Below are 57,128 nucleotides of genomic sequence, written 5' to 3'. Positions count from 1 at the left end.
AAGCCAGCACTATGCAGTTGCAACAGTTGAAGGCACAGCTTGCCGCAGAAATGGGGGCGCCTGTAGGAATCCATACCATGGGGATCCCGGCAGCATTTAGCACGCTCGGAATAACTATCAGTCTTGCTATTCCGCAGTTGTGGTTAGGCTACTGCATCCTGAGCGTACTCCATCAGCCTGCCGAAAGCGTGTTTGCGTGGGTAGTGCTGATTTCGTTGCTGATCGCTGGTATCAACGGCATCACGATGTTTATGATCGGCAAAGGCAGCATGCGCGCCGTGCGAGTGCATATTATGTTAGCGGTGATGAGTCTGGTATTAACGGTGGTCTACCTGCTTTACGCACTGAGTGACGCCTCTTACCCGGGAGTTAATCTAACAGCGGCACTGGTGGGCGTCATTATGTTGCTGCTCAGCGGCGTCTGTATCCATTCCACCGCCTTTTATAAGATGCTGTTGTTCACGCTGCATAACCGCGCGTGGCGCCAGTTAATCAAACTCACGCGCTAAATGCGCGACCCGTAACCTGGCCCGATATTAGGGAATAATTAAGTCGCCGCGCAGCAGGCTGCCGCCGGGCTGCGGGCTTTTGCCGATCAGCCAGTTGACGATCCGCGAAGCCATCGCATCCATCGAATACTCAATCGCCGGGATGGTCGGAATACCCGGCATCTGCAGCGAACCCGCGAGACTGAAGACCATTACTTTTTCCGGCACCGCGCGGTTAAACGCCTGCAGCTGCGGCACTACCCGCTGCGCCTGCAGTTCATCACTCACCAACAGCGCATTAAAGTTCAGGGTAGTGGCGTTATTCATCAGCTCCTGCACCGCCACCGACGACGAGGGGCAGTCCAGGAAGACCAGGTTGCGATTAAACGGCAGGAAGTTCTTTTCCAGCGCATGCTTATAGCCCAGCAGCACCTGGTCGGCAAAGCCGCTCCCCTGCGGATGGATCAGCGCAATCTGCCGCCGCCCCTGATTAATCAGATAATGACAGGCAGTTTCCGCGGCGAAGGCGTGATCAAACTGAATACTGTTCTCGCCATCGCTTTCCAGACAATCAATCAGCACCACATCGGGGCGCTCGATCTGCAGCGGAAAGCGCGCGCCGATGATCAGCACGTCATCGCACAGGCCACAGGTAAGTTCATCCAGCGCACTTAATACGTCGCCGCGGTTATTGGCGAAGCGCAGCAGTAGATGTTTCTGATGCTGGCTGAGCTGTTTTTCCAGGGCGTAGAGATAGCTGGTGGTCTGATTGATGTTGTCCTGCGCGCAAATCACGCCGATACAGCCCGTCGACTGGCTCAGTAAGGATTGGGCAATCATATTGGGCCGGTAGTTAAGCGTTTCCGCCGCCTGCAGCACCGCCTGGCGGCTGGCCTCTTTTACCCCGCGCGAACCGCTCAGCACGCGCGAAACCGTGGCTTTCGATACCCCGGCTAACCGTGATACATCATTGATTGTCGACATCTTTTTTCCCCTGGCAGGCGCGGTTAGGCCCCTGTAACGCTGTGTCCTGAATCGCTTCAATTATAACCAGCGGCAGTATAGCCGTTTCCTTTTTTATTTGGAAACCGATTTTCCATTTCGGCAAAAAACCACGCCAAATCGACATTATTTTGTGAGCAAAATCTAATTAGTAAGGCCGCTAACGGTGAGTTATTGACCGCGCTCACAGTTCTGTTTTTTATAAATGGAAACCGGTTTCCGTCTGATATCAAATCATCCTCGCAATAACTTTTTACATATGAGGAAAGCCGTCGATGTACAAGATTATGCTGTGCTGCTCCGCCGGAATGTCCACCAGCCTGCTGGTGAGGAAAATGGTGGATGCCGCAAAGGAACGCGACCTGCCGGTGCAGATTGACGCCTATGGCGTTGCCGAATTTGATATGCAGTTTCCGCAATACCAGGTGGTGCTGCTTGGCCCGCAGGTCAAATACATGCTGAAAATGCTTAGCGAGAAAGCCGCTCCCCTGAATATTCCCGTCCAGCCTATCGATACGATGGATTACGGAATGCAGCGGGGAGATAACGTTCTGAATTATGCCCTGTCGCTGATCGCCGCGGCGCACTAAGAGGTGTTCAAATGAGTTCTCTGTATCAGTCGATGATTGCCGTGATCGAGCAGTCTATTACTCCGCTGGCAGGACGCCTTGGGCAACAGAAATATGTAATCGCCATCCGCGATGGCTTTACCGCCGCATTGCCGTTCATGATCATCGGCTCTTTCATGCTGGTATTTATCTTTCCGCCTTTCTCGCCGGAGACCACTAACGGTTTTGCCCGCGGCTGGCTGGATTTTTCCCAGCAGTACCGTGAACAGCTGATGTTGCCGTTTAATCTCAGCATGGGCGTCATGACCTTCTTTATCTCGGTCGGCATCGGCGCCAGCCTCGGACGCCAGTTCCAGCTCGATCCGGTCATGTCAGGCCTGCTGGCGTTTATGGCCTTCCTGCTGGTCGCCGCGCCCTATGCCGATGGCAAAATTTCTACTCAGTATTTATCCGGCCAGGGCATTTTCACCGCGCTGATCACCGCCCTCTACTCCACCCGCGTTTACGCCTGGCTTAAGCAAAACAACGTGACCATTCGCCTGCCGAAAGAGGTGCCGACCGGCGTCGCCCGTTCATTTGAGATCCTCATTCCGGTACTGGTGGTCATCGGTACTCTGCATCCGCTCAACCTGTTCATTGAAGCGCAAACCGGCATGATCCTGCCGCAGGCGATTATGCATCTGCTGGAACCGCTGGTCTCCGCTTCCGATTCGCTGCCGGCGATTCTGCTGTCGGTGCTGATGTGCCAGATTTTCTGGTTCGCCGGTATTCACGGCTCGCTTATCGTCACCGGCATTATGAACCCGTTCTGGATGGCCAATCTGTCGGCAAACCAGGCGGCGCTGGCGGCCGGCGCGGCGCTGCCGCACGTTTACCTGCAGGGCTTCTGGGATCACTATTTGCTGATTGGCGGCGTCGGTTCGACCCTGCCGCTGGCCTTCCTGCTGCTGCGTAGCCGGGTCACGCATCTGCGGACTATCGGCAAAATGGGCATCGTGCCGAGCTTCTTTAATATCAACGAACCGATTCTGTTCGGCGCGCCGATCATCATGAACCCAATGATGTTTATCCCCTTCGTCTGCGTGCCGATGGTTAACGCGGTGCTGGCTTACGGCGCAACCCGTCTTGGCTGGCTGAGCCAGGTGGTGTCGCTGACGCCGTGGACGACGCCCGCGCCGATTGGCGCCTCGTGGGCGGCTAACTGGACCTTAAGCCCGGTGGTGATGTGCGTTATCTGCATGGTGATGTCGGCGGTGATTTATCTGCCATTCCTGCGTGCCTATGAGCGTTCATTAATAAAGAATGAAGTGGAAAAGGCGAAAAGCGTCGCAGCTGTCGCCGGAGCCGTTAGCCAGTAATTATTGTCTTACCTGAAAATATGAATTTATGCGGAAAAGGGATTTTCGCCAAATGACCTGATTATAAACTCAATAACCTCAGGAAATATTATGATCTATTTTCTAATAAATTAATCACTCTGTATTAGTCGTTAAATTTCGCCACTGAGAATAAGATATTTATTCTCCGGCGTAGCTGTACCCTGAAAAAAACAAATCAGCTTATTTTGGTTATTTTTATTTTAACCAGAATGGGGCGGTTATTGTCTGCATATATTAATTATTAAAGTGAGATAACCATGAATACAGTTAAAAAGCTGCCATTGGCCATGGCGGTTATCGCCGCGCTGTGCCCAATTTCCGTACTGGCGCAGGAGTTTACCCAGGAGCAGATCGACGCCATCGTCGCGAAAGCCGTCGATAAAGCGCTGGCCGACCGCCAGGCCAAAATCGACGCCGCCGCCAATAAAAAAGTCGACGTGATGACCAACCCGCAAACCACCGCGGCTTCGCCGGATCTGGCGATCCCTTTCGGCCTGAAATTTAGCGGTTACGCCCGCTATGGCGCCCACTTCCAGACCGGCGACCAGAAATATGTCGGCGTCGACGGCTCCTATAACGGCGCCTCGGCGATCGGCCGTCTCGGTAATGAAAGCAACGGCGGCGAATTCCAGATCAGCAAAGCGTTCAAAAGCGCGCAGGGGGCCATCTGGGATCTCAACGTCATGTTTGACCACTGGAGCGACGAGGTTAACCTGAAAAAAGCCTACGTCGGCGTCACCAACGTCCTCGAATCTAACCCCAACGCCTATATCTGGGCCGGTCGCGACTTCCACCAGCGCCCACAACAGGGGATCAACGACTACTTCTGGATGAACCACGACGGCCAGGGCGCCGGGGTGAAGAACTTCGATATCGGCGGCGTGCAGTTCGACGTGGCGACGGTGTCGCAGGTGAAATCCTGTAGCCCGGAAGTGATGGCCGACGAGACCAACCCGTCGCGCATCACCTGTACCGGCAGCTCCGATACCGGCGACAACGGCCACTACGCGTTGACCACCAAAACCCACAACATCAAGGCCGGGCCGATCGACGTCGAGGTATATGCCAACTACGGCTTTGACTCAAAAGCGGTGGACAGCGACGCGCGCCTCGATGCCTGGCAGGGCGGGCTGGTACTGAGCCATAGCAATGACAGCGGGGTGAACAAAGTTATTCTGCGCTACTCCGACAACTCGGATAACAGCGTCTACAACAAGACCGATGACCTGACCACGGTCTACGCCAGCTTCGAGGGCAGCCATAAGTTCACCCAGCAGGCGCAGATCGAGTATCTGCTGGCCTTCCACGATTACGACAACGGCAAGGACAATACCGATAACCGTAAAAACTACGGCGCGATCGTCCGGCCAATGTACTTCTGGAACGACGTTCACTCGACGTGGCTGGAAGCGGGCTACCAGCGCGTTGACTACGACCAGGGCGGGGATAACCACGGCTGGAAGCTGACGCTGTCGCAGAACATCGCCATCGGCATGGGGCCCGAGTTCCGCCCGATGCTGCGCTTCTATGTTACCGGCGGCCAGGTGGATAACGAGCACACCGCGAAGGTCAACGACACCAGCGACGAGCGGCTGGATTCGTTAAACATCGGCGGCATGTTTGAGGCATGGTTCTGAGGCAATAACCTGTGTCCGCATTTATGCCGGATAGCGGCATAAATGCCTTATCCGGCCTACGGTCCGTGCGGCCTGCCTTTAATTTATTCACCATGCTGGCTGAAACTGCCGCTGTTGGCGGCCTCAAAATCCCCGGTGGCGCTGCCGCTTACCGGGGCTACAGCGCTGAGGCAATCCGATTCCCGGCTAGCGCTACGCTGAGCCGGGCTACAGCTCCGGGTACAAATTATCTCTGGCTTAATCGGCGGGCGATGCGCTCAAGCTTCATCATCAACAGCAGCGTGACGCCCACCAGCACAATGGTCAGCGCCGAGCCATCGGCGATATTACCGCGATCGGTGAGGCTGAAAATGGCCACCGGCAGCGTCGTCCAGCCCGGCGGATAGATCATCACCGTTGCCCCTAGCTCTCCCATCGACAGCGATAGGCTCAGCGCCAGCGCTGAAATCATCCACGGCGTCATCAGCGGCAGCGTCACATGGCGCAGGCGATACCACGGCGAAGCGCCCAGGCTTGAGGCGACGTTTTCAATATCGGCGGAAATCCGCGCCAGCCCGGTCGTTACGTTGCTGAAGGTAAAGGCGGAAATCAGTACAAAGTGCGCCGCCAGAACGATAAAGAAGGTACCGTTCATCTGCAGCGGCCCCTGACTAAATGCCACCAGAATGCCCAGTCCGACGGAAACCGAGGGGATAGCGCTGGGCAGATAAAACGCCAGACCAAGATATTTCTGTAACTTCGCGCCATACTGGCGCAGCGCCAGCGCCGCCCACATCCCGCACAGCAGCGCTAGAAGGCTGGCGCAGAAACCCACCATCAGGCTCGAAAACAGCGAATCCCACGCCGCGCCGCGAAAGGCGTTAACAAAGTGGGCAAAGGTAAAGCCGGTGGGCAGCAGGCCGTTCCATTGTTTACTCAGGCTGGAGAGCAAAATCACCGCCAGCGGCAGCAGGAAAACGCCGGCAAATAGCGTCACCGCCAGCGCGCCCGCCGCCGCGCGGCCTTTACGCGACCAAATCAACATCGTTAACTCCTTACGCCAGTGCGCGCCGCCGCCAGCCGATAGAGCATAAACAGCCCCAGCGACAGCAGAATATTAATCAGCGCAATCATGCAGGCCACGCTGTAATCCGACTCCAGAATCGCCTTGCTGTAGACCATCATCGGCAGGGTATTAACTCCTTTGGCGCCAATAAACAGCACGATACCGAACTCGTTAGTGGTCAACAGCAGGCAAAGGCTGCCGCCCGCCATCAGCGCCGGTAGCGCCGCCGGGAAGATAACCTGGGTAATCACCCGTAACGGGTGAGCGCCGAGAATACTCGCCGCTTCCAGCTGGCTCTTATCTATCTGCCGCAGTCCCGCCATCAACGGGCGCATCACCAGCGGCGTAAAGACGGTGATCTCCGCCAGAATCACGCCGTTGATCGAATAGAGAAAGTCCACCGGCGGCAGCTCAAAAGCAAACAACGACATCAGGGTGCCGTTGAGCAGCCCCGCCGAGCCGTAAATAAAGGTGAATGCGAGGGTAATCAGGAAGGTCGGCAGCGCGATAAACGTATCAATGACCCGGCTCACCAGTTGGCTGCCGGGGAACGGAATAAACACCAGAATCAGCGCCAGCACGCTGCCGAGTACCAGGCAGCCAAGGGTAGCGAACACCGCAATCTGTAAGGTATTGAGCAGCGCGCCAATAAAGCGTTTTGAGTCAATCACCTGCCAGAAAGTTTCGAGGCTTAGATTGCCGCTGGCGTCACGTAATGCCTGTTCGGCGATCAGCAGTAGCGGATAGAAAAATAGCGTCGCCAGCACCAGCAGCGGCAATGCCAGCCACAGGTAAGGCCGTAAGTTTCGCGCCGGACGCGCAAGCGTTAGGGTTTGCGCCATTATTGCACCTCGATCAGAACCGCATCGCCAGGTTCGAAGTAGAGCGCCAGCTTGTCCCCCGCGCGCGGCAGTGGGTTCACGTGGGTCATGACGATCCGCACCGCTTCGCCGGCGACGTCGCACAGCAGATGCGTCAGATCGCCCTGCCAGTGTATCGAGGTCAGGGTGGCGTTGAGACGATTACTCATCGCTGAACGCGGCGCCAGGCTCATGTGCTGCGGGCGAATGCATAACAGCTTGTTGTTGCCATGCAGGCCGCCCCGGCTGAAGGCGTTAATCAGGCCGCCGCCGCAGCTCACGCTAACCAGCCCCGGCTCGGTACTGTCCTTCAGCGCCGTCGCCTGCAGGATATTGGCGCGGCCGAGGAATTCGGCGCTAAAGCGGTTCGGCGGATAGTGGTACAGCTCGTGCGTTTCACCGTGGGCAATCAGCGAACCGTCTTTCATGATGCCGATTTTATCCGCCAGAGTCAGCGCTTCGGTCTGATCGTGGGTGACGTAGAGAATGGTCAGTTCCGGCAGTTCGCGATGCAGACGGGCAATCTCTTCCACCATGTTATGACGAATTTGCGCATCCAGCGCCGACAGCGGTTCATCAAGCAACAGTACCCGAGGACGCACGGCAATCGCGCGGGCTATCGCGACGCGCTGCTGCTGGCCGCCGGAAAGCTGATGCGGGTAGCGGGTGGCGTAATCCGCCATACCGACGATTTTTAAGGCTTCAGCCACCCGCTCGGCGATAAGCGCCCTGGGCTGCTTTTGCGCCCGCAGGCCGAAGGCGACGTTATCTTCTACCTTCATATGCGGAAACAGCGCGTAGTTCTGCACCACCATCGCCAGCCCGCGTTGATACGGCGGCAGCTGGGTGACGTCAGTATCGCCGATCACAATTCGACCGCCAGCCGGTTGCACAAAACCGGCGATCGCCCGCAGCACCGTGGTTTTCCCGGAACCGGAAGGGCCTATCAGCGCCAGTACCTCACCGGGTTCAATGGTCAATGACAGCGGTTTTAAGACCACGTTGCCGTGGTATGAAACGCGCAGCGAGTCCAGGGTGATCCCGGAAGTCCCCGCCAGCGACGGGGAAGGAGTGACGGTGGTTTTCATCAACATCAGGTTTACTCGCTATCGGTCACTTGGTGCCAGCGGGCAATGTCAGCCGACAGCGATACCGCGACATCATCCCAGTTCGGCTCCCAGCTCTTTACGCCGTCGAGCGCCGCTTTCGCCGCCTTAAAGTTAGCGTCATCCGGCGCCACGTCGCTGCGTACCGGCAGGCCCCAGGAGCGCGCGCTGACGCTGGATTGCGCCGGTTTATCCAGCAGGAAATTGATCAGCTTCTTGCCGTTTTCGCTGTTCGGCCCGTTCTGCACCAGCCCGATGGTGTAGGGCAGCGCCAGCGCGCTGCGCTCGCCTTTGTCATCCGCCGGCCAGAAAATTTTAACGTTCGGGTTACGCGCCATCTGCGACAGGTTCATCTGCAGATCGCCATTGGCGACGTACAGCTCGCCTTTGTTGACCAGCGCCGTCAGCTTGCCGGTCGAGGCCGATGGGCCAACATTATTGGCCTGTAGCTTACCCAGATACGCAAAACCGGCGTCTTTACCGCCGAGGCTGTGGAACGCCTGCAGCATCACCGCGGTACCGTCGCCCGCCTGCCCCGGCGTGGAGTACTGCAACTTGTTCTTGTAGCGGCTATCCAGCAGATCCTGCCAGCTGGCCGGCGCGCTTTTCAGCAACTGGCCGTTATAGATAAAGGTCAGATAGTTGTTCACCAGCGGCGCGTAGCGGTCGTTAGCGCCGGGGATCTGCGCGCTACCTTGCGGGGTAAAGGTTGCCAGCAATTGCTCTTTCGCGGCGCGCTGGATAAACGGCGGCACCGTGACCAGCACATCAGCCTGTGGATTGGTACGCTCCTTCGCCAGACGTTCAACGATCGCGCCGGAGCCGCCTTCCACATACTGCACTTTGATGCCCGTCGCTTTGGTGAAGGCGGCGAACTGGCTCTGATACCAGCTGTTATCGCCGTCATGCAGGCCGTCGGCGGAGTAAACCGTGACGACGCCGTCTGCCCAAACCGGAGAGCTGGTCAGCGCGAACAGGGACAGCAGAGCAAGTCGGGAGAGTTTCATCGTATAAGCCTCATCGGATAGTCAGTTATTCTGGTGTAGACCAGATTTGCCTTCACGCTACCGGGGGTTTATGACAAAACGATGAAAGAAGTGTGTCGAAAGAGTTAAAACGAGGGGAAGTGCATAGCCCCGGCACGCGCTAGCGCCCCGGGGAGATCAAAAAATTTAACCAATAAAATCAATGGGTATCAACTTCGATCCGCAGGCTGTCATGCCGCCAGTATTCAATATCGTAATCGAGAATACGCCCGTGTTGATCGTAATTCAGCCGGCGCAACAGCAGCGCCGGGCGCCCTTCCATCACCCCCAACGCCTCTGCGGCCTGCGGCGGCATTGAGGTGGGATAAAACGACAAATGCATACTGGTATAGATCAGGTCGTACTGAGTTTGATAAATCTCGGTCAGACTGCCGTTGAGATCGTGGCGCAGCAGCTCAGGCACCCGCGCGGGCAGGCAGTGGTTTTCGCAGTAGCACACCGGCCGGCCGTCGGCATAGCGCAGACGCGTCAGCAGGTAAACCTGATCGAAGGGCTGCAGCGCCAGCGGGGCCATCACGTCCAACGGCACGGCGGTTAAGCGTCCTTCAAGCAGCACCGTTTTCGGTTCGCGCCCCTGCTCGAGACACAGCTTGTGGAAGTTGGTATTTTGCGTCGGATCCAACCACAGACGCTCCGGCGTCACGAACCAGCCGCGGCGGTCGGCGCGGTAAATCACGCCGCTGGCCTCCAGTTGCGCCAGGCTCTCGCGTACCGTAATCCGGGTCGTGTTGAACAGCGCGCACAGTTCGCGCTCGGAAGGCAGCTTATCGCCGCTTTTCAACGCGCCGTTTTGAATACGCGCCTGCAGCTGCGCCTTAATCATCAGGTATTGCGGCATCTCGCCAGAGGGTGATTTCATGTTTACTCACTGCCACTTTTCGTGCGCTCATTATACATAGCCAGATGAATTTTTTGTTGCAGCGCCACATTTCCTTTGACCCTGCCCCGGCTTTGTCTCCATGATAAATATAAATCTGGTATAGACCAAATGGTGAGACAAATGACTTCACGGAACTACCTGCTGCTGACCCCCGGCCCGTTAACCACCTCCCGTACGGTGAAAGAGGCGATGTTGTTCGATAGCTGTACCTGGGATGATGATTACAATCTCGGCGTGGTACAGACCATTCGCCAGCAGCTGGTGCAGTTGGCTACCCCGGCCGACGGTTATACAGCGGTGCTGCTGCAGGGTAGCGGCAGCTACGCGGTCGAAGCGGTACTCGGCAGCGTCATAGGCGAACAGGGCAAAGTGCTGATCGTCAGCAATGGCGCCTATGGCGCGCGTATGATTGAGATGGCGCAACTGATGGGTATCGCCTGCCACCCTTACGACTGCGGCGAAGTCGCACGCCCTGATGCGGCGGCGATCGAACAGATCCTGCAGAACGACCCGGCGATCACCCATATCGCGATGGTACATAGCGAAACCACCACCGGCATGCTGAATCCGATCGACGAGGTGGCCGAACTGGCGAAACGGTACGATAAACGCTATATCGTCGATGCGATGAGCAGCTTTGGCGGCATTCCGTTGGATATCGCCGCGCTGAATATTGATTACCTGATAAGCTCCGCCAACAAATGCATTCAGGGCGTACCGGGCTTTGCCTTCGTGATTGCCCGCGAAGCGGAGCTGGCCGCCTGCAAAGGCCGTTCACGCTCGCTGTCTCTGGATCTGTACGCCCAGTGGCGCTGCATGGAAGATAACCACGGTAAGTGGCGCTTCACCTCGCCGACGCATACCGTGCTGGCCTTCGCCCAGGCGCTGAAAGAGCTAGCGCAGGAAGGCGGCGTCAGCGCCCGCCATCGGCGTTACCGCAACAACCAGCGCCGGCTGGTCGCCGGAATGCGCGCACTCGGCTTCCGGCCGCTGCTCGACGATAGCCTGCACTCGCCGATTATTACCGCCTTTTATTCACCGGATGCGCCGCAGTACCGCTTTCACACCTTCTACCAGAAGCTGAAAGATCAGGGCTTCGTTATCTATCCGGGCAAAGTATCGCAAAGCGACTGCTTCCGCATCGGCAACATTGGCGAAGTCTACGACGCCGATATCACCGCCCTGCTGGCGGCTATCGACAACGCCATGTACTGGAAACAATAAGGAACCGCCATGAACCGTATTAGCGCACTGATCCTTGACTGGGCAGGCACCACCGTAGACTTCGGCTCTTTCGCCCCGACGCAAATTTTCGTCGAGGCCTTCCGCCAGGCCTTCGATATTGAGATCACCCTTGAAGAGGCCCGCGTGCCAATGGGGCTTGGCAAGTGGCAGCACATTGAGGCGCTGGGCAAACTCCCTGCTGTCGATAGCCGCTGGCAGGCCAAATTTGGCCGCGCGATGACTGCCGCCGATATCGATGCGATCTATGCCGCGTTTATGCCGCTACAAATCGCTAAGGTTGTCGATTTTTCCGCACCGATTGCCGGCGTTGTCGACACCCTCGCCGCGCTGCGCGCCGAGGGTCTGAAGATTGGCTCCTGCTCGGGTTATCCGCGCCCGGTGATGGAAAAGCTGGTACCGGCCGCCGCCGCCCAGGGCTACGCCCCGGACCACTGGGTCGCCACCGATGATCTTGCCGTCGGCGGTCGTCCGGGCCCGTGGATGGCGCTGCAGAACGTGATTACCCTGGGCATAGACGATGTGGCCCACTGCGTGAAGGTCGACGACGCCGCACCGGGCATCAGCGAAGGGTTACATGCCGGAATGTGGAGCGTCGGCCTGGCGGTGTCCGGTAACGAATTCGGCGCTACCTGGGAGGAGTACCAGGCGATGTCGAAAGAGGAAATCGCCACCCGTCGCGAGCGGGCGGCAGGCAAACTGTATGCCGCCGGGGCTCACTATGTGGTTGATACCCTGGCGGATCTGCCGGAAGTGATTGCCGACATCAACGCCCGGCTGGCAAAAGGCGAACGGCCGTAAGCGGGTTAATTCACCTTCACTTTGGTCGTCACCAGCAAGCCGGTAAACAGCATTAATATTCCTGACAACACCAGCGGCGACAGCATCCCTAAGTGGTCGAGCGCAACACCGCCGACCGCGGCGCCGCAGGTGTTGGCAAGCTGGATCACCGCCACCTGAATCGACCCGGCTTTTTCCGCCTGATCGGAGAGCGAACGGGTGATCCACGTTGACCACCCCACCGGGATCAGCGCAAACGCGAAGCCCCAGATAATCGCCACCGTCGAGGCGACGATTTTGCTTTCTCCCCACAGTACCAGCGCCGCCGCGCAGGCTGTCAGCACCAGCGGCGAAATCGCCAGCGCCGCTTTGACCGAGCGCTTCAGCACTACCGAGGAGAGCGAGGTGCCGATAAAGCTGGCGATACCAAAGCTCAGCAGCACCAGCGTCAGGCCGTCGACGTCAAAACCGGCGAGGGTCATGTAAACCGGGCGAATATAGGTAAAGAAGGCGAACTGTCCGGCAAAGGCCATGAAAATGGCGCACATCCCGGCCATCACCCCCGGACGCTTCAGCAGACCAAACATATTTTGCTGCTGAGCCGCCGATTCACCCGGCAGCGACGGCAGCGCTTTCAGCACCCAGAGCGTACACAGCACGCCCATCACCGCCGCGCCGTTAAAGACGTTGCGCCAGCCGATAAGCCCGCCAAGGAAACTGCCCAATGGGGCGGCGATCACCAGCGCGATTGATACCGCGCCGAAGATAATCGATAGCGCTTTCGGCACCACGCGCATCGGCACCAGACGCATGGTCAGCGATGCCGACATCGCCCAGAAACCGCCGAGCGCCAGGCCCAGACAGGCGCGTCCCAGCAGCAGCAGGGTGAAGCTATCGGCAAACGATACCAGCAGGCAGGATAGCGTCAGCAGCAGCGAAAACAGGATAACCACGTAGCGGCGATCGGTTTTGCCGATAACCGTGGTGATAAACAGACTGGAAAACATCGCGACGAATGCCGTCGTCGTCACCGACTGCCCGGCCATCCCTTCGGAGATGCCTAAATCCAGCGCCATCGGCGTTAACAGGCTGACCGGCAAAAACTCGACGGTAATCAGGCAGGCGACGCAGAAAGCAACCGCGAAGACCGCCGACCAGTTTGGCCGCGCGAGATCGCGTGCATGGGGTTTGGTTTCATTTGAATGACTCATGAGTGACCTGCGAAGAAAGTGGCGGAAAGCTGCGCAGTGTAACATTTTGTATGTGACGTACTTAACGTTTTCGCAACTCTTCTCGCTTTTCATAACGTACTATAAAAGCGTAGCCTGAGAATACAGGCCTCGTCATTCTGCCGGATGGCGCTTACGCTTATCCGGCCTACAAGTGACGAGTGCGTAAACCGTAGGCCGGATAAGGCGCAGCCGCCATCCGGCACACAAAAGCGATGAACCACAGGCCGGATAACAATGAGATCAGTGCAGCCAGTGCACGCCGTCTTCCGGGAGAAACAGGTCGTTATAGCGCTGCTGTAGGTTATGTAAATCGCTCACTTCCGGGTCCAGCTCGCGCAGAAAACCTTGCGCCAGGCGGATCTGCGCGTCGGTAATCGGCGCCGCTAATCGCGCTTTTTGCATCAGGCGATACCAGTAATGCAGGTTTTTTTCGCTGGCGTCGACAATCGCCACCTGCCAGATGAGCAGCACCTGCGCGGCATTCTGCAGATGTGCTTCATTCGGCCGCTCCAGGTAACGCAAATACTCATTACCGGCGGTTTTTCCCAGCTGATCGATCATCGATTCCAACGGAACAGGCGTAATGCCAAGGCGTTCGCTCAGGCGACGAATCGCGCGGCGTGAATCAGAGGTAAGCACCCGAAATCCCACAACAAATACCACTATCAGGGTGGCCAGTCCTATCCAGATCATGCATCCTCTCATCCAATCGCAGCCTCACTATCATAATGGGAATTTGCCTGCTGTCGACTGTCGGACGAACCATAATGTGACTTATCGCGTTACTTTATAGTTTTAACGAATTAATCAATCATACTGACATAAAGAAACAATATATTAAAAACAAATATTCGCATTAATGTAATTAGCTTAATCTATGAATTGCTATTTTTGCACTGTAATAATTAAGCATGTTATCCTTTTATGGATTCACTACCCTTATCAAGCAACGGAATGCATATTATGCAACACACCTATTTAGCAAAACATATAGATGACGATGGCCTTGCCAGACTCAATGCCGAGACGAGAAGTAATACAGATAAACTCACGCACGCGGGTAAACTCTCCTGTGTAAATGATGATTATTGCGAAATAACTCGTAACTACACATCATTTTATGGCATGAATATTCTGTGCATTGCATTGTTCTTACCAATGGTTATATTGATATTTCTTGGGGTCATTGCGTTTTTATATGAAGCAGCTTTTGATTTTGAATGGTATATTGACTCATTCTGGGCCGACCCAAACAAACAACAAGTGACACTGATTTTACATTTTACAATATTAGTATTATTCGCACTGGCCTTTCCTTTAGCAGCACTGGTAAATTACTCAGTTTTCGCTCCCAGGCATTATCCAATCCGTTTTAATCGCAAAACTGGGAAAGTTTATGTTTATGAGTATATTCTCCATGATTTATTTCATACTCAGCCCTATACATTTTTCTTCCACCATCCTTTCTATAAAAAGACAAAACCTGAATACAAAGAATTTGCCTGGAGCGATATTAAAGGAATTTGTCAGTTTTCGAATAATAACGCGCGACTTAACTGTCATGTATATGAAAACAACAGCATCGTTGACTCCTTTACACTCACTACGGGTGATATGGGAACAGAAACAATGCTGTTGAATAACTATAAACTATGGCTGTGGATCAGTAGCTATATGGATTTCAAAGACGAGATATTAGATATGACCGTCAATCCTAACGTGGGTATTTACGGGCGCAAAGTCGAATGGCCTGAGGTGATACTTAAGAAATCTACGGTGTCATCATTAGATGAATATGAAAAAATCACCGAAACGGTATCATAGTCAATAGGCAAAGGAATGCATATGCTCCCGATCCAGAACCATTATTTAGCAAAGCAAATTACCGACACGGAACTTAAAAACCTTATCGCAGAGACTCCAGGCGATACAAATAAGTTAACGCATGCGGGGAAATTATCCTATGTTAATGATGACTATTGTGAAATCACTCGCAATCACTCTTCATTTTATGGGATGAACATTCTCTATATCATTATGCTATTACCTTTGGTTATTTTATCATGTTTGGGAATCATTATGTTTTTATACTATATGATTTTCGATTTCAAAAGTTACGCGGCTTTTTTTTGGCAAGAGAAAAGTGAACTCCTGCTAACACTCACTATCCATTTTGGCGTCATTATTATATTGACCATAGCTTATTTCTCCTCATTTGCAGTAAATTACTGCTTCTTTTCGCCACGACATTACCCAATTCGTTTTAATCGAAAAACAGGAAAAGTTTATATTTGCGAATACGTTTTTTTTGTACTGATCCAAAGACCGAACCGCAACTATAAAGCCAGAACCCGCTTTCCATTCTATAAACGGACCCGGCCAGAATACAAAGAATTCTCCTGGGATTCTATAAAAGGCTATTATGATTTTTATCAGCAAAGGTCGTGTATTTGCTGCCATGTTTATCAAAATGAAAACATTGCCGACACATTTACGCTTATTTCAGAAAAAACTATTATTGAGTCTGAATATTTTAATAACTATAAACTCTGGGCTTGGGTTAACCACTATATGGATTTCAAAGACGAGATGTTAGATATGACCGTCAATCCTAACGTAGGTATTTACGGGCGCAAAGTCGAATGGCCGGGGGCGATGCTTAAAAAATCTACCGCGTCATCGTTAGAAGAATATGAAAAAATCGCCGACTAATTTAATGCGTTTGCCGCCCAGAAAACCCTATAAAAAAGCCCGGCGCAATGGCCGGGCAAGGTTACCCATTACCTGATGACTCAGGCAGTCTGCAAAACTCGATTCTTTTTCTCGCGGCGAATTTTACGCTCTTCGAAGATAGCCACGATGGCCATCAGGCAGATACAGCCGATGGCGGCGGCGTCCAGCGCCGCAAAGGTGCCGGCCCAGCCGGTCAGGCCGAAGACCGGCGTGCCGTCGGCGATCATCCCGAGCCCCAGTTTGGCGAAGCTATCGCCGATCAGATAGGCGAAGGTGCCCTTGATTCCATCGGCGGCGCCGATCGCTTTTTTCGGCACAAAGCCGACGGCGGCGACGCCAATTAACAGCTGCGGACCAAACACCAGGAAGCCCAGCGCAAACAACGAGGCCAGATAGACGTACTGGTTGCTGGCATGTTGGTAAACCCCGAGAGTGGCGATAATCAACGCCAGCGCGACGCAGGCTACCAGCGCGCGGCGGCCATTGGCCAAGTCCGACAACCAGCCCCACAGTAGCGTGCCAACCAGCGCGCCGACTTCAAACAGGGTAAAGCCCTGAATCGCCACCTCTTTAGACAGCTTCAGCTCCTGGAAGGCATACACGGTGGACCACTGATCGATACCGATACGCACCACGTAGAGGAAGATGTTGGAGAAACACAGCAGCCAGATCACTTTGTTTTTCAGCACGTACTCAACAAAGATCTGCCACTTGGTCATCGCATTTTCTTCAGTCTCTTTGTCCTCTTCGCTGATCGCTTCGCCAAACAGCTCTTCCGCCGTGCCGAGGCCGTAGGATTCCGGAGAGTCGCTACCGTAGCGCAGGCCAATAAAGCCAACGATCAGCGCAATAATCGACGGGAAGATAAACATGCCTATCACATGGCCGTCGAACAGATAGTTGGCGCCAAACAGCGCCACGCCCGCCGCGCCCGCGCCGCCGAGGTTGTGGGAGATATTCCAGAAGCCGAGGAAGGTGCCGCGTTTGCGTCTGGGCGTCCACTTGGTGATGGTGGAATAGCTGCACGAGCCGCCGGTGCTCTGGAAGAAACCGCTCAGCGCATAGAAGGCGATCATCAGGAACAGGCTGGTTGAACCCGCCCCCATGCTGGCGCTAAAGCCCAGCATACAGATAGCGGAGAGGATCAGCATAAACGGCAGGAACTGCTTGGTGTTTTTACCGTCGGCATAATAAGAGACCAGCGTCTTGCCCACGCCGTAGGTAATGGAAAAGCCCAGGCCAATCATCCCCAGTTGCGTCATGCTCAACCCGTAGGTGGAGATCATGTCGTTCTGAGCGATGTTAAAGTTCTTGCGGATCAGATACATGGTCAGGTAGCCGATGAAGACCACCAGGTAGGACTGCATGAAAGGTTTGAACCACATTTTGCGCCGCACGTCGAGCGGCAGATCCAGGGTCGGCTTGCGCACCTGATTCAGAAAGGCCAGCATGGGTATCTCCTGAGCTGATTTTTTATGCCTGCGTCATAACCAGGCATTGTAAAAACCAGCGCGCCGTCTGGCCTGAGACGGCGTCCAGGTGAAACCGGGAAAATTTCTTAGTTTTGCCCCGTTCGCGGCGAAAGGGTGAGCTACATCACGCTTCGCTGGCGGTACGCGGCGCCTGCGCGTTTAAAAACGGCAGCAGCAGCAGCGCGGAAATGCCGGCGGCAATCGCAATCACCACGAAGAATCCGGTCCAGTGCCAGATATCCATCACCTGCGCCAGCGGCCAGCCGGAAAGCGAGGCGCCAAGATAAGCGAACAGGCCGACAAACCCGGTCGCCGCCCCGGCGGCTTCTTTATGCGAACATTCCGCCGCCGCCATGCCGATCAGCATCTGCGGGCCGAAGACGAAGAATCCGGTGGTGAAGAAGCAGGCCGCCTGCATGACATAGCTGGCGAACGGCATCAGCCACAGCCCGCCAACCGACAGCAAAATTCCGGCGGCGAAAATCAGGTTCATCGGCCCGCGATTGCCGTTAAACAGCTTATCCGAGCCCCACCCCGCCACCAGCGCGCCGATAAAACCGCCCAGCTCAAACATGGTCACCGCCGAGTTAGCGGTCACCAGATCGACGCCAAGCGTCTCCGACATATACAGATTGCCCCAGTCGTTAATCGCCGCCCGCACCACGTACACCAGCACATAGCACAGCGATAACAGCCAGATATAGGGATTGGCCAATACGTAGCGGGTCAGGATCTCTTTGCGCGTCAGCCCTGCGCCTTCCTGCTGCTGGGCGATTTCCAGCGCATCGTGACGCCAGTCGCCTACGGCGGGTAACCCCACCGCCTGCGGGCGATCGCGCAGCCGCCAGCACAGATACAGTCCGGCGAGGATCGCCAGACAGCCGGCAATCGTCATCCCCGCACGCCAGCCGTAGTGCAGCGCCGCCGCCCCCACGACCATCGGGATCAGCGCGCCGCCGACGTTATGCGCGGTATTCCACAGCGCCCACCAGCCGCCGCGTTCGGTCCGCGAATACCAGGCCGTCAGCAGCCGGGCGCACACCGGCGAGCCCCAGCCCTGGAAGAAGGCATTCAGCGCCCATAGCAGCGCGAAAGCCCACAGCGAGGTGGAAAAACCGAACAGAATATTCACCACCCCGGTGGCGATGAGTCCCAGCCCCATAAAATAGCGGGCGTCGGAGCGGTCGCTGACGATACCGGAGAAAAATTTCGACAGTCCGTAAGTGATGTAAAACAGCGTGGCCAGCAGGCCGATATCGCTGCGGGTCAGCACATTGCTGGCAAGAATTTCAGGTACTGCGGCATTAAAGCTTTTGCGGGTGAAATAAAATAGCGCGTAACCAAGCCAGATAGTGATCAGAATATGTCGACGCCAGTAACGATAACGCTCGTCCAGCTCGCGTTTATCGCTAATTGGCGCGGCGTCCGGCGGCGCTTTTAAAAAGGCAAACATCGGCGCTCCTTTCAGGCGTAACGCAGCGGTAGATTGACGCACACGCGGGTACCGTGTGTGCAGGAGATAGTTAACGTACCGCCCAGCGCGGTCACGCGTTCACGCATGCCGGTCAGGCCGAACCCCTGCAGATTCGACCCCGGCGGCAGGCCGCAGCCGTCATCCTCCAGCACCAACATCAATCGCCCATCCTGCTGCCAGCCCTGGAGGGTGACGGCGCTGGCGCTGGCGTGCTTGACGATATTATTCAGTCCCTCCTGGCAAACGCGAAACAGCGTCACGCGCTGGTTTTCGCTCAGCCCCGCCTCGTTAATCCGCCATTCGAGATGGCTGACGATACCGCGGTCTTCCAGTTCCATTTCGCGCATCAACGAACGTATCGCCTGTTCAAGCGGCAGATCGTCAAGCTGGCGCGGACGCAGACGACCAAGCAGTCTTCGCACGGAGTCGTAAACCCCCAGCGACAGTTGTTCTATCAACTGACCGCTCTGCCGTACGCTACCGTTGTGTGGCGCCAGACGCTGCACGATCCCCGCCTGGGTGCGAATTGCTGTGATAGTCTGACCAATATCATCGTGGAGCTCGCGCGCCACGTCGCGCCGCACGCTCTCTTCCGTTTCCAGCAGGCGTTCCGCCAGCCGCCGATTACGCGCCAGCTCGTTCTGTAGCGACAGGTTAAGCTCGCGCAATCGCTGGATCCCCGCCCCCAGCAGCAGTCCGGTCAGGCTCTGGGCCAGCAGGGAAAGCAATAAATCAACCGGGTGATCGTGCCAGGTCTGGCTGGCGATCAGCGCGATGGCGTTCATCAGGGTGGCGATCAGCGCCCCCTGCCAGCCGTAGTGCCAGGCGAGAGCGATAATCGGCAGCGCCAGACAAAAAGGGGTAAAGCGGGAGAGTTCGGCGGGCAACCCGAGCTGTAGCCACAGGCTGACGGTAAAGAGCAGCAGGTACCAGATCAGATGCCGGCCGCGCCAGTTAACCGGCTGCGACACCAGCGACGGTCCCAGCGGCCGCCAGACGGTGCTGGTAAGATAGTGCCAGATAACCAGGCACGTCGGCGCCAGCGTCAGGCCGCCGGTCAGCGTCAACAACAGCGCGGTCAATCCTTCGCTCCCTTGTGCCAACCACGGCAGCGATTGCAGCAGCGAGGCGGCGATCAGCGCCCCGCCCTGGCGCAATAATGTCAGCCAGTCGCGCTGATGGCGATAGCGTGAAATCAACGCTACCGGCAGCAGGGTCAGCAGACTTCCGGTCATCAATATTATCGGGTGCGCCAGCGCCACTTCCTGTGCCAGCCAAAAGATAAGCAGCCACTCGGCTCCCAGCAGCACCGGCCAGTAGCCACGCGGGCATTGCAGCATTAGCCCTAAACGCAGGCCAAAGGGAAACAGCAGCACCGCCAGGTCCGCGCGTTCCACCAGATGCAGACTGATGCTCCACAGGCAGAACCAGGCGGCTGAGAAGATAAAGGCGCAGCCGATCACCGACAGCAACCGTGAGACGATGGCCTTCATTGCCAGCTATCGAACATACGGCGCGCCAGCTCAACGTCGTTACTGACGCCCAGTTTTTCCAGCAGGTTGGCGCGGTGAACGTGAACGGTTTTCGGCGACAAGCCGAGCTCGGCGGCGATCTCTTTCACCGCCATGCCCTGCGCCAGCTTTTCCGCCACCTGGCGTTCACGTTTGGTGAGCGGATCCTGGCGCCCTGCAGCCAGCTTCATGGCGATATCCGGCGTGAGATAGCAACCGCCCGCCGCCACCGTGCGGACCGCGGCGATAAGTTCATCCGGACTGCAGCGTTTCGACAGGAAGCCGCGCGCGCCGGCGTTCAGCGCCTGCTCGATCAGCGCCGGGCTATCGTGCACCGACAGCATGATGGTCGCCATCCCCTTCGGCAATTGGCTTAGCAGCTCCAGTCCGGAAATATCCGGCATTGAGATATCGCAGATACAGACCTGTACACCGCGCCCCGGTAGCCCCGCCAGCGCCTCCCGTCCACAGCCGAATTCAGCGACAACCTGAAAATCAGCTTCCAGCCCCAGCAGCTGAGCAAAACCGGAGCGGACAATCAAATGATCGTCAATAAGGGCGATGGTAGTCATGGTGTTTCCTGGTGCCTGAAAGCGCCGGATGGCGGCGTAAACGCCTTATCCGGCCTACGGATTCACTCCCTGTAGGCCGGATAAGCGCAACGCCATCCGGCAAAGGCGCTTACCTTAGCGGTAAGCGCGTAGCTGTTCAAGCCTTGAGCGTTATTCGAAGAACACCGCAATTTTGTTAAACATGGTGGGATCGGACTGGTTACGCGCCACGTTGGTGACATCTTCCAGCTTTTCAATCTGGCTAATCATCTGCCCCAGCCGCTGGTCATCATTTACCAGCAGCCAGATGCGGCTGTGCTCGCTGCCCTGGATCGGCAAGCAGAGAATGCCTTCAACGTTAAACGCGCGGCGGGCAAATAGCCCGCAGACGTGGGTCATGACGCCAGGGTGGTTGCGGACGGTGAGTTCCAGAATGACGTTATCGTGTTGCTTTTGCATGGCTTATTCCCCCACCATCTCAGTATTGGCCGCACCCGGCGGTACCATCGGATACACTTTCTGCTGCGCGTCGATACGCACGTGGATCAACGCCGGACCCGGACGGTCGATAATCGCCTGCAGCGCCGCCTGCGGATCTGCTTCGTTATTTAAATCACAGGTTTGCAGACCAAAACCGGCGGCGATCTGCATAAAGTTAATCATCCCCGGATAGGTCGCGGCGAAGACGCCCTGTTGATAGAACAGGCTCTGCTGCTGATGCACCAGCCCCAGCGCTTCGTTGTTCATCAGGATAATTTTTACATCCAGCTGATTTTCGGCAGCGGTGGCCATCTCCTGAATATTCATCATCAGGCTGCCGTCGCCAGAAAAGCAAATAACCTTACGCTGTGGATTGGCCAGCGCCGCGCCGATGGCCGCCGGCAGGCCGAAGCCCATGGTACCGAGACCGCCAGAAGTCAGCCACTGGCGCGGACGGTTGAGCGGATAGGCCTGCGCCGTCCACATCTGATGCTGGCCAACGTCGGTGGTGATGATCGCCTCATCATCAACGCAGGCGGCCACGGCGTTAATCAGGCCGTAATGGGAGAGCGGATCGCTTTCCTGCGGGATGGCGCAGGGGAATTCTCTTTGTAAATCAGCCACCAGCTGGCGCCACTCATCACGCGGCTGCGCCTCAATCTGCGGAATAAGCTGGGCTAAAACCTCCGCCACGTCGCCCTGAATCGCTACGTGCGGTTGCTTAATTTTGCCAAGCTCCGAGCGGTCGATATCGACGTGAATTATCTTCGCGTTCGGGCAGAACTGCTCGGTCTTGCCAATCGCCCGGTCATCAAAACGCGCGCCTAAAACAATCAGTAAATCAGCCTCTTGCAGAATAAAGTTAGTGCTGCGCGCGCCGTGCATCCCCAGCATGCCCAGCGACAACGGATGTGCCTTCGGCAGCATACCCAGCGCCATTAAGGTCATGGTGGTCGGCAGGTTGGCTTTTTCCGCCAGTTCCCGAATCGGCTGCGGCGCGTTAATCACGCCGCCGCCCAGATACAGTACCGGGCGTTTCGCCGCGTTGATCATTGCCGCCGCTTCACGCACGCTTTCAGGCGCGAATGCCGGGGCCGGGGCGCGCTCGCCTGGCTCCGGCAGCGTTTCCAGTTCAATCGTCGCCGACTGCACATCCTTAGGAATATCTATCCACACCGGGCCCGGTCGCCCGGACTGGGCAATACGGAAGGCGTCGCTCATCACCTGCGGCAGCTCGGCGATGTCGCGCACTAGGTAGTTATGCTTGGTGATGGGGATAGAAATGCCGTAGGTATCGACTTCCTGGAAGGCATCGGTGCCGATCATTGAGGCCGGAACCTGGCCGGTGATGCAGACCAGCGGAATAGAATCGAGGCGGGCATCGGCGATGGCGGTAATCAGGTTGGTGGCGCCAGGGCCGCTACAGGCCATGCAGACCGCGGGTTTACCTTCGGTACGCGCCATCCCCTGAGCGATAAAACCCGCCCCCTGCTCGTGGCGCGCCAGGATGTGGCGGATCTGCGTGCTTTGGCTCAAGGCATCGTAGATGGGCAGGATGGAGCCGCCCGGAATGCCGCTGACCATAGTGATACCCTGGCGTTCCAGTAAATGAACAACCAGCTGCGCGCCGGTAAAGCGCATTGTGTTTGATGTGGTGCCCGAACTTGCCATGCTCCAGTCCTTTTATTCTGGGCCGACTTTACCGGGGGGCTCGCCAACAAAAAACCCCGCTCGGTTTGCGCCGGCGGGGTTTGGAATTCGTGTTGTTCCGGACCCTACGGCGCATTGCCGACGACGACCACCACAGACACGACGACCACCGCGGCAGGCGCGGTTTTTAGTAGGGTCGAAGTCATCATGGCAGCGTTCATTAGGGACCTGTTGTGTCGAAAAATAAGCTGAATTTATACAAACACAGGTTTTGCGTTTTCACAATGGATTTATTTTCATCCACGAGAATTTGCGCGAAAGATCACAATTCGCGACATCAGCGGCAGAAAACAAAAAACCCCGCCGGAGCGAGGTTTTTATCAGCATTTTTACGGGTGGTAGCCGCAAGCACACTGTATTACGTCAACGACAAAAGTATACGCGATCGCTGCAATTCGCGCAATTTAAGGTCGAAATTTCTCTGTCATAGAGTATGGATGGCGGGTGCGAATTTGTCCAAAAAATACTGTTCATACATACAGTATTTATCTATACTGGATGTGTTCACTTTGTGCCATTCGGGGGCCGCAAGTTTGACCGGCGCAACGAAGTCCTGGCTGAAACGGGTGGTGCCGTCAGTGCCTTAACCCCGAGAGAGCACACTGTGTTACGTCAACAATGCGTCGTGTCCGGCCCGTGCGGCCATCACTGCGCAACCCCTGTGAGAACAGGGATAAGCTGGCAACAGGCAGCGGAAAGGTACGTCAGCTTATTGTGCTCCTTAACCACAGGAGACGCGCGTATGGGCGGAATGGATATTATTATTTTAATCCTGAAACTCATGGTTGCTGTGTTGCAACTACTTGATGCAGTCCTGAAACAGTTCCGCTGATTCAGGTTCAAGTCGCACCTGAGGGGGGTGGGCAACCGCCCCCCTGCAGGCGCCCTGCGGGCGTTCCGGGATGACTTGATGGAGGAACCATGCCACCGCTATTAATTGCCGCAACGACGCCGGATGATCCGGGGTTCGTCGCGCTGCGCGCCGAAAGCCTTGAACAGCACTTCAATATGCTGCGTCGGCTGGCGGAAAACTGGCAAAGCGGCAAAAACCGCTTTAACGCCCCTGGTGAAAAGCTGCTGGGCGCGTTCGTCCGTGGCCAGTTAGTTGGGGTCTGCGGTCTGAACGTCGACCCCTTCAGCCAGCAGCCGCGGGCCGGGCGCATTCGCCATCTCTATATTGGCGATAGCCATCGCCGCCAGGGAATTGGCCAGCAGCTGCTGGTCTCGGTCATCACGCATTCCGGCGCCTGGTTCGATTTCCTTAACACCCATGCCCCGGCGCAGGCCTGGCCCTTTTATGAACGCTTTGGTTTCCGCCCGGTATACGATGAGCCTCGGGTTACGCATCGCCTGTTCTGCTCGCTGTAAGCGCGGCTGGTTGGCGCAGCGGGCGCGTGTTACAGTCCGCTGACCTTAACTGCTGAATTTGCCTGCGATGACCATCACCGTATTCTGCATTTTGCTGTTCGCCGCACTGCTGCACGCCAGCTGGAACGCTATCGTCAAAGCCAGCGGCGATAAAATGTACGCGGCGATAAGCGTCAGCGGGTCGGCCTCGCTGATCGCCCTGGTGATGCTCCCCTTCGCGCCGCAGCCGACGCTGGCCAGCGCCCCCTATCTGGTGGCGTCATGTGCATTACAGGTGGTGTATACGGTACTGGTGGCGAAGACCTATCAGGTGTCGGATATGAGCCAGACCTATCCGCTAATGCGCGGCACCGCGCCGCTGCTGGTCGCGGCTATCAGCGTGATATTTCTCGGCGATCGCTTATCGCCGCTGGCCTGGTTGGGTATTGGCGTCATCTGTCTGGCGATTCTGGCAATGGCCTTCAACGGCCGCGTCAGTTCCCGCAAAGGCATCATGCTGGCGCTGATCAACGCCTGTTTTATCGCGGGCTATACGCTGGTGGATGGCACCGGGGTTCGGCTGGCGGGATCGGCGCTCGGCTATACCCTGTGGACCTTTTTTATGAACGGTTGCTGCCTGCTGTGCTGGGCGATGGCGGCACGGCGGCGCGAAGCCAGCCGTTATTTACGCCAGCACTGGAAAAAGGGCATCCTCGGCGGCGTCGGCACCATGGGATCCTACGGCCTGGCGCTATGGGCGATGACTCAGGCGCCGCTGGCGGTGGTCGCCGCGCTGCGTGAAACCTCCATTCTGTTCGGCGCGCTGATCGCATTTATCGTCCTGAAGGAACAAGTGGTAACGCTGCGCATCGTTGCCGCCTGTGGTATTGCCGCTGGAGCAATCCTGCTGCGTCTCTCATAGATTAAAATGGCAACATTAGTTGCCGATCCTGTTTACAAAACCTGCCTGAATTTTCCCCAACAATCGGTGCTATGTAGTTGTTCTGTCATTTTATTGTGGTAGATTCCTCCATCGTTTAAGGGGTGTGCCAGTCACATATTCTTCATTTCTCATTGCTCACGAAGTATTCATCGACATGAAACGGCATAAGAACTTCAATTTGTTGTTGATGCTGGTACTGCTGGTGGCCGTTGGCCAGATGGCGCAGACCATTTATATTCCGGCTATCGCCGACATGGCGGTATCGCTTAACGTCCGTGAAGGGGCGGTACAAAGCGTAATGGCGGCCTACCTCCTGACGTACGGCATTTCGCAGCTGTTCTACGGCCCGCTCTCTGACCGCGTGGGCCGCCGCCCGGTGATCCTCGTCGGGATGTCTATTTTTATGCTGGCGACGCTGGTTGCCATCACCACCCATAGCCTGCCGGTGTTGATCGCCGCCAGCGCCATGCAGGGGATGGGCACCGGCGTCGGCGGCGTCATGGCGCGCACCCTGCCGCGAGACCTGTATGAAGGCGCGCAGCTACGTCACGCCAACAGTTTGTTAAATATGGGGATACTGGTCAGCCCGCTGATTGCGCCGCTGCTCGGCGGCATCCTCGATACCCTGTGGAACTGGCGCGCCTGCTACGCCTTCTTACTGGTGCTGTGCGCGGGCGTGACCTTCAGCATGGCGAAATGGATGCCGGAAACGCGGCCACAAGGCGCGCCGCGGACGAAACTACTGGCCAGTTACAAAACGCTGTTCGGTACCGGCGCCTTTAACTGTTACCTGCTGATGCTGGTGGGCGGGCTGGCCGGAATTGCGGTGTTCGAAGCCTGTTCCGGCGTGCTGATGGGTGCGGTGCTCGGCCTGAGCAGTATGGCGGTCAGTATTCTGTTTATTCTGCCGATCCCGGCGGCGTTCTTCGGCGCGTGGTTCGCTGGCCGTCCGAATAAACGCTTCTCAACGTTGATGTGGCAGTCGGTTATCTGCTGCCTGCTGGCGGGAGTTATGATGTGGTTGCCGGGGCTGTTCGGCGTTATGACCGTCTGGACATTATTGGTGCCTGCGGCGCTGTTCTTCTTCGGCGCGGGTATGTTGTTCCCGCTGGCTACCAGCGGCGCGATGGAGCCATTTCCGTTCCTCGCCGGTACCGCTGGCGCGCTGGTTGGCGGCTTGCAGAATATCGGCTCCGGCGTGCTGGCCTGGCTGTCGGCGATGATGCCGCAAACGGGGCAAAGCAGCCTCGGCCTGCTAATGATGTTAATGGGGCTGTTGATTCTGCTGTGCTGGCTGCCGCTGGCCTCGCGCTTTACCAGCCACCAGCAGCCGGTATAAGCGCCGCTGGCGCTCCCCGGATAGCGGCTTACGCCTTATCCGGGCTACCGTTCTGATGAAGGCCCCCGGCGGTGGGTTCCGTAGAACCGTAGCCCTGCTAAGCGTAGCGCAAGCAGGGAAATCCCCCGGATAGCGGCTTACGCCTTATCCGGGCTACCGTTCTGATGAAGGCCCCCGGCGGTGGGTTTCGGAGAACCGTAGCCCTGCTAAGCGTAGCGCAAGCAGGGAAATCCCCGGATAGCGGCTTACGCCTTATCCGGGCTACCGTTCTGATGAAGGCCCCCGGCGGTGGGTTGCGCAGAACCGTAGCCCTGCTAAGCGTAGCGCAAGCTGGGAAATCCCCGGATAGCGGCTTACGCCTTATCCGGGCTACCGTTCTGATGAAGGCCCCCGACGGTGGGTTCCGTAGAACCGTAGCCCTGCTAAGCGTAGCGCAAGCAGGGAAATCCCCCGGATAGCGGCTTACGCCTTATCCGGGCTACCGTTCTGATGAAGGCCCCGGCGGTGGGTTCCGTAGAACCGTAGCCCTGCTAAGCGCAGCGCAAGCAGGGAAATCCCCCGGATAGCGGCTTTTACCCTATGTCAGACTGTGCAGCCATTCGATAAAGGCGTCGATTTTCGGCCACTGACGGCCCGGCAGGGTCGTCACATAGTAGTGCTGGTGACACTTCAGCGTCATGTCGCCGAACGGCGCGATAAGCTCCCCGCTCTCTAACCGCTTCTGCACCAGCCGTTTACGCCCCATCGCTACCCCGACGTCATTCATCGCCGCAATCACCGCTAAATCAGAACGATCGAAGCCGATACCCGACGATTGCGGCAATTCAATTGCAAATTGCTGCGCCCAGCTGAACCACTCATCGGTGCCGGAATCATTGCTCCATGCCTGGCGGTCATGGAGTAACGTGCAGTAGCGCAGATTGCCTGGATTGTGGATTAACTGCTGCTGTTGCGCGTATTTCGGCGTACATACCGGCACGATCGCTTCATCCATCAGAAAATGATGGCTGAGCTGTGTTGACGGCGCGTCATCAAAATAGATTGCCAGATCGATACCCGCGCGCTGTAGATTGACGTTATCGTTGCCGGTGAGCACAGTCAGCGAGATAGACGGATAGCGGCGAGTGAAATCGCCCAACGCCGGTACCAGCCAGCACTGCGCGATCGACGGGCGCGAGTACACCGTCAGCGTGCCGGAGAGCTCCTGATTTTTAATATCCAGAATCTCCTGGTTAAGGCTATCCAGCGAGGATTTCAACGCCCAGAATACCCGCCGCCCCTCGCGGGTCAGCTCCACCCTGCGGTGCGAACGTATAAATAGCTGAATACCCAGCTCTTCTTCCAGCTGGTTGATGCGATGGCTAACGGCGCTCGGCGTCAGCGACAGCTCTTCCGCCGCCAGTGCAAAGGACTCATGGCGAGCCGCGACTTCAAAGGTGTACAGCTTTGACAACTGCCAGCCGTTCAGCAGCCGATTGCCTATCTCTTTCATCACATCCATCACAATTCCTCGCCTTTTCTTTGCCGGTAAGTGTAAAAAAAACGCAGCCGGAGCGCGCCTGAAAGATGAATAAAAGTGACCCAATACACATTTAACGGGCTATTTAAGAACCAAATCACGCTTTTGCATCAATTTGGATCACCTGAAAGGCGATTTTTATCGTTTGTCAGCCTATGTCGCTTTTCTGTTCAATAACCACACGTTATTTACGGCGAGGTGGGGTATGGAATCTCAAATCTGGGTGGTAGGCACGCTATTTATCAGTATCGTGTTAATCGTTTTAACGATCGTCAAACTGAAGTTTCATCCGTTTCTGGCGCTCCTGCTGGCGAGCTTTTTCGTCGGCGCGATGATGGGCATGGGGCCGCTGGATATGGTCAACGCCATTGAGAGCGGTATTGGCGGTACGCTTGGCTTCCTGGCGGCGGTGATCGGTCTCGGTACCATCCTCGGGAAGATGATGGAAGTCTCCGGCGCGGCGGAACGCATCGGCCTGGCGCTACAGCGCTGTCGCTGGTTGTCGGCGGACGTAATTATGGTGCTGGTTGGCCTGATCTGCGGTATTACGCTGTTTGTTGAAGTCGGCGTGGTGCTGCTAATCCCGCTGGCGTTCTCCATTGCCAAAAAAACCAATACCTCGCTGCTGAAGCTGGCCATCCCCCTGTGTACCGCGCTGATGGCGGTGCATTGCGTGGTGCCGCCGCATCCGGCTGCGCTGTTCGTGGCGAATAAACTCGGCGCAGATATCGGTACGGTCATCGTCTATGGCCTGCTGGTGGGCCTGATTGCCTCGCTGGTTGGCGGCCCATTGTTCCTCAAGCTGCTCGGCAACCGCCTGCCGTTTAAACCGGTGCCGACCGAGTTTTCTAACCTTGAAGTACGCGAAGAATCGACGCTGCCCTCGCTCGGCGCTACGCTATTTACCGTGCTGCTACCGATTGGGCTGATGCTGGTGAAAACCGTCGCTGAATTGAACATGACTAAAGGCGGCACGCTGTATATGTTGCTGGAATTTATCGGCAACCCGATCACCGCGATGTTTATTGCCGTTTTTGTCGCTTATTACATTCTCGGTATTCGTCGCCAGATGGGGATGGGCGTCCTGCTGACTCATACTGAAAACGGCTTCGGATCGATTGCTAATATTCTGCTGATTATTGGCGCGGGCGGCGCGTTCAACGCGATTTTGAAATCCAGCGGCCTGGCCGATAGCCTGGCGGTGATCCTCTCGAATCTGCATATGCATCCGATTCTGCTGGCCTGGCTGGTGGCGCTGATCCTTCACGCCGCCGTCGGTTCCGCTACCGTAGCCATGATGGGCGCCACCGCTATCGTCGCCCCGATGCTGCCGCTGTATCCCGGCGTAAGTCCGGAGATCATCGCTATTGCCATCGGTTCCGGCGCCATTGGCTGCACGATCGTAACGGATTCCCTGTTCTGGCTGGTGAAACAATACTGTGGCGCAAGCCTCAGCGAAACGTTCAAGTATTATACGACGGCGACATTTATCGCTTCTTTACTTGCACTCGCCGCCACCTTCCTGCTTTCTTTCATCATCTAAGCGAACGAGACGTAATATGAAAAACGCTGACCTGACCCAATTAACCGCGACCTTCCCGCTTGTGCAGGAGCTGATCGCGCTGAAAGAAACCACCTGGTTTAACCCGGCGACGACGACGCTGGCGCAAGGTTTGCCCTATGTCGGCCTGACCGCCGCAGATGTAAAAGACGCTCACGAACGCCTGCAGCGCTTCGCGCCGTATCTGGCGGAAGCCTTTCCGGAAACGGCCGCCACCGGCGGGATTATCGAATCAGAAGTGGTTGCCATTCCGGCAATGAAACGCCGCCTCGAGCAACAATTCAATCAGCCGATTAATGGCGATCTGTTACTGAAAAAAGATAGCCACCTGCCGATTTCGGGTTCCATTAAGGCGCGCGGCGGCATTTATGAAGTGCTGACCCATGCGGAAAAGCTGGCGCTGGAAGCCGGGCTGCTCACCATCGCAGATGATTATCGCAAATTGCTGACGCCGGAATTCAAACAGTTCTTCAGCCAGTACAGCATCGCCGTCGGTTCTACCGGCAACCTCGGTATGTCGATCGGCATCATGAGCGCGCGCATCGGTTTTAAGGTCACGGTGCATATGTCGGCGGATGCCCGCGCATGGAAAAAGGCCAAACTGCGCAGCCACGGCGTAACGGTCGTTGAGTATGAAGAAGATTACGGCGTGGCGGTCGAACAGGGGCGCAAGGCGGCGGAATCCGACCCGAACTGTTTCTTCATCGACGATGAAAACTCGCGCACGCTGTTCCTCGGCTATGCCGTGGCCGGCGAACGCCTGAAAGCGCAGTTTGCCCAAGCAGGACGCGTGGTCGATGCCGATCACCCGCTGTTCGTCTATCTGCCATGCGGCGTTGGCGGCGGCCCCGGGGGCGTCGCATTCGGCCTGAAACTGGCGTTTGGCGACCACGTTCACTGTCTGTTCGCCGAACCGACCCATTCGCCCTGTATGCTGCTCGGCATTTACACCGGGCTCCATGACCAGATTGCGGTGCAGGATTTAGGGATTGATAACCTGACCGCCGCCGATGGTCTGGCGGTCGGCCGCGCTTCCGGCTTCGTTGGCCGGGCGATGGAGCGCCTGCTCGACGGCCTGTATACCCTTGACGATCAAACGATGTACGACATGCTGGGCTGGCTGGCAACGGCGGAAAACATTCGCCTTGAGCCGTCCGCGCTGGCCGGGATGGCAGGGCCGCAGCGCGTCTGCGCCAGTAAAGCGTACCATCAGCTACAAGGACTGAGCGACGAACAGCTACGTCAGGCCACCCACCTGGTATGGGCGACCGGCGGCGGTATGGTGCCGGAAGAAGAGATGGCGCAGTATCTGGCGAAGGGACGTTAAATCGCTCGCAGCAGCGGCATCAGTTCGCCCGGTGACCGCTGCTGTTTACGCAGATCGCGCATAACCCGCATACAGGGGGCGCTGGCGACATAGAACTGGCGGTAGCCTTCACAGAGCGGGTCGTCGTCGCCCGCGCACAGCCTCCGCCATGCACAGACAAAACAGGCGCTATTGGCGGCCACCTGCCGCTGTTCGCGCAGCGGTTCGCCGCACCAGATACGCAGGGTTTCCTCAAACAACGTAATCGTTATGCGGCCAATATCTTCCCGCGCCCAGATATGGAAAATGGCGCAAAGGAAGTTTCCCCATGCATTGGCATCTTCCGCTCTGAGCTGCGGAATAAAACGAACGGCGCGCACGCCCTGCGCGCGTAGCTCCCGATATAGCTGCTGCGGTTGCTGGCAATGGTGGCGATAAACTTTCACCTCCTGTACTGCCGGTTCGTTGTGAGCGAGGGAGTGGCATTCTGTCCGACATCCTGTCATGTCACATCCTTAAGAAATAAAATGATCTGCCGTAGATGCGTTACAGCAAACAATAATGACAGCGAAAGCACTGCGAGGGAGATCAAAAATTTGTCACGAACTGCTCCCGGCTGCAAAAAATCGCTCTCGGCAACATCCATTAAATGGCGGCTGCGGGTGTAGCGCCAGAGAACGATCGCCACCACAGCCAGTACGCCAATCGATATCCAGAACGCCAGCCCGGCGCTATGCCAGTTGTGCTTAATCGCCAGCGCCATCAGCGCCCCGTAGCCAAGCAGAGTACGGAACCACGCCAGCGAGGTGCGCTCCGGCTGTAAACCGGGATCGTTCTCCCGCCGCGCCCGGCGTTTATCCGCCATACAGCACCAGCAGCATCACCGCCGCCACGACCGCCAGCAGCAGGACGCTAATAACCAGCAGCGTACGGGTATAGGGGAGATCCTGCTTCAGGCGCATCGCCTTTTCGTTACTCAACCAGCGCAGATAGCCATACACCGCCAGCCCGCCGGCAAACAGGCACAGCAGCAGCGCCAGCACTTCGCGAATAAGCGGAGTGGCAAAATCCGGCGCCAGCTGATCGAGCCCGACGCCCGCGGCGAGAAAGCCGAGCGCCGTACGGATCCACGCCAGAAAGGTGCGTTCATTGGCCAGCGAAAAGCGGTAATCCGGCGCTTCGCCAATGCGGGAAATTTTCATCAGCAGTCCTTGTTCGTCACGCAAGCAGGCCACAGCATAGCCTAAATCACGAACAGGAGAGAAGAACCGGCACCCGATGGATGCCGGTAAAGCGAGGGTTAATGCAGCTCAGGCCAGTACGCTTTATTGGCGGCAATCAGGTCATCGAGGATCGCTTTCGCCACCGAGGCGCTCGGTACGGTTTTCGATAGCGTAATCGCCTGCCACAGCTTGTGATATGAACGCTGCTCCCACGCATCCACCACCAGTTTTTCCACCGCCACCTGCTGGCTCATCATCCCTTTCTGGAAATGCGGAATATCGCCCACCGTCAACGGCTCCGGTCCGTTATGACCGACCAGACAAGGGATCTCTACCATCGCGTCGGCATCAAAGTTATGGATTGCGCCATTGTTCGGCACAATCAACAACATTCGTTCCTGAGTGTTAAAGGCGATAGCCGTCGCTAAATCGACGATATACGACGCGTGTTCGTCGATCTCCAGATCGCCCGCGGAAGATTTACCGGCGGCAATAATCGCCCGGCAGGCGCTAAAGACGTTTTTCTCCCGATGATCCATTACCTCATTCGCGCGGGTACGCTCCGGGTTGGAGTGCGCGACCACGTAATCCGGGAACAGATAATATTTCAGGTAAGTGTTTGGCATCGTTTGCGGATCCAGCGCCTGTACATCTTTCGCTTTGGCAAACGTATCGTTCCAGCTGGCTTCGGTGTGCGGGTCGTTCGATGGCGGTACATAGCCGTATTTCGCCACATACTCGCGCAGTTTCGGCATCAAATCGTTGCCATCGAGATCTTCAATCGAGGTCCACCAGCCGAAGTGATTCAGGCCGTAGTAACGCACGCGCATCTGTTTGCGGTCTTTCAGCCCGACGATTTGCGCCATCCGCCCTTCAATGCCGATCGGCATATCGCAAATATTGAGAATTTTAGCATTAGGCCGCAGGCGACGGGTGGCTTCAGCCACTATCGCCGCCGGGTTGGAGTAGTTGAGCATCCAGGCGTTTGGCGAATATTTTTCCATGTAATCCACCAACTCCAGCACGCCGCCGATAGAGCGCATACCATAGGCAATCCCGCCCGGTCCGCAGGTTTCCTGACCCAACACGCCGTGGCGCAGCGGTATTTTTTCATCTTGCTCGCGCATCGGGTATTTGCCGACGCGGATGTGCGCCATCACGAAGTCGACATCGCTAAAGGCGGCCTGCGGGTCGGTGGTGTAGCTGAACTCAATCTCTGGCGCCTGTTCTTTGAGGCTAATTTTACAGGCTTCGGCGATAGTCTCCTGACGCGCGCCGTCGTTGTCATAAAATTTTAGCGCCCGCAGCGGGAAACGATCGCGGTTTGCCAACAGCATTAAAACGATGCCAGGGGTAAAGGTGCTGCCGCCGCCTGCGATAACAACTGAGAATTTTTTCATGATACTGCCTCCGTCATGGTGGTGTGTTCGGTCGATAAAGAATCTTTCATTAAGGTTTCCAGCTGGTCGCGAACCTGCGGGACATGCAGACCAACAATGACCTGAATGCCGTTGCCGCGGCGGACCACGCCGTGAGCGCCGAGCGCTTTAAACACCTCGTCGCTTTGCGTTTTCGCCATATCCACCAGCGCGATACGCAGTCGGGTGGCGCAGTTATTGATGCTTTCAATATTGCCGGCCCCGCCCAGCGCCTGCAGGAAGCCGGCGGCCTGGCCCAGCTTGTTTTCCGCAGCTGCCGCCACGCTGGTTTTACCGCGCGCCTCCTGATAATCCGCTTTGCTGTAAAGCTTGATTTCACTGTCTTCGCGACCCGGTGTTTTCAGGTTCAGGCGTAGGATCAGGGTGCGGAAGATGACGAAGTAGATGCCGGTAAAGCAGAGGCCGATGCCTATCTGGATAAACATCATCGACGCGTGGTGATGGAACATCGGGATCCAGTTTTGCGGCAGGAACTGATCGAGCAGGCCGCCGCCGAAGTTCCCCACGACGCCGCAGATATACATCACCGTCGCCATGGTGGCCGCCAGCAGCGCATGCACGGCAAATAGCAGCGGTGAGATAAACAAGAAGGTAAACTCGAGTGGCTCGGTAATGCCCACCAGCACCGCGGTCAGGGTGGCGGGGATCAGCAAACCGGCGACCTTCACCCGGTTTTGCGGCGCGGCGGTGAAGTAAAGCGCCAGCGCAATACCCACCGAACCAAATACTTTCGAATTGCCATGCAGCGCAAAACCGCCCTCAGGGAACAGCGCTTTCAACGGTTCAACGCTCTGGCTAAATTCCTGCAGATGCTGCGCCCAGTAGACCTGGATGCCGCCTTCCACTACCGCCGGACCAAAGATAAATGGCCCATAGACAAAGTGATGAAGGCCGGTCGGGATCAAAATGCGCTCAAGAAAGATGTAAACCCACACCCCGAGCGCGCCGGCTGAGCGCAGGAAAGCCTGTAGCGACTCAATCCCCATCTGTACCTTCGGCCAGCCGAGCAGCGTAAGCCAGGCACAAGGGATCATCGCGAGAAAAGCAACTATCACCACGAACGACGATCCCTGAAAAATACCGAGGAACACCGGCAGCGGTTTATCGAAGTAACGATTGTGCAGCGCGGTGACGATGCCGGAGATCACAATGGCCCCGATAATGCTGGTATCCAGGGTTTTAATCCCGGCAATCATCGTCAGGCCGCTTCCCGCCGTGGGATCCAGGGTGAAATCAACGCCGAAGAAGTGGCCCCAGGTCATCCCCATGGCGTTGATGAAGTAGTTCCAGGTAAGAAAACTGACCAGTACCGCCAGGCAGGCCCGGCCCTGGGCCTGCTTCGCCAGGCCAATCGGCAGGCCGACGGCGAAAATCAGCGGCATATTACGAAAGACGGTCCAGCCGCCCTCTTCAATGATGTGAACAATTTGCGCGAACAGGCTATCGGGTGCGGTGAGCGCTTCGCCGACAAACATCGGATTACGCAGCATAATGGCGATACCCACCACAATCCCGGCGAATGGGAACAGCAAAACCGGGGTAAACATGGCGCCGCCAAAGCGTTGTATTTGACTGAGCATTTGAAAATCCTCATGTAACAACTCGTAGGGTAAGTGGCCTTTTTTTGTTCTTTACCGGCCTGCTTCGAGCATAGGAATTCGCCCCGTCGGCAACATGCTGCGCCGCTGCGATTCGTGATCGCATTCATGGTTTTAATTCGGTCAATGTTGTCTACTTTTTGCGTAAAACATAGACACGATGAATTGAGGTGACGAAATCAATGTCACTTATAGTTTTTAATTTATTGTTTTTTATAATTTTATAATTCACGTCAGCTGGCTATCGCTGATTCATCAATGACGAATAGAGGTCTACTGGTGATCTACAAATCTATTGCTGACAAACTGCGTTTACGGCTCAACTCTTCCGATTTCAACATTGGCAGCCCGTTACCGGGCGAGAAAAAACTGGCGCAGGAGTTCGGCGTGGCGCGCATGACGATTCGCAAAGCCATTGACCTGCTGGTGGAAAGTGGATTAGTGGTGCGCCGCCACGGCTCCGGCACCTATGTCGCGCGCAAAGATGTACACCATGAGACCAGCAACCTGACCGGGCTGGCGGAAGTTCTGCGCCAGCAGGGTAAAGAAGTGGTGAGTCAGGTGTTGATATTCGAAGTGATGCCCGCGCCGCCGGCTATCGCCAGTCAGCTGCGAATTAAAATTGATGAACGGATCTATTTCTCACGCCGGGTGCGCTACGTCGATGGTAAACCGCTAATGCTGGAGGACAGTTATATGCCGGTTAAACTGTTCCGCCATCTGTCGTTGGGTCATCTGGAGGGGTCGAAGTTCGACTATATCGAGAAAGAGTGCGGTATCACCATCAGCGGCAACTATGAAACCCTCACCCCGGTACTGGCGGATAAACAGCTGGCACGCTCAATGAACGTGCCGGAGCAGACGCCGCTGCTGCGCATTACCTCGCTTTCCTACAGCGATAGCGGCGAGTTTCTTAACTATTCCGTGATGTTCCGCAACGCCAGCGAGTATCAGGTGGATTACCACCTGCGCCGGGTCCAGGCACAGAGCCCGCTAACTCAGCCCCCAGAACAGCACGGCCAGTAGTTGAGGGGTGATTATCCGCAGGAACATCACCAGCGGATAAACCGTGGCGTAGGAGAGCGCCGCCGCGCCGCTGGTGGCGTGCAGGTTGTTGGCGAAGGCCAGCGCCGGCGGGTCGGTCATTGAGCCCGCCAGCATGCCGCAGAGGGTCAGATAGTTCATCTTCGCCAGCATCCGCGCCAGTATGCCCACCGTCAGCAGCGGGATAGCGGTGATGAAAATACCGTAGGCTATCCAGCTGAGCCCCTCGCCGTGGAGCAGGGTGTCGACAAAATCGCCGCCGGATTTCAGCCCCACCACCGCCAGAAACAGCACAATACCGAGTTCGCGCAGCGCCAGGTTGGCGCTCGGCGGCATAAACCAGTACAGCTTACCGATGCTGCCGATACGCCCGAGGATGAGCGCCATAATCAGCGGCCCGCCGGCCAGCCCCAGTTTTAACGCCGCCGGGAAACCGGGAATAAATAGCGGAATGGAACCAAGCAGTACCCCGAGACCAATGCCGATAAACACCGGTAGCATCTGCACCTGCTGCAGCTTTTGCTGCGCGTTGCCGAGTTCATTGGCCACCGCGTCAATGGCCTGAGGCCGTCCAACTAAGTTAAGAATGTCGCCAAACTGCAGGCTGGCATGGCTGCTAGCCACCAGCTCAACCCCAGCGCGATTAAGCCGCGAGATCACGACGTCATAGCGTTGTTTAAAGTGCAGATCGCGGATTTTCTTCCCTAATACCTTCTCGTTAGTGACCACCACGCGTTCCACTTTGAGATCGGTACCGCGCGTTGAGAGCGAAGTCGCCACTTCTTTACCAATCACCAGTTGCGCGTTATGTAAATCTTCCGGCCGCCCGACCAGGTGCAGCAGGTCGCCATGCTGGATAAGCGTAGCCGGCGCCGGCACCATCAATAGCTCATCGCGCTTCAACCGCGAGCAGATAATTTTGTCGCTGTTGAGCATTGGCACGTCCTGAATCGCCATATTATTTAGATTCGGGTTTTCCACCCGCACGTTAATGGTATGCAGATGAGCGTGCCCGTTACCGCTGCTCTCATCAAACTGCTGAGCCTCTTTTTCCACATTGATACGAAAGAACAGCCGCACCAGCCACATGGTCAGCAAAATGCCGCAGATACCAAACGGGTAGGCCATCGCGTAACTCATCCCCATCTGATCGACGACATCAAACGGCAGGCCAAGATCGCGCAGGATTTGCTGCCCGGCGCCAAGCGCGGGGGTGTTAGTGACCGCCCCAGAGAAGATGCCGAGAACGACCGGAAGCGGAATATTGAACAGTTTATGCAGGATCGCAGTCACCAGCCCGCCAAGTACGACGATAAGGATCGCGAACAGATTGAGCTTAAGACCGGAGACGCGTAACGAGGCAAAAAAGCCCGGACCGACCTGAATACCGATGGTATAAACGAAGAGAATAAGGCCAAATTCCTGGATGAAATGCAGCATCGGGCTGCTCAGCGTAATCCCTGCCTGATCCACGAAGTGGCCCACGATAATGCCGCCAAACAGCACGCCGCCGATACCAAAGCCAACGCCGCGGATTTTGACATTGCCGATCCACAATCCCACCACCGCAACCAGCGCCAACACGCTGACGGTCAATGCTATATCACTCATACTATTTTCCCTGTGAATAACATTATCATTAACAGGGATTATGACTGCTGCCGGGTGGGTTGTATGCCGCATGGCGCACAATAATTGCGGAGTAGCTCCGCTACTCGGGAGCATTTTTCTTTTTTGCAGCACTTTTTACTCGACAGGCGCAGTAGGGACGCCGCTGCAAGGTGCGCTTTGCGTAGAAGACTCGAGGGGCCTGCGGATTTTGAATCGATCGTTATTGAAGCTCCTCATCATTAAAATACATCCTACTTAACATAGCGGGCAAAGACATAAATAATAAAAATAACAAATACCCCCACAGGCCAAACAGGACCTTCAGGGAAAAATCTGAAAAACACAACGGCGAATATAACAACCAACAAAGCTGGAACATAAGCTGATATTAACGTTTTAAAAAACCGTTTCAAAAGTGACTTAACAAACCCCATATCATCTACCTAATCATTCGTTTAATAATATCAGCAATATCATCATCAGAGATTTGATGCACTCTAAATGCACCGGCCTTTTCAAATATAGATGAGACAAGAAAATACATCATTTCCAGCCCCTTTGAATATAATGCAAAATAATACCATGGATGAAGCGAGCGCAGTTGATTAGCACTCTCAGCAGCTTTTTGTACAATGCCATATACTCCAGCAATCCCAACAGCTATACCAGCAGCCCGACCGGTTAATGCACTCATGCTAAAGCTTACATTTGTACTTACTGCGACAGCCGATGCCACCCCCAGAGAAAAGCCCTGTTGTGTCAAGGTGCTTGCTGCTATGTGAATATTTACAGTCATGAGGATTTTTTTTATTTTTTCTAATTGCTGTGTCGTTTTGGACTTAAAAATCTCATCAAAATAAACCTTAACCATTTCAAAAACCACACTATCCCCTTCAATAACACGACCAAGACCTATTGTAAATCTTATATCCTCTTGCTTTTGTTGCTTGCAGACATCCTGATATTCACTGGTAAAGCATGAGGAATAATACAACGCTCTTTTAGCTCCTGAACCTATCATTTCAATCTGATTTGACACCCCCACTCTGACACTGGACAGAGCCCTATCAAATTTCAAAGCTAAGATTCTATTATTTTTAAAATATCCCTGAACTTCATTCCGGTAGTACATATCGCTCCTTGCTTCATTTATCATAATAGCTGTTAACAGCATCACTGGAACGGGTGGCCGCTCCCCTCACTTCAAGTGACTGCCGTTCATTCATAACATATCCCTTGTTTTAGTAAGCCTATATGGCAAGCATTCGTTTTTAAACTGAAAAATCTGTTGCAGCAAGGTGATTTAATGCGCTTTCACGCACAAAAAAGCCCCGAATTATCGGGGCTTGAAAGCGATGTGGCTTAATTAACTATTCAGTGCCGGGCGCTCGCTAATGGCGATACGCTGCGGGGCGGCGACTTCCGGCTCGTGGCGGGTTAAGTCGATATGCAATAAGCCATTGGTAAAGGTGGCGCCGGAGACTTCCATATTATCCGCGAGGGTGAAACTCAGGCTGAAGGCCTGATTCACCAGCCCCTGATGCAGCCATTTGGTCTCTTTTTCAGCCGCCTGCGGCGTGCCTTTAACGGTCAGACGCGTACCTTCCAGCTGAATATCCAAATCTTCCTGACGGAACCCGGCTACCGCGAGGGTAATGCGGTAATGGTTATCGTCGCTTTTTTCGATGTTATAGGGCGGGAAGGTTTGGCTTTCACCGGCGGTTTGCAGGGCGTTAGCCAGTTTGTCAAAACCGATCCATTGACGCAGCAGTGGGGATAAATCGTAGTTACGCATAGTGTTTTCTCCTTCTGAGAAGCGAGTAGGTACCTGCGAATTCAGCGAATTCGCATCTGCTCCCTGACGGCGAGCAAGTTGTTTATTCAGGCCGCCGCGCGGCCTGAAGCGTGCAATTAGTTAATTTCGATACGGCGCGGTTTGTTCGCTTCCGGAATCACACGTTCCAGATCGATATACAACAGGCCGTTGACCAGGTTAGCGCCGCGAATATGAATGTTATCGGCGAGCTGGAATTTACGCTCGAAGTTGCGCTCCGCGATCCCCTGGTACAGGTAGGTGCGCTCTTTCTGCTCGGCGGCATGGGAGCCTTTCACCACCAGAAGATTGTCTTGCGCGGTTATCTCTAATTCGCTTTCCGCAAAACCGGCGACGGCAATCGCGATGCGGTAATTGTTTTCATCTACTAATTCAACGTTATACGGAGGGTAGCCGCCGTTGCCCTGGCTTTGATTATTTTCTAACAGGTTGAACAGACGGTCGAAACCAATAGCAGAACGATAAAGCGGGGAGAGATCGAAATTACGCATAGTAAATAGCTCCTGAAATCAGCGAGAATTCAATGGCTTTCCATCATGGACAAGCCGTTATGACCCGGAATACCCCTCAGGCGTATCCTCATTGGGTGACACTACTAAAATGGGTGTGCCCCGACGCTTTTCAAGGCCTTTTCGGCCAAATTTTTTTGCAGTTTGCTGGCGAATGCTTAGACTGGTTGCAAAGCACAAAAGGCAAAGTGCGATACTCGCCACAGTGCAGTGCAATAACGCTAGGCATTCACGGGACGGCTCGTTATAACCGAAGTAACCCCGATAAAATGACGGAAGAGTGATGAAAAGCGGATTGTTAAAGCTGGTCCTGTTCAGCGGGATGATTAGTGTGGGCGGTTGCTCCAGCGTAATGTCGCATACCGGCGGCAAGGAAGGAACCTACCCAGGCACGCGCTCCAGCGCCCATACGCTGGGCGACGACGACACCAACTGGGGCGTGAAATCGCTGGTGGCCCTCGATATGCCGTTCACCGCGGTCATGGACACGCTACTGCTGCCGTGGGATATGTTCCGCACCGACAGCTCGGTAAAATCGCGCGTCGAGAAAAGCGAGCAGGAGACGCTGGCGACCAACTCCGTTATCCCGCCAGCGCCAATGCCTTCGCGCTAAGCTAGCGCTGCGTTTCGGTTATCCACAACTGGCGATAACCGTCGACGTCTTCCATCCACGCCAGGTATTTGCCATCCGGCGAAAATACGACGGCATCCGCGGACGGCGGATTTTCGCGATCGGTCGTCAAATAACTTACCGCGCCGCTGCGGGCATCGCAGAGCGCGATTTTGTTTTCCACCACGCATCCCAGCCACGCGCCCGATGGATGCCAGTTAAATGCCGACTGAATCCCCGTAGCAGTATGTGTTAACTGACGCGGCTCGCCGCCCGCAGCCGGGATAAGCCACAGCTGTACAACGCCTGCATCATCACGCATCAGAAAGGCGATCTCGGTGGCCTGCGGATTGGCGCGTACCCAATGGCGCGGCACATTCACCAGCCCCGGATAGCGGCGCTGGTGGGTAAAGGTCAAACGACGCTGGCTGACGCCTGCCGGCGGCGCGGGCATCGTCGTTGCACTTCCGGTCAGCGGCGCATCGCCCTGCCGCTTCCACCCTGCCTCATCCCGGGGCAGCGTCACAATAAACAGTTCAGGCACTTTGTCGCCGTTTTCCGCCAGCGTATCGCCGATAAACGCTAATGCATGATTGCCGACCCATCCCTCTTCATAAGCGCGATTGATCTCATCGCTGCCGGGTCCTGGGTTCGCCGTGGTACGGCTTACCAGCACGCACCAGTGGCTGCCGGCATATTCGCGGGGATGGGCGCCCTGCGGGCTCACCGGGCCATAGGGCGCGGCTACGCCAACGTTGCGCAGATCCAGCGCCGGATCGTACTCATGCAGTACGTGGTCGTTATACGTGAAGCTAACGAACTGGCCGTCAGGGCTGAAGACATGAACATGGCTGCCGCCGCGCAGCGCGCCGGGGGTATAAGGCGCAGTAATATCCAGCGCATCCAGATTGCGGGTTTCACCCTGCCAGTTAACCACCCCGCGGCGGTGATGAAAATCGTAATGCCAGTTGGCGTCCGGATGTTCCGGGCCGTGAATAAAAACGTATTTATCTTGCGTCGGGTGCACGGTGACCACGCCAACGCAGGCGCCGTCAGCGGCGCGATACAGCGTTTCAACGGCGCCGCTATGGATATTCACCCGTTCAATGGTCTCGCCGGTGAAAGAGGCCCCCGACGGGCGCACGTCGAAAACCAGCCACTGGCTGTCCGGGGTCCAGGTATTGATATTGGTAAGCTGATGGTGACGGGAAGCAAAAGTGACTTGTTTCATGACGATACCCTGATGCGAGACTTACGCATCAGGGTAGCGTATCGCCAAAATTTAGCCTACACGTTTCACATCGCCGACCAGCAGGATATAAGACAGCGCGCCTATCAGCGCCACCACGGAGATATAAACCAGCGCCGGGCCAAAGCCGTAATCCTGCGCCAGATAGCCAATCACCAGCGGGACGGTGATGCCGCCCAGCCCGCCAACAAAGTTAAAGACCCCACCGGTCAGGCCGATCAGGCGCATCGGCGCAAGGGAGGAGACCAGCGACCAGGTGATAGATGCAAAACCGTTGCCGAAGAATGCCAGCGCCATCAACGCCATGATCCAAACGGGGTCGTTGGTATAGTTCGCCCCCATGATGCAGGTGGAGATCAGCAGCCCGCAGATAATCGGCGTTTTGCGCGCCACGCCCAGCGAGTAGCCTTTTTTCACCAGCTTATCCGCCAACCAGCCGGAGAGCAGGACGCCAAAAAACGCGGCGAGGAAGGGCACCGTGGTCATAAAGCCGGCCTTCAGCGCGGTAATGCCTTTTTCCTGGGTTAAGTAGTTCGGGAACCAGGTCAGGAAGAACCACAGCGTCGAGGTAACCGCAAACTGCCCAAGGTAAACGCCAACCAGCTTACGGTGAAAGACCAGCTTCCAGTCCGCTTTCGATAACGGTTGCCGCGCCTCTTTCTTCAGCGGCGCATCGCCATCCACCAGGCCGCCGCCGTCGCGGATATAGTCGAGTTCGGCTTTGCTGATGCTTTTAGTCAGACGCGGCGGTTGATAAACCTTAAACCAGATTAACGACCAGATAATGCCGATACCGCCGGTAACGATAAATACCCAATGCCAGCTTAATAGCTCCTGGATCCAGATCAGTAGCGGCGTGAGGAAGGCCAGGCCCACAAATTGCCCCGAGGTATAAAACCCGACGGCGGAGGCGCGTTCGTGCTCCGGGAACCAACTAGTCACCATGCGGTTATTGGTCGGGAAGGCTGGCGCTTCGAAGATGCCGGTAATGGCGCGTAAACCAATCAGCGACATTAAGCCGGTGGCGAAACCTTGTAGCAACGTCGCCACCGACCAGCCAAATATAGCGATAAAGTAGGTGAGTCTGGATCCCACGCGGTCAAGGAACCAACCGCCAGGGATCTGACAGAGGGTATACAGCCAGGCAAAGGCGGAAAATACGTAGCCCATTTCCGCTTTGCTAATACCAAACTCCTCCTGAATATGCGCCGAGGCGACGGCGAGGTTGGCGCGGTCAACATAACAAATAACCACGGTAATAAAGATCATGATGAGCGTCAGATAACGGCGACGCCCGGTTTTTACAGCGGTAACTGAAATATCCATCGCAATCTGTCTCCAGATTTTGGGCATAGCGAAGCCGCTCACCATGCCCGGTAATTTACAGAGGGTGTTTTTGTTTTTTATTTTTTACTTACGAATGCTCTAAATAGTTCACGTCGCAGGAAGGCGGCAAGATTGCAAATCCCCAGGAGCTTACATTAGTAAGTGACTGGGGTGCGCAATCGCAGCCAACGCACCTGTGGCGTGAAATATGAAGAGCATTTACCATTCGGCGACAGAGCCATCCTCATACCGCCACAACGGATTTCGCCAGTCCGGCGCATTTTTACTCAACTCAATCACGCGGGCCTCATCAATTTCTACGCCCAGCCCCGGCTTCATCAGAGGTTTAAAGAAGCCGCCTTCCATATTGAAATCTTCTTTATTTTTCACAAAATCAAGCAGTTCTGCACCTTTGTTGTAGTGGATCCCCATGCTCTGCTCCTGGAAGACCGCGTTATGTGAAACGAAATCGACGTGCAGACAAGCGGCCAGCGCGATCGGCCCCAGCGGGCAGTGCGGCGCCAGCCCAACGTCATAGGCTTCCGCCATTCCGGCAATTTTATAGCATTCGGTAATACCGCCTGCGTGCGACAAATCGGGCTGTAAAATAGCCACCCCGCCCGCTTCCAGTACTCGTTTAAATTCAAAGCGCGAGAACATACGTTCGCCGGCGGCAATTGGAATATGCGTTTGCGCCGCCAGCCGTGGATAATATTCCGCCTGCTCGGCTAATACCGGCTCCTCAATAAATAACGGGCGATATGGCTCCAGCTCTTTAATTAATACCTTAGCCATCGGCGCGCTAACGCGGCCATGAAAATCGAGACCAAACTCAATTTCATTGCCAAACGCTTCGCGGATTTGCGCCACGGTATTCACCGCCGCATCAACCGCGCGGGAATTATCGATGAGCCCCATCTCTTCGCAGCCGTTTAATTTAAAGGTGTCGAAACCAATGCCGCGCAGTTTCTTAATCCCGTCAATCACTTCGGCGGGGCGGTCGCCGCCCACCCAGCTGTAGGCTTTAATTTTGTCGCGCACCAGCCCGCCCATCAGTTGCCAGACCGGGGCATTCAGGACCTTACCTTTAATATCCCATAATGCCTGGTCAATACCGGCGATGGCGCTCATCATAATCGGGCCGCCGCGGTAAAAGCCGCCGCGGTACATCACCTGCCACAGGTCATTAATCCGCGCCGGATCCTGGCCAATCAGATAGTCGCCAAATTCATGAACGGCCGCCTCTACCGTGCGGGCGCGCCCTTCAATCACCGGTTCGCCCCAGCCGACGATGCCTTCATCGGTTTCAATTTTCAGGAACATCCAGCGTGGGGGTAAACGGTACGTGGTGATGTTGGTTATTTTCATTTCACTGCCTCTCGATACGCTTTTACGAATGCGGCTGCCTGCTGCGCGGTACGTTCAACCGGCTGGCCGGCGCGATAGAGATCGCTACCCAGCCCTGCCCCCACACAGCCGGCATTAATCCACTGCGCCAGGTTTTCCGGCGTCACGCCGCCGACGGCAAAGACCGGAACCTCCGGCGGTAGCACGGCTTTCAACGCTTTGATGTAATCCGGGCCAAAAGCCGATGACGGGAAAATTTTCAGCGCCTGCGCGCCAGCATCCAAGGCGCTGAAGGCTTCGCTGGCGGTGGCGCAGCCTGGGCACACGGTCATGCCGTAACCCACCGCACGCCGGATCACTTCCGGTTGAATGTTTGGCGTAACAATCAGCCGACAGCCCATGGCCGCCAGCCTGTCGACCTGTTCCGGTTGCAGCACGGTGCCCGCACCGATAAGCGCCTGCTCGCCGTAAGCGTCGACGACCTGCGGAATACTCTTCTCCCACTGCGGCGAGTTCAGCGGGATTTCGACCGCGTCGAAACCGGCGTCGATAACGGCGCCAACGTGAGCCAGCGCCTCGTCTGGCGTAATACCGCGCAGGATAGCGATAAGCGGAAGGTTAGTTTGCCACTGCATAAGCGATGCTCCTTATTCCTGTCTGAAATGCCGTATCGCCCGCAACCGCGGTGACTTCGCGGCCAATGGCGGCAAATGCCTGCTGATAGCGGGACGTTAACGATGACCCGGCGACAAGGCTAATAGCCTGCTGCCCGGCGAACGTGTCGCTGAGGGTGGCAACTTCAGCGCCAATCAGCAGGCCGGAAAGAAATTCGCTAACCTGCTCGCGAGGCAGCGCGCCCAGCACATGCGAAGCGCGAACTTCAAACAGCTGCGGCAGGACGGCGGGGTTGTTGATACCGCGCTGCAGACCGGCCGCGAATGCGTCGGTGGCCGTCTCCTGCGGCGGTAAGCCGGCGCCCACCAGCGAGTGCTGAAGCAACAGATGATGCAACTCACCGGTCAAAACGGTACGAAAATCGTGAATTTGCAGGCGATCGGCCAGTACCCACTTGCAGTGGGTTCCCGGCATCACGTAGACAGATGAAGGCGCTAAGGCGCGTGCGCCCAGCAGTTGCGTTTCTTCTCCACGCATGACGTTATGGTTATCGTCACGGGAAACGCAAAGACCGGGAATTATCCAGATATTGTCGCCAACGGCAGTTAACTGCTGGCCAATGTCCGAGAAAGCGGCAGGAAGCGGCAAATAGGGGGCGATTTTCCAGCCCACGTTGCTGCCAACCATACCTGCCATCACCACCGGTGTGGCGCCATCGCGCCAGTGTTGGGTAATTTCCGCTAACACCGCAGCGGGAGAGCGACCGTTCAGGCGCGTTACGCCTGCTTCAGATTGCCTGCTTTCCAGGCATTCTTCGCCCTGATAAAGCCAGGCGCGTAAATTCGTCGATCCCCAATCTATTGCGATGTAGCGAGCCGTCATGTGATTTCCTTGAGCCTTCGTGTCGAGCTGGCGATCATCGTCAACGCCGCCTGCTCCGCCGCGTCGCTATCCTGATGCCGAATGGCGTCAAATAGCGCTTTATGTTCCTGGAGGGTTTTTGGCATGTTGCCTTCATCGCCCATCCAGGTCCGTTCAAATACCGCCCGCTGCAGCGAACTGATCGCCACGCTAAGCTGCTGCAAAACCGGGTTATGTACTGACTGCAGCACCGCTTCGTGGTAACGAATATCGGCCTCGTTAAAGGCATCCCGGTTTTGGTTGTTGGCGATCATGTCATTGAGCGCCGACTCGATTTCCGCTAGATCGCTTGAGGTGGCGCGTTCCGCCGCCCAGCGTGCAATGGCGGGCTCTACCAGATTACGCACTTCACTCATCGCGCTGATAAGACGCGGGTCATAATCATTTTCCAGTACCCACTGCAGAACCTCAGTATCGAGGTAGTTCCACTGGTTTCTGGGAGCGACAAACGCGCCGCGATAACGCTTCATTTCGATCAGCCGCTTCGCCATTAGCGAGCGAAACACTTCGCGGATGATGTTGCGCGAAGTTTCAAACTCTTCACACAGTTCCGCTTCGGCCGGTAGCGCCGAACCCGGTACGTACTTACCGCTGACAATCTGTTTGCCCAGCGTGATCACGATGCGATCGGTTTTATTGAGAGTCATGGAGAGTCCTTATGCTCTATGTGTACTGCTCTACTTTACCGTCGCTGTCGAATTTCGCCTCACTTTTGTACTACTAGCGTGATGTCAGGCGTCGTCGTCATGAGTTCAATGTAGTACAACATGATTGTGTTGTACTACAATTTAGATCACAAAAAGAACAACCCATAAAAATAAAAATGCCTGTGACCACGACAGATGGCGCCGTCAAAGCAGGAAAGGAGGGTAAATAAGAGTTAGAACGCTTCGCCGACCTGGAAGTAAAAGCCGCTGCTGCCCTTACCGATACCGTAGTCGAGGCGAATATTAACGCGAGGTTTGAATTCAAAGCGGTAGCCGACGCCCGCCGAAGGTAGCCAGCGTCCATCATTCAGTGAATCAATGGATGGCCCCATGGTGCCCGCGCCGACCCAGGCAACAACGCCGTGTCGCCACGTCAACTGACGACGGTATTCAAGCTGAGAGCTGACCACGTTTTTATCGCGGTAGCGCCCCTGGTAATAGCCGCGCATACGTTCATCGCTGCCGAGTAGCGGCATCATGCTCCACGGCACATCGCCCTGGGTGAAGGTGCCATCCGCTTCCCAGGCCAGCACGCTTTTATCGCTCAGGGCCTGATAGCGGCTGTAGTGCAGGCGAAACTCATCAAATCGCGTGTCGCTGCCGAGTCCCGGCGCATAGTGGGTATAGCGAAAATCGGCATACTGGCCCTTGCGTGGGTTGGGGACAAAATCGCGATCGTCCCAGTTGATATCAATACTGGCGCCGGAGCTGAATACCGACGGCCCCTGTGGGGTGTTTTCTATTTTCGGCAGATCGTCATGGTCCATCTCATCGGCATTTTGCGCCGCCAGCGACCACCCCGCTCCCAGATAAACATTATCGATGAGCTGCCGGTAGACCATCGGGCGCAGGGTCAGCACCTGGGCGGTATATTTTTCTTTCTCATTGTCTTTGTCGCCGGCGTGAAAACCTTGTCCCCAGTAGTATGTCGGCGTGTTGGCCATCGAGCCTTCAACAAATACCCGCCACAAATCGTTGTCGAAAAAAGCATAGTTTTTAACGCTGAGGCCAAATGCGCCGGTGGAGCTAACGTAGCCGCTAAGCGTCAGCGTGGAGTTCTGGCTGATGGTGTCACTTGGGTCCGGGCGATACATGCCAACGACCGCCGTACCCAGCCCAAGCCCCAGCTCCGGCGTATAAAATGGCCCCGGCATGACGCCCCAGTCGATGCCTTTGCTGGCGTCAAACTTGTCGCTGGCGCCAAGGCTCTGCAACCAGCCGTCGATTTTTTCGCGGCTGAGCGCCTGCGCCTGCGCCTGCCCAATAACAAGGCATGTTAGCAACAGCAGGATAGGGTTAAACGGTCGGCTCAAAAGCGATACTCGCCGGCGATAAAGAAGCTGTTACGTTCGGCAAAACCAAACTCCGTAGTGATATTAAAGTTCCGGGTCATCTCATACTGCGCGCCCACCAGCACGTTCCACGGCGACTGCAGATGCTGTTTCACATCAAAGCGACCGTTGCCGTTCTTGTTGGCAAGATTGACCATGTTTTGCAGCATCGTCGACGGCATCGACAGATCGTTCAGGCTGCCCTTAAATTCCTGCTGCACATCCTGATACATACTGCCTACCCAGACATTCAGCTTCCCGTTCGGCAGATGCAGCGCATCTACCGACGGCGTATTGAAACGATAGCCCAAACGCGGCGAAAAGGTAAAAGCATCAATGCTGCCGTCGAGAATATCAAAACGCGTCTGCGTATAGTTGGCATCTAATACCGTGAACCAGTTGCCGACGCCGCCCACCAGCGTGGTACCGACGCCGTAGGTAGTGCCTTTAAAATCAAGACGAAAATCAAGATCCTGCATACCTGGCATAGGTACTACTTTACCATTCGGCCCTTTCAGACCGACGGCGATTTGCGAGATAGAATGGCCTTTAGTATGTCCAACCAGGCCATAGACGTTCATAAACGGCAGCAGCCAGGCATCCAGCTTAAGGGTCTCGGTTTTACTGCTTTCCCGCGTATTACCGACGCCAATCTGGAAGGCGTTATCCAGTGAAAAATTACCTAACGATAAGCCGGTAAAATTAATGCTATCGACATTAATATTTTGCCGCATATCCATATAGTTAACGCCGACGCCAAACGGCAGCGGCAGGACGTAGCCGTGTTTTCTGGCTTCATCACCTAAAAAGGGCAATACCGATGTCGATTCCGGCGCCGCGGCCTGACTATTGTCAGGCGCGGGCAGATCCGCCGGTTCGCTATCGTGCCAGGCGTATACGGGTTCAAGTTGGGTTGTTGGTTCTGCGGCCGCGCAGACCTGAAGAGAGGAGAAAGGCAGCGCAACCAACATCAAAAAGTGATTTTTATTCATAGGAAATATGATGTTAGTTATTAACGTATTGTTAAAAGGGGGCGGGTAGCTTATAGAATCCCGGATACTGATTAAGGGATTTAAATGCGGATTAACATCTATTCATGAAAAAAGAGAAGACAGGCCCGGAGAATTCCGGGCCTGAGATTGATGACAAACCTCATGCAACCGTTGCACTTACAGATTGCACCAGACAAAAAACATGGAAAATCAATTTATTGATTTTCGGTTGATAACCACAAAGAAGGAAAAACCACGCTTTTTCCTTCTTTGTCAGCAGTCTGAGGCCCGGAGAATTCCGGGCCCGAAATGCGCTTAGGCTAAAACGTATTTTTCAATGGCGAAGGCAACGCCATCTTCAAGGTTCGATTTGGTGACGAAATTCGCCGCTTCTTTAACGGTCGGGATAGCGTTATCCATCGCCACGCCGACGCCGGCGAATTCAATCATCGCGATATCATTTTCCTGATCGCCAATCGCCATAATTTCTTCCGGCTTGATGCCCAGCGTATCGGCCAGCGACTTCACGCCGGTGCCTTTATTGACGCGTTTATCGAGGATTTCGAGGAAGTACGGCGCACTTTTCAGCACGGTATACTTCTCTTTCACTTCCGCCGGAATACGGGCGATAGCCCGATCGAGAACGGCAGGCTCATCGATCATCATCACTTTCAGCAGCTGAATATTACGGTCCATCTTTTCTGCTTCGCAGAATACCAGCGGAATGGTCGCCACGTAGGATTCATGCACCGTGTAGTAGCTGATATCGCGGTTCGCGGTATAGAGCGTATTACGATCGAGCGCGTGGAAGTGCGAGCCAACTTCGCGAGAGAGTTGCTCAAGGAAGCGATAATCATCGTAGCTTAACGCCGTTTGCGCCACGGTGCTGCCGTCGCTGGCTTTCTGAACCAGCGCGCCGTTATAGGTGATGCAGTAGTCGCCCGGCTGTTCCATGTGCAGCTCTTTCAGGTAGCTATGGACACCAGCGTACGGGCGGCCGGTCGTCAGCACCACGTTAACGCCGCGGGCGCGTGCTGCCGCGATGGCGGTTTTCACCGCCGGAGAAATGGTATGGTCCGGCAGCAACAGCGTGCCGTCCATATCAATTGCAATCAGTTTAATAGCCATGGGATCCCCGGGTAAGATGAGTCTTCACTCATGCTAACGCGATTCCGCTCAAAAAACAGCTCTCGCAGCGGGAGAAAACGAGGATGGATTGCGCAGGCGGATTCCCCTTTTGCCGCAAAAGAAAAACCCGGCAGCGCAACGCGTACCGGGTTTAGCAAAACCGTAGCCCCGGTAGACATCATGTCACCGGGGAAATACAGGCTTAGATATCGATGTTCGCCGCTTTCAGGGCGTTCTCTTCGATAAAGGCGCGACGCGGTTCAACGGCATCGCCCATCAGGGTGGTGAACAGCTGGTCGGCGGCAATCGCATCCTTCACGGTGACGCGAAGCATGCGGCGGCTGTCTGGATCCATGGTGGTTTCCCACAGCTGATCCGGGTTCATCTCGCCCAGACCTTTATAACGCTGGATAGAGAGGCCGCGACGCGACTCTTTAACCAGCCAGTCGAGCGCCTGTTCGAAGCTGGCTACCGGCTGGCGGCGCTCGCCGCGTTCGATAAACGCGTCGTCTTCGATAAGCCCGCGCAGCTTCTCGCCGAGGGTGCAGATGCGGCGGTATTCCGCGCCGGTGATGAACTCGTTATCCAACGGGTAGTCGGTATCGACGCCGTGGGTACGCACGCGCACGATCGGCTCGAACTGCTGCAGTTCGCTGTTTTCACGAATATCAAACTTCCACTGGCTGCCGTGCTGCTCTTTTTCGTTCAGCTCGCTGATCAGCTGGTTAATCCAGCGGGTGACGGTCTGCTCGTTGCTCAGATCGGCTTCGGCCAGCGTCGGCTGATAGATAAGCTCTTTGAGCATCGCTTTCGGGAAACGGCGCTCCATGCGGCCAATCATTTTCTGCGTCGCGTTGTACTCGGCCACCAGTTTTTCCAGAGACTCGCCGGCTAAGGCCGGTGCGCTGGCGTTGGTGTGCAGGGTCGCGCCGTCGAGCGCGATGGAGATCTGGTACTGATCCATCGCTTCGTCGTCTTTAATGTACTGTTCCTGCTTGCCTTTCTTCACTTTGTACAGCGGCGGCTGAGCAATGTAAACGTGACCGCGCTCCACGATTTCCGGCATCTGACGATAGAAGAAGGTCAACAGCAGGGTACGAATGTGCGAGCCGTCGACGTCCGCATCGGTCATGATGATGATGCTGTGATAACGCAGCTTATCCGGGTTGTACTCATCGCGGCCGATGCCGCAGCCCAGCGCGGTAATCAGCGTGGCCACTTCCTGAGAAGAGAGCATTTTATCGAAGCGGGCTTTCTCGACGTTAAGGATTTTACCCTTCAGCGGCAGGATAGCCTGGTTCTTACGGTTACGGCCCTGTTTCGCAGAGCCGCCCGCGGAGTCCCCTTCCACGAGGTACAGTTCAGACAGCGCCGGGTCGCGTTCCTGGCAATCCGCCAGTTTGCCCGGCAGGCCTGCCAGGTCAAGCGCGCCTTTACGACGGGTCATTTCACGGGCGCGACGCGCGGCTTCACGGGCGCGCGCGGCGTCGATAATTTTGCCGACCACGATTTTCGCATCGGACGGGTTTTCCAGCAGGTATTCGCTCAGCAGTTCGTTCATCTGCTGTTCAACCGCCGATTTCACCTCGGAGGAGACCAGCTTGTCTTTGGTCTGAGAGGAGAACTTCGGATCCGGCACCTTCACGGAAACCACGGCAATCAGGCCTTCACGCGCATCGTCGCCGGTGGCGCTGACTTTCGCTTTTTTGCTGTAGCCTTCTTTATCCATGTAGGCGTTCAGGGTACGGGTCATCGCCGCGCGGAAGCCCGCCAGGTGAGTACCGCCGTCGCGCTGCGGAATGTTGTTGGTAAAGCAGTAGATGTTTTCCTGGAAACCGTCGTTCCACTGCAGCGCCACTTCAACGCCAATACCGTCTTTTTCGGTGGAGAAATAGAAGATATTCGGGTGGATCGGCGTTTTGTTCTTGTTGAGATATTCAACAAACGCCTTGATGCCGCCTTCGTAGTGGAAATGGTCTTCTTTGCCGTCGCGCTTATCGCGCAGGCGGATAGAGACCCCGGAGTTCAGGAACGACAGCTCGCGCAGACGTTTCGCCAGGATTTCGTATTCGAATTCAGTGACGTTGGTGAAGGTTTCCAGGCTTGGCCAGAAACGCACCATGGTACCGGTGCTTTCGGTTTCGCCGGTTACCGCCAGCGGCGCCTGCGGCACGCCGTGCTCATAAATTTGTTTGTGGACTTTGTTATCGCGTTGGATAACCAGCTCCAGCTTCTGCGACAGGGCGTTAACCACCGAGACGCCTACGCCGTGCAGACCGCCGGACACTTTATAGGAGTTATCATCGAATTTACCGCCGGCGTGCAGGACGGTCATGATAACTTCCGCCGCGGAGACGCCCTCTTCCGGGTGAATGCCGGTTGGGATGCCGCGACCGTCATCCTGTACGGAGACGGAGTTATCGCTGTGGATAGTAACAACGATGTCTTTACAGTAACCTGCGAGCGCTTCGTCGATAGCGTTATCCACAACCTCGAATACCATGTGGTGCAGACCGGTGCCGTCATCCGTGTCGCCGATATACATACCCGGGCGCTTACGCACCGCATCCAGCCCTTTCAGGACTTTGATACTGGAGGAGTCATAAGAATTCGACATCAACGTTTCTCGCTCATTTAATCTTGGGTTAATCCGTTATTTTACCCTTTTCCACGGTGAACATCTTCGAATTTTTGTCCGACATGTCCATTACGTGTTCAGCGCTGATTGCGCTGACGAAAACCTGCGATTGCGTGGCTTTTAAGCGGCTGGCAAGCAGCCCGCGCCGGGCATCGTCAAGCTCCGAGGCAAAATCATCTATCAGGTACAGGCAGCGCCGCCCGCTTTCGCGGGTCAGGAACTCGCCCTGCGCCAGTCGTAGGGCGCACATCAGCAGCTTAAGCTGCCCGCGCGACAATGTGTCTTCCACCGGCGCCCCATCGGCGCGAATGCGAAAATCCGCTTTATGCGGACCGTGGGCGGTGTAGGTTAACATTCTGTCGCGTTCGAAATTCCGCTCCAGCACCTCGGCGTAGTCCGTTTCTTTTTCCCAGCCGCGCTGGAAAGAGAAGGTGAGGGTGAATTCCGGTAAAAATTGCTGACAGGTATCCGCCATGTCTTCGACAATAGCGGCGCTGTATTCGGCACGCCAGCGGCTGATTTGTTCCGCCAGCGGGATTAATTCCAGGTCCCACGGCCGCAGTTGCGCATAGCGGCTCACCTGGCGCAGCGCGGCGTTGCGCTGTTTCAGCAGGCGCTTCAGGTTGCTCCAGGCAGTGAAGAATCCGGCTTCGTTATGAAAGCATCCCCAATCAATGAACGCTCTTCTGTATTTGGGGCCGCCGTTGAGTAAAGTAAACCCCTCCGGCGTGATCAGCTGCATCGGCATCAGGTGCGCCAGTTCCGCCACCTTGTGGCCATCGGTGCCGTCGATACGCACCTTGCTGTCGCCCTGTTTGTCTTTGGTCAGGCCAATGGCGGTTTCGCGCTCTTCGCCCTGTAAACGCCCGTGCAGGACAAACGAATCCTGCTCGTGGCGAATCACCCGGCCAATTTGCAAACTACGAAACGCCCGACCGTGGCCGAGCGTATAGATAGCTTCCAGCACGCTGGTTTTGCCGCTGCCGTTTGCGCCAACCAGGAAGTTAAAGCTGGGGGATAAAGCGAGATCCGCATTTTCAATATTGCGGAAATCTTTGATCAGGAGTCGGGATAGCGACATATCAACTCGTCATCATTCAAGGGGCGTGGGTGTCGCAGCCAGTTCGTCTACCGCCAGCGCGCAGAAAGCGGAGCGTACACGAAGTACGTGAGCATTTGCTCGCTCCGCTCGTCCTTCGGACCGTCTTACAGACGTCCAAAACGCATAGCGTTTTGTCGAGCACTGCCGGAAGGCGAAATGGCAAGTAAACCAGCCCCTTTGCAGATTCTACAATCTCATAGGCATAACAACATAGGCGGCGGATTGTGAAGCCGCATCCTCAATCTGCACGCTCGATACGGAATCCGTCAGCAGAATGCGCACATTCTCGCATTTCAGCGCATTGAGCACATCCAGCACATAGCTAACGTTGAAGCCAATCTCCATCTCCGTTCCGGCGTAGGTCACGTCAAGGATCTCTTCCGCCTCTTCCTGTTCCGGGTTGTTAGCGGTGATTTTCAGCTGGTTCTCGCTGACGTACAGCCGCACGCCGCGGAATTTCTCGTTCGAGAGGATTGCCGCGCGGGCGAAAGCCTGCTTGAGAATGTCGCAGCCGGCATCAAGGTGTTTATCCGGGTTTTTCGGCAATACGCGGCGATAGTCCGGGAAACGGCCGTCAACCAGCTTCGAGGTGAAGATAAAATCGCCGACGTGAGCGCGGATATTGTTGCTGCCGATCTGCACGCGCAGCGGCGTATCGCCGCCGTCGAGCATACGCATCAGCTCAATCACCCCTTTACGCGGGACGATCACCGAATGGTTCGGCAGCGACTCTTCCAAAGGCATTGAACAAACCGCCAGACGGTGGCCGTCGGTGGCGACGGTGCGCAGTTCGCTACCTTCGGTTTCAAACAGCATGCCGTTTAAGTAGTAACGAACGTCCTGGTGCGCCATCGAAAACTGGGTGGCTTCAATCAGGCGCTTCATCGTCGCCTGCGGCAGGGTAAATTCCACTTCGCTCTGCCAGTCGTCGAGATTCGGGAAATCGGCGGCAGGCAGGGTCGACAGCGAGAAGCGGCTGCGGCCGGAGCGCACCAGCATACGGTCGCCTTCAAGCTGCACGGCGATCTCCGCGCCTTCTGGCAGGCCGCGGCAGATATCAAAGAATTTACGCGCCGGAACGGTGGTGGCGCCCGCTTCGTGCGGCTGAATCAGCGACACGCGCGCGACCATTTCCATTTCCAGATCGGTACCGGTTAGCGACAGCGTGCCGTCCGCGACCTGAAGCAGCAGGTTACCGAGAATCGGCAGCGTCGGACGACCACCTAACGGACCGCTCACCTGTTGCAGCGGTTTTAATAAATGTTCACGTTCTACGGTAAATTTCATAGCGTCACGAGGATAATGTTCTGATTAAATTGGAAAAATCTTCTTTAATGTCGTGGCTTTCTTCACGCAACTGCTCAATCTTACGGCAGGCGTGCAGCACGGTGGTATGGTCGCGGCCGCCAAACGCATCGCCGATTTCCGGCAGGCTGTGGTTGGTCAGCTCTTTGGCCAGCGCCATCGCCATCTGGCGTGGGCGCGCCACCGAACGGGAGCGGCGTTTGGACAGCAGGTCCGCTACCTTAATCTTGTAATACTCCGCCACCGTCTTTTGAATATTGTCGATGGTGACTAATTTTTCCTGCAGCGCCAGTAAATCGCGCAGCGCTTCGCGCACGAAATCAATGGTGATAGCCCGGCCGGTAAAGTTGGCGTTAGCAATGACGCGGTTCAGCGCCCCTTCCAGCTCACGCACATTCGAACGCAGACGCTTGGCGATAAAGAATGCGACTTCGCCCGGCAGGCGGATGTCGTTCTCATCGGCTTTTTTCATCAGGATCGCAACGCGGGTTTCCAGCTCAGGCGGCTCGATCGCCACCGTCAGGCCCCAGCCAAAGCGCGATTTCAGACGATCCTCAACGCCGTTGATCTCTTTTGGATAACGATCCGAAGTGAGGATGATCTGCTGATTACCTTCCAGCAGGGCATTAAAGGTGTGGAAGAACTCTTCCTGCGAACGCTCTTTATTGGCGAAGAACTGAATATCATCGATCAGCAGGGCGTCAACGGAGCGGTAATAGCGTTTAAATTCTTCGATGGCGTTGTTCTGCAGGGCTTTTACCATGTCCTGCACGAAACGCTCGGAGTGCATATAGACCACTTTAGCATTTGGCTTACGCGCCACAATGCCGTTGCCGACGGCGTGCAACAGGTGGGTTTTACCCAGACCGGTGCCGCCATATAGGAACAGCGGGTTATACGCGCCGCCAGGGTTATCGGCCACCTGACGCGCCGCCGCGCGTGCCAGCTGGTTAGATTTACCTTCGACGAAGTTATCAAACGTATGCTTGACGTTGACGTTGGAACGGTAGGTGGGCTCTGCCGGAGCCGGAACGTTATCCCAGCCCTGACGGGCGACAGCCGGCGCGACGCGCGCGGTTTGCACCTGAGCGGCCGGGATCGCCGTGGCGACGTTGGCCGTACCCTGGTGGGACGGCGCCGCAGGCTTCGCGCCCACTTCAAAGCGCAGCTGTGGGGCGTCCGCACCACAAAAGTCATTGAGGAGCCCATTGATATTATTAAGGTATTTGTCCCTTACCCAATCGAGCACAAAACGGTTTGGCGCATACAGTGCCAGCGTGTTATCGCTCAGTTCCGCCTGCAATGGGCGGATCCACATGCTGAATTCTGTGGCTGGTAACTCATCCTGCAATCGGGCAAGACACTGCTGCCAAAGCGAAAGTGACAC

At 55.9% G+C, this 57,128-nt stretch carries 54 protein-coding genes and 1 other annotated feature (1 of these 55 running past the window's edge); of the genes, 16 read left to right on the top strand and 38 right to left on the bottom strand.

Annotated features, from left to right (window positions below; all coding sequences use genetic code 11):
* Positions 1-509: the 3' portion of a hypothetical protein gene (locus ABLV78_RS00270; protein ID WP_047048044.1), read on the top strand. It extends 61 nt beyond the left edge of the window; only the last 509 of its 570 coding nucleotides appear in the window; its start codon lies off the left edge, out of view; the stop codon is at positions 507-509.
* A 27-nt stretch (positions 510-536) separates the two neighbouring features.
* Here the strand turns inward: ABLV78_RS00270 and ABLV78_RS00265 are convergent, their stop codons facing one another.
* Entirely contained in the window at positions 537-1,472 is a 936-nt protein-coding gene (locus ABLV78_RS00265) for a LacI family DNA-binding transcriptional regulator (RefSeq protein WP_047047582.1), read from the bottom strand.
* Between the two features lie 293 nt (positions 1,473-1,765).
* Here ABLV78_RS00265 and ABLV78_RS00260 point away from each other — a divergent pair, with 293 nt between their 5' ends.
* The 3 genes from ABLV78_RS00260 (at position 1,766) to ABLV78_RS00250 (ending at position 5,075) form a co-directional block, all read left to right on the top strand.
* Positions 1,766-2,080, top strand: a complete 315-nt coding sequence (locus tag ABLV78_RS00260) for a PTS sugar transporter subunit IIB (RefSeq protein WP_015369080.1) — start codon at positions 1,766-1,768, stop codon at positions 2,078-2,080.
* An 11-nt stretch (positions 2,081-2,091) separates the two neighbouring features.
* Positions 2,092-3,417: a PTS sugar transporter subunit IIC gene (locus ABLV78_RS00255; protein ID WP_047047579.1), complete on the top strand. Its 1,326-nt coding sequence runs from the start codon at positions 2,092-2,094 to the stop codon at positions 3,415-3,417.
* A 278-nt stretch (positions 3,418-3,695) separates the two neighbouring features.
* Complete coding sequence (locus ABLV78_RS00250; protein ID WP_165430615.1) at positions 3,696-5,075, top strand: carbohydrate porin; 1,380 nt, start codon at positions 3,696-3,698, stop codon at positions 5,073-5,075.
* A gap of 226 nt (positions 5,076-5,301) precedes the next feature.
* Here the strand turns inward: ABLV78_RS00250 and phnV are convergent, their stop codons facing one another.
* From phnV to phnR, 5 genes are all read right to left on the bottom strand, one after another.
* A complete protein-coding gene (gene phnV, locus ABLV78_RS00245) occupies positions 5,302-6,099 on the bottom strand; it encodes a 2-aminoethylphosphonate ABC transport system, membrane component PhnV (RefSeq protein ID WP_047044682.1) in 798 nt (265 codons plus the stop codon).
* Positions 6,100-6,101: 2 nt separating this feature from the next.
* Positions 6,102-6,962, bottom strand: a complete 861-nt coding sequence (gene phnU / locus ABLV78_RS00240) for a 2-aminoethylphosphonate ABC transporter permease subunit (RefSeq protein ID WP_047044680.1) — start codon at positions 6,960-6,962, stop codon at positions 6,102-6,104.
* Positions 6,962-8,074 carry a 2-aminoethylphosphonate ABC transport system ATP-binding subunit PhnT gene (gene phnT / locus ABLV78_RS00235; protein ID WP_047044677.1) on the bottom strand — a complete coding sequence of 371 codons (1,113 nt, stop codon included), beginning with the start codon at positions 8,072-8,074 and terminating at the stop codon, positions 6,962-6,964. The genes phnU and phnT overlap by 1 nt, the downstream gene beginning before the upstream one ends.
* Positions 8,075-8,079: 5 nt before the next feature.
* The gene (phnS, locus tag ABLV78_RS00230) at positions 8,080-9,093 is read right to left on the bottom strand and encodes a 2-aminoethylphosphonate ABC transporter substrate-binding protein (protein ID WP_047044674.1); all 1,014 of its coding nucleotides are present in this window, start codon (positions 9,091-9,093) and stop codon (positions 8,080-8,082) included.
* A 178-nt stretch (positions 9,094-9,271) separates the two neighbouring features.
* The gene (phnR, locus tag ABLV78_RS00225; RefSeq protein WP_015369072.1) at positions 9,272-9,991 is read right to left on the bottom strand and encodes a phosphonate utilization transcriptional regulator PhnR; all 720 of its coding nucleotides are present in this window, start codon (positions 9,989-9,991) and stop codon (positions 9,272-9,274) included.
* A 141-nt stretch (positions 9,992-10,132) separates the two neighbouring features.
* Between phnR and phnW the strand changes: the two genes are divergently transcribed.
* Together phnW and phnX are read left to right on the top strand one after the other, a co-directional pair.
* A complete protein-coding gene (gene phnW / locus ABLV78_RS00220; protein WP_047044671.1) occupies positions 10,133-11,236 on the top strand; it encodes a 2-aminoethylphosphonate--pyruvate transaminase in 1,104 nt (367 codons plus the stop codon).
* Between the two features lie 9 nt (positions 11,237-11,245).
* Positions 11,246-12,055 carry a phosphonoacetaldehyde hydrolase gene (gene phnX / locus ABLV78_RS00215; protein WP_025713848.1) on the top strand — a complete coding sequence of 270 codons (810 nt, stop codon included), beginning with the start codon at positions 11,246-11,248 and terminating at the stop codon, positions 12,053-12,055.
* A gap of 5 nt (positions 12,056-12,060) precedes the next feature.
* Here the strand turns inward: phnX and nepI are convergent, their stop codons facing one another.
* Complete coding sequence (gene nepI, locus ABLV78_RS00210) at positions 12,061-13,245, bottom strand: purine ribonucleoside efflux pump NepI (RefSeq protein ID WP_047044668.1); 1,185 nt, start codon at positions 13,243-13,245, stop codon at positions 12,061-12,063.
* A 261-nt stretch (positions 13,246-13,506) separates the two neighbouring features.
* Complete coding sequence (locus tag ABLV78_RS00205; RefSeq protein WP_047044665.1) at positions 13,507-13,959, bottom strand: DUF1198 domain-containing protein; 453 nt, start codon at positions 13,957-13,959, stop codon at positions 13,507-13,509.
* Between the two features lie 270 nt (positions 13,960-14,229).
* On the opposite strand from ABLV78_RS00205, the gene ABLV78_RS00200 reads away from it, so the two are divergent.
* Positions 14,230-15,090: a DUF6708 domain-containing protein gene (locus tag ABLV78_RS00200; RefSeq protein WP_052766965.1), complete on the top strand. Its 861-nt coding sequence runs from the start codon at positions 14,230-14,232 to the stop codon at positions 15,088-15,090.
* 21 nt (positions 15,091-15,111) lie between these two features.
* Positions 15,112-15,978 (top strand): DUF6708 domain-containing protein, encoded by an 867-nt coding sequence (locus tag ABLV78_RS00195; protein ID WP_052766964.1) that lies wholly within the window; start codon positions 15,112-15,114, stop codon positions 15,976-15,978.
* Between the two features lie 80 nt (positions 15,979-16,058).
* Here the strand turns inward: ABLV78_RS00195 and uhpT are convergent, their stop codons facing one another.
* From uhpT to ivbL, 7 genes are all read right to left on the bottom strand, one after another.
* Complete coding sequence (gene uhpT, locus ABLV78_RS00190; RefSeq protein ID WP_015369067.1) at positions 16,059-17,450, bottom strand: hexose-6-phosphate:phosphate antiporter UhpT; 1,392 nt, start codon at positions 17,448-17,450, stop codon at positions 16,059-16,061.
* Between the two features lie 145 nt (positions 17,451-17,595).
* The gene (locus tag ABLV78_RS00185) at positions 17,596-18,924 is read right to left on the bottom strand and encodes an MFS transporter (RefSeq protein ID WP_047044657.1); all 1,329 of its coding nucleotides are present in this window, start codon (positions 18,922-18,924) and stop codon (positions 17,596-17,598) included.
* 11 nt (positions 18,925-18,935) lie between these two features.
* Positions 18,936-20,417 (bottom strand): signal transduction histidine-protein kinase/phosphatase UhpB, encoded by a 1,482-nt coding sequence (uhpB, locus tag ABLV78_RS00180; protein WP_161801903.1) that lies wholly within the window; start codon positions 20,415-20,417, stop codon positions 18,936-18,938.
* A 17-nt stretch (positions 20,418-20,434) separates the two neighbouring features.
* Positions 20,435-21,028: a response regulator transcription factor UhpA gene (gene uhpA, locus ABLV78_RS00175; RefSeq protein WP_015369064.1), complete on the bottom strand. Its 594-nt coding sequence runs from the start codon at positions 21,026-21,028 to the stop codon at positions 20,435-20,437.
* A 150-nt stretch (positions 21,029-21,178) separates the two neighbouring features.
* Positions 21,179-21,466: an acetolactate synthase small subunit gene (gene ilvN / locus ABLV78_RS00170; protein WP_016162014.1), complete on the bottom strand. Its 288-nt coding sequence runs from the start codon at positions 21,464-21,466 to the stop codon at positions 21,179-21,181.
* Between the two features lie 3 nt (positions 21,467-21,469).
* The gene (gene ilvB, locus ABLV78_RS00165) at positions 21,470-23,158 is read right to left on the bottom strand and encodes an acetolactate synthase large subunit (protein ID WP_047044651.1); all 1,689 of its coding nucleotides are present in this window, start codon (positions 23,156-23,158) and stop codon (positions 21,470-21,472) included.
* Positions 23,159-23,262: 104 nt separating this feature from the next.
* Positions 23,263-23,358, bottom strand: coding sequence for an ilvB operon leader peptide IvbL (gene ivbL, locus ABLV78_RS00160; RefSeq protein WP_016162016.1), 96 nt, complete (start codon positions 23,356-23,358; stop codon positions 23,263-23,265).
* A 551-nt stretch (positions 23,359-23,909) separates the two neighbouring features.
* Between ivbL and tisB the strand changes: the two genes are divergently transcribed.
* From tisB to emrD, 4 genes are all read left to right on the top strand, one after another.
* Positions 23,910-24,029 carry a type I toxin-antitoxin system toxin TisB gene (tisB, locus tag ABLV78_RS00155; RefSeq protein ID WP_004145059.1) on the top strand — a complete coding sequence of 40 codons (120 nt, stop codon included), beginning with the start codon at positions 23,910-23,912 and terminating at the stop codon, positions 24,027-24,029.
* A gap of 89 nt (positions 24,030-24,118) precedes the next feature.
* A complete protein-coding gene (locus tag ABLV78_RS00150; protein ID WP_047044648.1) occupies positions 24,119-24,565 on the top strand; it encodes a GNAT family N-acetyltransferase in 447 nt (148 codons plus the stop codon).
* A 67-nt stretch (positions 24,566-24,632) separates the two neighbouring features.
* Complete coding sequence (locus ABLV78_RS00145) at positions 24,633-25,466, top strand: EamA family transporter (protein WP_047044645.1); 834 nt, start codon at positions 24,633-24,635, stop codon at positions 25,464-25,466.
* Positions 25,467-25,641: 175 nt separating this feature from the next.
* Positions 25,642-26,826: a multidrug efflux MFS transporter EmrD gene (gene emrD, locus ABLV78_RS00140; protein ID WP_047044642.1), complete on the top strand. Its 1,185-nt coding sequence runs from the start codon at positions 25,642-25,644 to the stop codon at positions 26,824-26,826.
* Between the two features lie 577 nt (positions 26,827-27,403).
* Here the strand turns inward: emrD and dsdC are convergent.
* Positions 27,404-28,327: a DNA-binding transcriptional regulator DsdC gene (gene dsdC / locus ABLV78_RS00135; RefSeq protein WP_045395944.1), complete on the bottom strand. Its 924-nt coding sequence runs from the start codon at positions 28,325-28,327 to the stop codon at positions 27,404-27,406.
* 223 nt (positions 28,328-28,550) lie between these two features.
* Here dsdC and dsdX point away from each other — a divergent pair, with 223 nt between their 5' ends.
* Together dsdX and dsdA are read left to right on the top strand one after the other, a co-directional pair.
* Positions 28,551-29,888, top strand: coding sequence for a D-serine transporter DsdX (dsdX, locus tag ABLV78_RS00130; protein ID WP_047044639.1), 1,338 nt, complete (start codon positions 28,551-28,553; stop codon positions 29,886-29,888).
* A 16-nt stretch (positions 29,889-29,904) separates the two neighbouring features.
* On the top strand, positions 29,905-31,233 hold the full coding sequence (gene dsdA / locus ABLV78_RS00125) for a D-serine ammonia-lyase (protein ID WP_047044636.1): 1,329 nt from the start codon (positions 29,905-29,907) through the stop codon (positions 31,231-31,233).
* Here dsdA and ABLV78_RS00120 read toward each other — a convergent pair.
* From ABLV78_RS00120 to ABLV78_RS00100, 5 genes are all read right to left on the bottom strand, one after another.
* Positions 31,230-31,718, bottom strand: coding sequence for a radical SAM protein (locus tag ABLV78_RS00120; RefSeq protein ID WP_047044633.1), 489 nt, complete (start codon positions 31,716-31,718; stop codon positions 31,230-31,232). The genes dsdA and ABLV78_RS00120 overlap by 4 nt on opposite strands.
* The gene (locus ABLV78_RS00115) at positions 31,715-32,077 is read right to left on the bottom strand and encodes a DUF202 domain-containing protein (RefSeq protein ID WP_015369054.1); all 363 of its coding nucleotides are present in this window, start codon (positions 32,075-32,077) and stop codon (positions 31,715-31,717) included. Before ABLV78_RS00115 ends, ABLV78_RS00120 begins: the two co-directional genes overlap by 4 nt.
* On the bottom strand, positions 32,067-32,414 hold the full coding sequence (locus ABLV78_RS00110) for a YidH family protein (protein ID WP_015369053.1): 348 nt from the start codon (positions 32,412-32,414) through the stop codon (positions 32,067-32,069). The genes ABLV78_RS00115 and ABLV78_RS00110 overlap by 11 nt, the downstream gene beginning before the upstream one ends.
* Before the next feature lie 98 nt (positions 32,415-32,512).
* Positions 32,513-33,835, bottom strand: a complete 1,323-nt coding sequence (locus ABLV78_RS00105) for a 6-phospho-alpha-glucosidase (RefSeq protein WP_047044628.1) — start codon at positions 33,833-33,835, stop codon at positions 32,513-32,515.
* Complete coding sequence (locus ABLV78_RS00100; protein ID WP_047044625.1) at positions 33,832-35,454, bottom strand: alpha-glucoside-specific PTS transporter subunit IIBC; 1,623 nt, start codon at positions 35,452-35,454, stop codon at positions 33,832-33,834. Before ABLV78_RS00100 ends, ABLV78_RS00105 begins: the two co-directional genes overlap by 4 nt.
* Before the next feature lie 297 nt (positions 35,455-35,751).
* On the opposite strand from ABLV78_RS00100, the gene ABLV78_RS00095 reads away from it, so the two are divergent.
* Positions 35,752-36,498, top strand: a complete 747-nt coding sequence (locus ABLV78_RS00095; protein WP_015369049.1) for a GntR family transcriptional regulator — start codon at positions 35,752-35,754, stop codon at positions 36,496-36,498.
* Here ABLV78_RS00095 and ABLV78_RS00090 read toward each other — a convergent pair.
* The 4 genes from ABLV78_RS00090 to ibpA all read right to left on the bottom strand — a co-directional run bounded on the left by ABLV78_RS00090 (position 36,466) and on the right by ibpA (position 40,452).
* The gene (locus ABLV78_RS00090; protein ID WP_047044622.1) at positions 36,466-38,127 is read right to left on the bottom strand and encodes a putative transporter; all 1,662 of its coding nucleotides are present in this window, start codon (positions 38,125-38,127) and stop codon (positions 36,466-36,468) included. The two genes, ABLV78_RS00095 and ABLV78_RS00090, sit on opposite strands and share 33 nt — an antisense overlap.
* 439 nt (positions 38,128-38,566) lie before the next feature.
* Positions 38,567-39,259: a hypothetical protein gene (locus tag ABLV78_RS00085; protein WP_047044619.1), complete on the bottom strand. Its 693-nt coding sequence runs from the start codon at positions 39,257-39,259 to the stop codon at positions 38,567-38,569.
* 234 nt (positions 39,260-39,493) lie between these two features.
* Positions 39,494-39,922, bottom strand: a complete 429-nt coding sequence (gene ibpB / locus ABLV78_RS00080) for a small heat shock chaperone IbpB (RefSeq protein WP_015369047.1) — start codon at positions 39,920-39,922, stop codon at positions 39,494-39,496.
* A gap of 116 nt (positions 39,923-40,038) precedes the next feature.
* Entirely contained in the window at positions 40,039-40,452 is a 414-nt protein-coding gene (gene ibpA / locus ABLV78_RS00075; RefSeq protein ID WP_015703892.1) for a small heat shock chaperone IbpA, read from the bottom strand.
* Positions 40,446-40,520, bottom strand: a sequence feature (ROSE (Repression Of Heat Shock gene Expression) occurs in the 5'-region of heat shock genes and acts as an RNA thermometer to modulate expression.). It overlaps the preceding gene by 7 nt.
* 233 nt (positions 40,521-40,753) lie before the next feature.
* Here ibpA and ABLV78_RS00070 point away from each other — a divergent pair.
* Entirely contained in the window at positions 40,754-41,083 is a 330-nt protein-coding gene (locus ABLV78_RS00070) for a YceK/YidQ family lipoprotein (protein ID WP_020077625.1), read from the top strand.
* Position 41,084: 1 nt separating this feature from the next.
* Here the strand turns inward: ABLV78_RS00070 and ABLV78_RS00065 are convergent, their stop codons facing one another.
* The 13 genes from ABLV78_RS00065 to dnaA form a co-directional block, all read right to left on the bottom strand.
* Positions 41,085-42,311, bottom strand: a complete 1,227-nt coding sequence (locus ABLV78_RS00065; RefSeq protein ID WP_047044616.1) for a YidR family protein — start codon at positions 42,309-42,311, stop codon at positions 41,085-41,087.
* 51 nt (positions 42,312-42,362) lie between these two features.
* Positions 42,363-43,700, bottom strand: coding sequence for an MFS transporter (locus tag ABLV78_RS00060; RefSeq protein ID WP_032706561.1), 1,338 nt, complete (start codon positions 43,698-43,700; stop codon positions 42,363-42,365).
* A gap of 174 nt (positions 43,701-43,874) precedes the next feature.
* Positions 43,875-45,023 carry a galactonate dehydratase gene (gene dgoD, locus ABLV78_RS00055; protein ID WP_016946147.1) on the bottom strand — a complete coding sequence of 383 codons (1,149 nt, stop codon included), beginning with the start codon at positions 45,021-45,023 and terminating at the stop codon, positions 43,875-43,877.
* On the bottom strand, positions 45,020-45,637 hold the full coding sequence (locus ABLV78_RS00050) for a 2-dehydro-3-deoxy-6-phosphogalactonate aldolase (protein WP_004181595.1): 618 nt from the start codon (positions 45,635-45,637) through the stop codon (positions 45,020-45,022). Before ABLV78_RS00050 ends, dgoD begins: the two co-directional genes overlap by 4 nt.
* Positions 45,621-46,499: a 2-dehydro-3-deoxygalactonokinase gene (locus tag ABLV78_RS00045; RefSeq protein ID WP_047044611.1), complete on the bottom strand. Its 879-nt coding sequence runs from the start codon at positions 46,497-46,499 to the stop codon at positions 45,621-45,623. Before ABLV78_RS00045 ends, ABLV78_RS00050 begins: the two co-directional genes overlap by 17 nt.
* Positions 46,496-47,185 carry a D-galactonate utilization transcriptional regulator DgoR gene (gene dgoR, locus ABLV78_RS00040; protein ID WP_015369039.1) on the bottom strand — a complete coding sequence of 230 codons (690 nt, stop codon included), beginning with the start codon at positions 47,183-47,185 and terminating at the stop codon, positions 46,496-46,498. The genes ABLV78_RS00045 and dgoR overlap by 4 nt, the downstream gene beginning before the upstream one ends.
* A 233-nt stretch (positions 47,186-47,418) precedes the next feature.
* Entirely contained in the window at positions 47,419-48,558 is a 1,140-nt protein-coding gene (locus ABLV78_RS00035) for a BamA/TamA family outer membrane protein (RefSeq protein ID WP_047044608.1), read from the bottom strand.
* Positions 48,555-49,568 (bottom strand): hypothetical protein, encoded by a 1,014-nt coding sequence (locus tag ABLV78_RS00030; RefSeq protein WP_072251479.1) that lies wholly within the window; start codon positions 49,566-49,568, stop codon positions 48,555-48,557. Before ABLV78_RS00030 ends, ABLV78_RS00035 begins: the two co-directional genes overlap by 4 nt.
* A 315-nt stretch (positions 49,569-49,883) precedes the next feature.
* Positions 49,884-50,696, bottom strand: a complete 813-nt coding sequence (gene yidA / locus ABLV78_RS00025) for a sugar-phosphatase (RefSeq protein WP_032715358.1) — start codon at positions 50,694-50,696, stop codon at positions 49,884-49,886.
* Between the two features lie 202 nt (positions 50,697-50,898).
* Positions 50,899-53,313 (bottom strand): DNA topoisomerase (ATP-hydrolyzing) subunit B, encoded by a 2,415-nt coding sequence (gene gyrB, locus ABLV78_RS00020; RefSeq protein WP_032706564.1) that lies wholly within the window; start codon positions 53,311-53,313, stop codon positions 50,899-50,901.
* 28 nt (positions 53,314-53,341) lie between these two features.
* Positions 53,342-54,415, bottom strand: a complete 1,074-nt coding sequence (recF, locus tag ABLV78_RS00015) for a DNA replication/repair protein RecF (RefSeq protein ID WP_045378107.1) — start codon at positions 54,413-54,415, stop codon at positions 53,342-53,344.
* Positions 54,416-54,622: 207 nt separating this feature from the next.
* The gene (dnaN, locus tag ABLV78_RS00010) at positions 54,623-55,723 is read right to left on the bottom strand and encodes a DNA polymerase III subunit beta (protein ID WP_045378110.1); all 1,101 of its coding nucleotides are present in this window, start codon (positions 55,721-55,723) and stop codon (positions 54,623-54,625) included.
* Between the two features lie 4 nt (positions 55,724-55,727).
* Entirely contained in the window at positions 55,728-57,128 is a 1,401-nt protein-coding gene (dnaA, locus tag ABLV78_RS00005; protein WP_015703901.1) for a chromosomal replication initiator protein DnaA, read from the bottom strand.

The organism is Klebsiella sp. CN_Kp075 (assembly GCF_040065055.2).
Taxonomy (GTDB): domain Bacteria; phylum Pseudomonadota; class Gammaproteobacteria; order Enterobacterales; family Enterobacteriaceae; genus Klebsiella; species Klebsiella aerogenes.
This window is presented reverse-complemented; position numbering and strand designations above follow the sequence as displayed.

What these genes read in the sequence shown, in the direction of transcription:
- ABLV78_RS00265 (WP_047047582.1), bottom strand. Translation starts at nt 1,472, where the DNA reads ATGTCGACAATCAATGATGTATCACGGTTAGCCGGGGTATCGAAAGCC.
- ABLV78_RS00260 (WP_015369080.1), top strand. Translation starts at nt 1,766, where the DNA reads ATGTACAAGATTATGCTGTGCTGCTCCGCCGGAATGTCCACCAGCCTG.
- ABLV78_RS00255 (WP_047047579.1), top strand. Translation starts at nt 2,092, where the DNA reads ATGAGTTCTCTGTATCAGTCGATGATTGCCGTGATCGAGCAGTCTATT.
- ABLV78_RS00250 (WP_165430615.1), top strand. Translation starts at nt 3,696, where the DNA reads ATGAATACAGTTAAAAAGCTGCCATTGGCCATGGCGGTTATCGCCGCG.
- phnV (WP_047044682.1), bottom strand. Translation starts at nt 6,099, where the DNA reads ATGTTGATTTGGTCGCGTAAAGGCCGCGCGGCGGCGGGCGCGCTGGCG.
- phnU (WP_047044680.1), bottom strand. Translation starts at nt 6,962, where the DNA reads ATGGCGCAAACCCTAACGCTTGCGCGTCCGGCGCGAAACTTACGGCCT.
- phnT (WP_047044677.1), bottom strand. Translation starts at nt 8,074, where the DNA reads ATGTTGATGAAAACCACCGTCACTCCTTCCCCGTCGCTGGCGGGGACT.
- phnS (WP_047044674.1), bottom strand. Translation starts at nt 9,093, where the DNA reads ATGAAACTCTCCCGACTTGCTCTGCTGTCCCTGTTCGCGCTGACCAGC.
- phnR (WP_015369072.1), bottom strand. Translation starts at nt 9,991, where the DNA reads ATGAAATCACCCTCTGGCGAGATGCCGCAATACCTGATGATTAAGGCG.
- phnW (WP_047044671.1), top strand. Translation starts at nt 10,133, where the DNA reads ATGACTTCACGGAACTACCTGCTGCTGACCCCCGGCCCGTTAACCACC.
- phnX (WP_025713848.1), top strand. Translation starts at nt 11,246, where the DNA reads ATGAACCGTATTAGCGCACTGATCCTTGACTGGGCAGGCACCACCGTA.
- nepI (WP_047044668.1), bottom strand. Translation starts at nt 13,245, where the DNA reads ATGAGTCATTCAAATGAAACCAAACCCCATGCACGCGATCTCGCGCGG.
- ABLV78_RS00205 (WP_047044665.1), bottom strand. Translation starts at nt 13,959, where the DNA reads ATGATCTGGATAGGACTGGCCACCCTGATAGTGGTATTTGTTGTGGGA.
- ABLV78_RS00200 (WP_052766965.1), top strand. Translation starts at nt 14,230, where the DNA reads ATGCAACACACCTATTTAGCAAAACATATAGATGACGATGGCCTTGCC.
- ABLV78_RS00195 (WP_052766964.1), top strand. Translation starts at nt 15,112, where the DNA reads ATGCTCCCGATCCAGAACCATTATTTAGCAAAGCAAATTACCGACACG.
- uhpT (WP_015369067.1), bottom strand. Translation starts at nt 17,450, where the DNA reads ATGCTGGCCTTTCTGAATCAGGTGCGCAAGCCGACCCTGGATCTGCCG.
- ABLV78_RS00185 (WP_047044657.1), bottom strand. Translation starts at nt 18,924, where the DNA reads ATGTTTGCCTTTTTAAAAGCGCCGCCGGACGCCGCGCCAATTAGCGAT.
- uhpA (WP_015369064.1), bottom strand. Translation starts at nt 21,028, where the DNA reads ATGACTACCATCGCCCTTATTGACGATCATTTGATTGTCCGCTCCGGT.
- ilvN (WP_016162014.1), bottom strand. Translation starts at nt 21,466, where the DNA reads ATGCAAAAGCAACACGATAACGTCATTCTGGAACTCACCGTCCGCAAC.
- ilvB (WP_047044651.1), bottom strand. Translation starts at nt 23,158, where the DNA reads ATGGCAAGTTCGGGCACCACATCAAACACAATGCGCTTTACCGGCGCG.
- ivbL (WP_016162016.1), bottom strand. Translation starts at nt 23,358, where the DNA reads ATGAACGCTGCCATGATGACTTCGACCCTACTAAAAACCGCGCCTGCC.
- ABLV78_RS00150 (WP_047044648.1), top strand. Translation starts at nt 24,119, where the DNA reads ATGCCACCGCTATTAATTGCCGCAACGACGCCGGATGATCCGGGGTTC.
- ABLV78_RS00145 (WP_047044645.1), top strand. Translation starts at nt 24,633, where the DNA reads ATGACCATCACCGTATTCTGCATTTTGCTGTTCGCCGCACTGCTGCAC.
- emrD (WP_047044642.1), top strand. Translation starts at nt 25,642, where the DNA reads ATGAAACGGCATAAGAACTTCAATTTGTTGTTGATGCTGGTACTGCTG.
- dsdC (WP_045395944.1), bottom strand. Translation starts at nt 28,327, where the DNA reads ATGGATGTGATGAAAGAGATAGGCAATCGGCTGCTGAACGGCTGGCAG.
- dsdX (WP_047044639.1), top strand. Translation starts at nt 28,551, where the DNA reads ATGGAATCTCAAATCTGGGTGGTAGGCACGCTATTTATCAGTATCGTG.
- dsdA (WP_047044636.1), top strand. Translation starts at nt 29,905, where the DNA reads ATGAAAAACGCTGACCTGACCCAATTAACCGCGACCTTCCCGCTTGTG.
- ABLV78_RS00120 (WP_047044633.1), bottom strand. Translation starts at nt 31,718, where the DNA reads ATGACAGGATGTCGGACAGAATGCCACTCCCTCGCTCACAACGAACCG.
- ABLV78_RS00115 (WP_015369054.1), bottom strand. Translation starts at nt 32,077, where the DNA reads ATGGCGGATAAACGCCGGGCGCGGCGGGAGAACGATCCCGGTTTACAG.
- ABLV78_RS00110 (WP_015369053.1), bottom strand. Translation starts at nt 32,414, where the DNA reads ATGAAAATTTCCCGCATTGGCGAAGCGCCGGATTACCGCTTTTCGCTG.
- ABLV78_RS00105 (WP_047044628.1), bottom strand. Translation starts at nt 33,835, where the DNA reads ATGAAAAAATTCTCAGTTGTTATCGCAGGCGGCGGCAGCACCTTTACC.
- ABLV78_RS00100 (WP_047044625.1), bottom strand. Translation starts at nt 35,454, where the DNA reads ATGCTCAGTCAAATACAACGCTTTGGCGGCGCCATGTTTACCCCGGTT.
- ABLV78_RS00090 (WP_047044622.1), bottom strand. Translation starts at nt 38,127, where the DNA reads ATGAGTGATATAGCATTGACCGTCAGCGTGTTGGCGCTGGTTGCGGTG.
- ABLV78_RS00085 (WP_047044619.1), bottom strand. Translation starts at nt 39,259, where the DNA reads ATGTACTACCGGAATGAAGTTCAGGGATATTTTAAAAATAATAGAATC.
- ibpB (WP_015369047.1), bottom strand. Translation starts at nt 39,922, where the DNA reads ATGCGTAACTACGATTTATCCCCACTGCTGCGTCAATGGATCGGTTTT.
- ibpA (WP_015703892.1), bottom strand. Translation starts at nt 40,452, where the DNA reads ATGCGTAATTTCGATCTCTCCCCGCTTTATCGTTCTGCTATTGGTTTC.
- ABLV78_RS00070 (WP_020077625.1), top strand. Translation starts at nt 40,754, where the DNA reads ATGAAAAGCGGATTGTTAAAGCTGGTCCTGTTCAGCGGGATGATTAGT.
- ABLV78_RS00065 (WP_047044616.1), bottom strand. Translation starts at nt 42,311, where the DNA reads ATGAAACAAGTCACTTTTGCTTCCCGTCACCATCAGCTTACCAATATC.
- ABLV78_RS00060 (WP_032706561.1), bottom strand. Translation starts at nt 43,700, where the DNA reads ATGGTGAGCGGCTTCGCTATGCCCAAAATCTGGAGACAGATTGCGATG.
- dgoD (WP_016946147.1), bottom strand. Translation starts at nt 45,023, where the DNA reads ATGAAAATAACCAACATCACCACGTACCGTTTACCCCCACGCTGGATG.
- ABLV78_RS00050 (WP_004181595.1), bottom strand. Translation starts at nt 45,637, where the DNA reads ATGCAGTGGCAAACTAACCTTCCGCTTATCGCTATCCTGCGCGGTATT.
- ABLV78_RS00045 (WP_047044611.1), bottom strand. Translation starts at nt 46,499, where the DNA reads ATGACGGCTCGCTACATCGCAATAGATTGGGGATCGACGAATTTACGC.
- dgoR (WP_015369039.1), bottom strand. Translation starts at nt 47,185, where the DNA reads ATGACTCTCAATAAAACCGATCGCATCGTGATCACGCTGGGCAAACAG.
- ABLV78_RS00030 (WP_072251479.1), bottom strand. Translation starts at nt 49,568, where the DNA reads ATGAATAAAAATCACTTTTTGATGTTGGTTGCGCTGCCTTTCTCCTCT.
- yidA (WP_032715358.1), bottom strand. Translation starts at nt 50,696, where the DNA reads ATGGCTATTAAACTGATTGCAATTGATATGGACGGCACGCTGTTGCTG.
- gyrB (WP_032706564.1), bottom strand. Translation starts at nt 53,313, where the DNA reads ATGTCGAATTCTTATGACTCCTCCAGTATCAAAGTCCTGAAAGGGCTG.
- recF (WP_045378107.1), bottom strand. Translation starts at nt 54,415, where the DNA reads ATGTCGCTATCCCGACTCCTGATCAAAGATTTCCGCAATATTGAAAAT.
- dnaN (WP_045378110.1), bottom strand. Translation starts at nt 55,723, where the DNA reads ATGAAATTTACCGTAGAACGTGAACATTTATTAAAACCGCTGCAACAG.